This window comes from Nocardia sp. NPDC050413, assembly GCF_040655475.1.
Taxonomy (GTDB): domain Bacteria; phylum Actinomycetota; class Actinomycetes; order Mycobacteriales; family Mycobacteriaceae; genus Nocardia; species Nocardia coubleae.
The window spans coordinates 228,328-284,255 of sequence record NZ_JBFAJZ010000005.1 but is presented as its reverse complement, the minus strand read 5'-3'; the positions used below and the strand labels follow the sequence as shown (position 1 = coordinate 284,255).

At 68.6% G+C, this 55,928-nt stretch carries 56 protein-coding genes (2 of these 56 only partly in view); 31 read left to right on the top strand and 25 right to left on the bottom strand.

Annotated features, from left to right (window positions below):
- The 3 genes from AB0I19_RS15870 to kstR all read right to left on the bottom strand — a co-directional run.
- A protein-coding gene (locus AB0I19_RS15870; protein ID WP_357149168.1) for a zinc ABC transporter substrate-binding protein crosses the window boundary here: on the bottom strand, window positions 1-194 show its 5' end (the start). It extends 691 nt beyond the left edge of the window; the window shows 194 of its 885 coding nt (coding positions 1-194); the start codon lies at window positions 192-194; its stop codon lies beyond the left edge, outside the window.
- Between the two features lie 180 nt (window positions 195-374).
- The gene (otsB, locus tag AB0I19_RS15865) at window positions 375-2,960 is read right to left on the bottom strand and encodes a trehalose-phosphatase (RefSeq protein WP_357149165.1); all 2,586 of its coding nucleotides are present in this window, start codon (window positions 2,958-2,960) and stop codon (window positions 375-377) included.
- 175 nt (window positions 2,961-3,135) lie between these two features.
- Window positions 3,136-3,750: a cholesterol catabolism transcriptional regulator KstR gene (kstR, locus tag AB0I19_RS15860; protein WP_067495630.1), complete on the bottom strand. Its 615-nt coding sequence runs from the start codon at window positions 3,748-3,750 to the stop codon at window positions 3,136-3,138.
- 129 nt (window positions 3,751-3,879) lie between these two features.
- On the opposite strand from kstR, the gene AB0I19_RS15855 reads away from it, so the two are divergent.
- From AB0I19_RS15855 to AB0I19_RS15800, 12 genes are all read left to right on the top strand, one after another.
- Complete coding sequence (locus AB0I19_RS15855) at window positions 3,880-5,979, top strand: acyl-CoA dehydrogenase (RefSeq protein WP_357149161.1); 2,100 nt, start codon at window positions 3,880-3,882, stop codon at window positions 5,977-5,979.
- A 16-nt stretch (window positions 5,980-5,995) separates the two neighbouring features.
- The gene (locus tag AB0I19_RS15850) at window positions 5,996-7,060 is read left to right on the top strand and encodes an acyl-CoA dehydrogenase family protein (RefSeq protein WP_357149158.1); all 1,065 of its coding nucleotides are present in this window, start codon (window positions 5,996-5,998) and stop codon (window positions 7,058-7,060) included.
- Entirely contained in the window at window positions 7,045-8,208 is a 1,164-nt protein-coding gene (locus AB0I19_RS15845; protein WP_357149155.1) for an acyl-CoA dehydrogenase family protein, read from the top strand. The genes AB0I19_RS15850 and AB0I19_RS15845 overlap by 16 nt, the downstream gene beginning before the upstream one ends.
- Before the next feature lie 14 nt (window positions 8,209-8,222).
- Window positions 8,223-9,191, top strand: a complete 969-nt coding sequence (locus AB0I19_RS15840) for a MaoC family dehydratase N-terminal domain-containing protein (RefSeq protein WP_357149152.1) — start codon at window positions 8,223-8,225, stop codon at window positions 9,189-9,191.
- Window positions 9,192-9,287: 96 nt separating this feature from the next.
- On the top strand, window positions 9,288-9,710 hold the full coding sequence (locus AB0I19_RS15835) for a MaoC family dehydratase (protein WP_067640627.1): 423 nt from the start codon (window positions 9,288-9,290) through the stop codon (window positions 9,708-9,710).
- A complete protein-coding gene (locus AB0I19_RS15830; RefSeq protein WP_357149148.1) occupies window positions 9,707-10,876 on the top strand; it encodes a lipid-transfer protein in 1,170 nt (389 codons plus the stop codon). Before AB0I19_RS15835 ends, AB0I19_RS15830 begins: the two co-directional genes overlap by 4 nt.
- Before the next feature lie 102 nt (window positions 10,877-10,978).
- Window positions 10,979-11,935, top strand: a complete 957-nt coding sequence (zapE, locus tag AB0I19_RS15825; protein WP_357149145.1) for a cell division protein ZapE — start codon at window positions 10,979-10,981, stop codon at window positions 11,933-11,935.
- Between the two features lie 139 nt (window positions 11,936-12,074).
- A complete protein-coding gene (locus AB0I19_RS15820; RefSeq protein ID WP_357149143.1) occupies window positions 12,075-13,013 on the top strand; it encodes a DUF4129 domain-containing protein in 939 nt (312 codons plus the stop codon).
- 37 nt (window positions 13,014-13,050) lie between these two features.
- A complete protein-coding gene (locus AB0I19_RS15815) occupies window positions 13,051-13,569 on the top strand; it encodes a hypothetical protein (protein ID WP_357149140.1) in 519 nt (172 codons plus the stop codon).
- Between the two features lie 17 nt (window positions 13,570-13,586).
- Entirely contained in the window at window positions 13,587-14,549 is a 963-nt protein-coding gene (locus AB0I19_RS15810) for a MoxR family ATPase (protein WP_067495609.1), read from the top strand.
- The gene (locus AB0I19_RS15805; RefSeq protein WP_357149137.1) at window positions 14,546-15,820 is read left to right on the top strand and encodes a DUF58 domain-containing protein; all 1,275 of its coding nucleotides are present in this window, start codon (window positions 14,546-14,548) and stop codon (window positions 15,818-15,820) included. Before AB0I19_RS15810 ends, AB0I19_RS15805 begins: the two co-directional genes overlap by 4 nt.
- The gene (locus tag AB0I19_RS15800) at window positions 15,817-16,263 is read left to right on the top strand and encodes a hypothetical protein (RefSeq protein WP_067495603.1); all 447 of its coding nucleotides are present in this window, start codon (window positions 15,817-15,819) and stop codon (window positions 16,261-16,263) included. Before AB0I19_RS15805 ends, AB0I19_RS15800 begins: the two co-directional genes overlap by 4 nt.
- A 76-nt stretch (window positions 16,264-16,339) precedes the next feature.
- Here the strand turns inward: AB0I19_RS15800 and AB0I19_RS15795 are convergent, their stop codons facing one another.
- Together AB0I19_RS15795 and kstD are read right to left on the bottom strand one after the other, a co-directional pair.
- Window positions 16,340-17,200 (bottom strand): MaoC/PaaZ C-terminal domain-containing protein, encoded by an 861-nt coding sequence (locus AB0I19_RS15795; RefSeq protein ID WP_357149134.1) that lies wholly within the window; start codon window positions 17,198-17,200, stop codon window positions 16,340-16,342.
- On the bottom strand, window positions 17,200-18,891 hold the full coding sequence (kstD, locus tag AB0I19_RS15790; protein ID WP_357149132.1) for a 3-oxosteroid 1-dehydrogenase: 1,692 nt from the start codon (window positions 18,889-18,891) through the stop codon (window positions 17,200-17,202). The genes AB0I19_RS15795 and kstD overlap by 1 nt, the downstream gene beginning before the upstream one ends.
- Before the next feature lie 123 nt (window positions 18,892-19,014).
- Between kstD and AB0I19_RS15785 the strand changes: the two genes are divergently transcribed.
- From AB0I19_RS15785 to AB0I19_RS15770, 4 genes are all read left to right on the top strand, one after another.
- Entirely contained in the window at window positions 19,015-19,800 is a 786-nt protein-coding gene (locus AB0I19_RS15785; protein ID WP_357149129.1) for a 2-keto-4-pentenoate hydratase, read from the top strand.
- A gap of 19 nt (window positions 19,801-19,819) precedes the next feature.
- Window positions 19,820-20,725: an acetaldehyde dehydrogenase (acetylating) gene (locus AB0I19_RS15780; RefSeq protein WP_357149126.1), complete on the top strand. Its 906-nt coding sequence runs from the start codon at window positions 19,820-19,822 to the stop codon at window positions 20,723-20,725.
- A gap of 12 nt (window positions 20,726-20,737) precedes the next feature.
- Window positions 20,738-21,784 (top strand): 4-hydroxy-2-oxovalerate aldolase, encoded by a 1,047-nt coding sequence (gene dmpG, locus AB0I19_RS15775; RefSeq protein ID WP_357149123.1) that lies wholly within the window; start codon window positions 20,738-20,740, stop codon window positions 21,782-21,784.
- Window positions 21,785-21,969: 185 nt separating this feature from the next.
- A complete protein-coding gene (locus AB0I19_RS15770; protein WP_357149120.1) occupies window positions 21,970-22,806 on the top strand; it encodes a GNAT family N-acetyltransferase in 837 nt (278 codons plus the stop codon).
- A 25-nt stretch (window positions 22,807-22,831) separates the two neighbouring features.
- On the opposite strand, the gene AB0I19_RS15765 is transcribed toward AB0I19_RS15770, so the two are convergent.
- Window positions 22,832-23,383: a YdeI/OmpD-associated family protein gene (locus AB0I19_RS15765; protein ID WP_357149118.1), complete on the bottom strand. Its 552-nt coding sequence runs from the start codon at window positions 23,381-23,383 to the stop codon at window positions 22,832-22,834.
- A 177-nt stretch (window positions 23,384-23,560) separates the two neighbouring features.
- Window positions 23,561-24,157 (bottom strand): TetR/AcrR family transcriptional regulator, encoded by a 597-nt coding sequence (locus AB0I19_RS15760; RefSeq protein ID WP_357149115.1) that lies wholly within the window; start codon window positions 24,155-24,157, stop codon window positions 23,561-23,563.
- 31 nt (window positions 24,158-24,188) lie between these two features.
- Here AB0I19_RS15760 and AB0I19_RS15755 point away from each other — a divergent pair, with 31 nt between their 5' ends.
- Window positions 24,189-25,388: a saccharopine dehydrogenase NADP-binding domain-containing protein gene (locus AB0I19_RS15755; protein ID WP_357149112.1), complete on the top strand. Its 1,200-nt coding sequence runs from the start codon at window positions 24,189-24,191 to the stop codon at window positions 25,386-25,388.
- A gap of 202 nt (window positions 25,389-25,590) precedes the next feature.
- Here the strand turns inward: AB0I19_RS15755 and hsaB are convergent, their stop codons facing one another.
- From hsaB to hsaA, 4 genes are read right to left on the bottom strand one after another with little or no spacing between them, the layout of a single operon-like run.
- The gene (gene hsaB / locus AB0I19_RS15750) at window positions 25,591-26,169 is read right to left on the bottom strand and encodes a 3-hydroxy-9,10-secoandrosta-1,3,5(10)-triene-9,17-dione monooxygenase reductase subunit (protein ID WP_357149109.1); all 579 of its coding nucleotides are present in this window, start codon (window positions 26,167-26,169) and stop codon (window positions 25,591-25,593) included.
- A 17-nt stretch (window positions 26,170-26,186) separates the two neighbouring features.
- On the bottom strand, window positions 26,187-27,095 hold the full coding sequence (hsaC, locus tag AB0I19_RS15745) for an iron-dependent extradiol dioxygenase HsaC (protein ID WP_133733945.1): 909 nt from the start codon (window positions 27,093-27,095) through the stop codon (window positions 26,187-26,189).
- A complete protein-coding gene (hsaD, locus tag AB0I19_RS15740; protein WP_357149106.1) occupies window positions 27,092-27,961 on the bottom strand; it encodes a 4,5:9,10-diseco-3-hydroxy-5,9,17-trioxoandrosta-1(10),2-diene-4-oate hydrolase in 870 nt (289 codons plus the stop codon). Before hsaD ends, hsaC begins: the two co-directional genes overlap by 4 nt.
- A 3-nt stretch (window positions 27,962-27,964) precedes the next feature.
- The gene (gene hsaA, locus AB0I19_RS15735) at window positions 27,965-29,128 is read right to left on the bottom strand and encodes a 3-hydroxy-9,10-secoandrosta-1,3,5(10)-triene-9,17-dione monooxygenase oxygenase subunit (RefSeq protein ID WP_067495573.1); all 1,164 of its coding nucleotides are present in this window, start codon (window positions 29,126-29,128) and stop codon (window positions 27,965-27,967) included.
- Window positions 29,129-29,289: 161 nt separating this feature from the next.
- On the opposite strand from hsaA, the gene AB0I19_RS15730 reads away from it, so the two are divergent.
- Together AB0I19_RS15730 and AB0I19_RS15725 are read left to right on the top strand one after the other, a co-directional pair.
- Window positions 29,290-30,459: a Rieske 2Fe-2S domain-containing protein gene (locus AB0I19_RS15730; protein WP_357149102.1), complete on the top strand. Its 1,170-nt coding sequence runs from the start codon at window positions 29,290-29,292 to the stop codon at window positions 30,457-30,459.
- A gap of 1 nt (window position 30,460) precedes the next feature.
- Entirely contained in the window at window positions 30,461-30,787 is a 327-nt protein-coding gene (locus AB0I19_RS15725) for a hypothetical protein (protein WP_357149099.1), read from the top strand.
- Window positions 30,788-30,789: 2 nt separating this feature from the next.
- On the opposite strand, the gene AB0I19_RS15720 is transcribed toward AB0I19_RS15725, so the two are convergent.
- The 8 genes from AB0I19_RS15720 to AB0I19_RS15685 form a co-directional block, all read right to left on the bottom strand.
- Window positions 30,790-32,034 (bottom strand): MFS transporter, encoded by a 1,245-nt coding sequence (locus tag AB0I19_RS15720; protein ID WP_357149096.1) that lies wholly within the window; start codon window positions 32,032-32,034, stop codon window positions 30,790-30,792.
- A 17-nt stretch (window positions 32,035-32,051) separates the two neighbouring features.
- Entirely contained in the window at window positions 32,052-32,504 is a 453-nt protein-coding gene (locus tag AB0I19_RS15715; RefSeq protein WP_357149093.1) for a MarR family transcriptional regulator, read from the bottom strand.
- 115 nt (window positions 32,505-32,619) lie between these two features.
- Complete coding sequence (locus tag AB0I19_RS15710; protein ID WP_357149090.1) at window positions 32,620-33,654, bottom strand: acyl-CoA dehydrogenase family protein; 1,035 nt, start codon at window positions 33,652-33,654, stop codon at window positions 32,620-32,622.
- A complete protein-coding gene (locus AB0I19_RS15705) occupies window positions 33,641-34,720 on the bottom strand; it encodes an acyl-CoA dehydrogenase family protein (protein WP_357149087.1) in 1,080 nt (359 codons plus the stop codon). Before AB0I19_RS15705 ends, AB0I19_RS15710 begins: the two co-directional genes overlap by 14 nt.
- Window positions 34,717-34,968, bottom strand: a complete 252-nt coding sequence (locus AB0I19_RS15700) for a hypothetical protein (RefSeq protein ID WP_357149085.1) — start codon at window positions 34,966-34,968, stop codon at window positions 34,717-34,719. The genes AB0I19_RS15705 and AB0I19_RS15700 overlap by 4 nt, the downstream gene beginning before the upstream one ends.
- Window positions 34,965-36,107 carry an acyl-CoA dehydrogenase family protein gene (locus AB0I19_RS15695; RefSeq protein ID WP_357149082.1) on the bottom strand — a complete coding sequence of 381 codons (1,143 nt, stop codon included), beginning with the start codon at window positions 36,105-36,107 and terminating at the stop codon, window positions 34,965-34,967. The genes AB0I19_RS15700 and AB0I19_RS15695 overlap by 4 nt, the downstream gene beginning before the upstream one ends.
- Window positions 36,108-36,971: an enoyl-CoA hydratase gene (locus AB0I19_RS15690; RefSeq protein WP_357149080.1), complete on the bottom strand. Its 864-nt coding sequence runs from the start codon at window positions 36,969-36,971 to the stop codon at window positions 36,108-36,110.
- Complete coding sequence (locus AB0I19_RS15685) at window positions 36,968-38,518, bottom strand: FadD3 family acyl-CoA ligase (RefSeq protein WP_357149077.1); 1,551 nt, start codon at window positions 38,516-38,518, stop codon at window positions 36,968-36,970. The genes AB0I19_RS15690 and AB0I19_RS15685 overlap by 4 nt, the downstream gene beginning before the upstream one ends.
- An 80-nt stretch (window positions 38,519-38,598) precedes the next feature.
- Here AB0I19_RS15685 and AB0I19_RS15680 point away from each other — a divergent pair, with 80 nt between their 5' ends.
- From AB0I19_RS15680 to AB0I19_RS15650, 7 genes are all read left to right on the top strand, one after another.
- A complete protein-coding gene (locus tag AB0I19_RS15680; RefSeq protein ID WP_067640659.1) occupies window positions 38,599-39,777 on the top strand; it encodes an acyl-CoA dehydrogenase family protein in 1,179 nt (392 codons plus the stop codon).
- On the top strand, window positions 39,774-40,571 hold the full coding sequence (locus tag AB0I19_RS15675; protein ID WP_357149074.1) for an SDR family oxidoreductase: 798 nt from the start codon (window positions 39,774-39,776) through the stop codon (window positions 40,569-40,571). The genes AB0I19_RS15680 and AB0I19_RS15675 overlap by 4 nt, the downstream gene beginning before the upstream one ends.
- Window positions 40,572-40,607: 36 nt before the next feature.
- Window positions 40,608-41,228 (top strand): TetR/AcrR family transcriptional regulator, encoded by a 621-nt coding sequence (locus AB0I19_RS15670; protein ID WP_067640663.1) that lies wholly within the window; start codon window positions 40,608-40,610, stop codon window positions 41,226-41,228.
- 45 nt (window positions 41,229-41,273) lie between these two features.
- Entirely contained in the window at window positions 41,274-42,434 is a 1,161-nt protein-coding gene (locus AB0I19_RS15665) for an acetyl-CoA C-acetyltransferase (protein WP_067495719.1), read from the top strand.
- Window positions 42,435-42,645: 211 nt separating this feature from the next.
- Window positions 42,646-43,323, top strand: coding sequence for a hypothetical protein (locus tag AB0I19_RS15660; protein WP_357149071.1), 678 nt, complete (start codon window positions 42,646-42,648; stop codon window positions 43,321-43,323).
- 68 nt (window positions 43,324-43,391) lie between these two features.
- Window positions 43,392-45,362 (top strand): molybdopterin-dependent oxidoreductase, encoded by a 1,971-nt coding sequence (locus tag AB0I19_RS15655; protein ID WP_357149068.1) that lies wholly within the window; start codon window positions 43,392-43,394, stop codon window positions 45,360-45,362.
- Between the two features lie 40 nt (window positions 45,363-45,402).
- Window positions 45,403-45,864, top strand: a complete 462-nt coding sequence (locus tag AB0I19_RS15650; RefSeq protein WP_067640670.1) for a hypothetical protein — start codon at window positions 45,403-45,405, stop codon at window positions 45,862-45,864.
- 143 nt (window positions 45,865-46,007) lie between these two features.
- Here AB0I19_RS15650 and AB0I19_RS15645 read toward each other — a convergent pair whose 3' ends face one another.
- From AB0I19_RS15645 to AB0I19_RS15630, 4 genes are read right to left on the bottom strand one after another with little or no spacing between them, the layout of a single operon-like run.
- The gene (locus AB0I19_RS15645; RefSeq protein WP_357149065.1) at window positions 46,008-47,093 is read right to left on the bottom strand and encodes a nitronate monooxygenase; all 1,086 of its coding nucleotides are present in this window, start codon (window positions 47,091-47,093) and stop codon (window positions 46,008-46,010) included.
- Complete coding sequence (locus AB0I19_RS15640) at window positions 47,090-47,857, bottom strand: CoA-transferase (protein WP_357149062.1); 768 nt, start codon at window positions 47,855-47,857, stop codon at window positions 47,090-47,092. The genes AB0I19_RS15645 and AB0I19_RS15640 overlap by 4 nt, the downstream gene beginning before the upstream one ends.
- Entirely contained in the window at window positions 47,854-48,732 is an 879-nt protein-coding gene (locus tag AB0I19_RS15635; RefSeq protein ID WP_357149059.1) for a CoA-transferase, read from the bottom strand. The genes AB0I19_RS15640 and AB0I19_RS15635 overlap by 4 nt, the downstream gene beginning before the upstream one ends.
- Window positions 48,733-48,740: 8 nt before the next feature.
- Window positions 48,741-49,505 carry an enoyl-CoA hydratase family protein gene (locus AB0I19_RS15630; RefSeq protein WP_357149056.1) on the bottom strand — a complete coding sequence of 255 codons (765 nt, stop codon included), beginning with the start codon at window positions 49,503-49,505 and terminating at the stop codon, window positions 48,741-48,743.
- A 78-nt stretch (window positions 49,506-49,583) separates the two neighbouring features.
- On the opposite strand from AB0I19_RS15630, the gene AB0I19_RS15625 reads away from it, so the two are divergent.
- The 5 genes from AB0I19_RS15625 to AB0I19_RS15605 all read left to right on the top strand — a co-directional run bounded on the left by AB0I19_RS15625 (window position 49,584) and on the right by AB0I19_RS15605 (window position 54,200).
- A complete protein-coding gene (locus AB0I19_RS15625; RefSeq protein WP_357149394.1) occupies window positions 49,584-50,345 on the top strand; it encodes an SDR family oxidoreductase in 762 nt (253 codons plus the stop codon).
- Between the two features lie 12 nt (window positions 50,346-50,357).
- Window positions 50,358-51,269 (top strand): SDR family oxidoreductase, encoded by a 912-nt coding sequence (locus AB0I19_RS15620; RefSeq protein ID WP_357149053.1) that lies wholly within the window; start codon window positions 50,358-50,360, stop codon window positions 51,267-51,269.
- Between the two features lie 203 nt (window positions 51,270-51,472).
- Window positions 51,473-52,645, top strand: a complete 1,173-nt coding sequence (locus AB0I19_RS15615) for a hypothetical protein (RefSeq protein WP_357149050.1) — start codon at window positions 51,473-51,475, stop codon at window positions 52,643-52,645.
- A gap of 11 nt (window positions 52,646-52,656) precedes the next feature.
- On the top strand, window positions 52,657-53,172 hold the full coding sequence (locus AB0I19_RS15610; protein ID WP_357149047.1) for an ImmA/IrrE family metallo-endopeptidase: 516 nt from the start codon (window positions 52,657-52,659) through the stop codon (window positions 53,170-53,172).
- Window positions 53,169-54,200, top strand: a complete 1,032-nt coding sequence (locus AB0I19_RS15605) for a hypothetical protein (protein ID WP_357149044.1) — start codon at window positions 53,169-53,171, stop codon at window positions 54,198-54,200. The genes AB0I19_RS15610 and AB0I19_RS15605 overlap by 4 nt, the downstream gene beginning before the upstream one ends.
- Before the next feature lie 77 nt (window positions 54,201-54,277).
- Here AB0I19_RS15605 and AB0I19_RS15600 read toward each other — a convergent pair whose 3' ends face one another.
- Window positions 54,278-54,694 (bottom strand): helix-turn-helix domain-containing protein, encoded by a 417-nt coding sequence (locus AB0I19_RS15600; protein ID WP_019044759.1) that lies wholly within the window; start codon window positions 54,692-54,694, stop codon window positions 54,278-54,280.
- A 365-nt stretch (window positions 54,695-55,059) separates the two neighbouring features.
- A protein-coding gene (locus tag AB0I19_RS15595; protein WP_357149041.1) for a steroid 3-ketoacyl-CoA thiolase crosses the window boundary here: on the bottom strand, window positions 55,060-55,928 show its 3' portion. It continues 295 nt past the right edge of the window; the window shows 869 of its 1,164 coding nt (coding positions 296-1,164); its start codon lies beyond the right edge, outside the window; the stop codon is at window positions 55,060-55,062.

Here is a 55,928-nt window from a genome sequence, read left to right as displayed (position 1 = left end):
GGATCGGTGATGATGGCGCTGACCTGGGCGTCCGGTCCGGCGACCGCGCCGGCGACCGAGCCCCACACATCGGTGGATGCCACGATCGATGGGGTGCCGGATTCCTCGGAGCCACCGCCGCAGGCCGTCAGGACGGCGGCGACCGCCACTCCCGCCGTGAGACCGGCACACGCACGGGCGATTCGACTGTTCACGCGGGACTCCTGGGGCAAACCACGACCCGACTACACATGGTTGTGCGTCAGATCATAATGGAAATCGTTACCGTTTTAGATTAGCAGGAACGATGCTGGCCCGTGAACCAGGCCGCCTACCGACAACGGCCGGCGTTCCCCGCATGGAGAACGCCGGCCGCGTGCCGGAACTTCCCGCGCTTACATCTGGCCCGACGAGACCGGCAGGCGCGACTGCTGGCTCAGCAACTGGGCGCAGCGCAGCAGGCCGAGGTGGCTGTAGGCCTGCGGGTGATTGCCGAGGGAGCGCTCGGCGACGGGGTCGTACTCCTCGCTGAGCAGACCGGTCGGGCCGGCCGCGGCGACGAGCTGCGTGAACAACGCCTCGGCGTCGGAACGGCGGCCGATCAGCAGGTACGCCTCGACCAGCCAGGCGGCGCACAGGTGGAAACCGCCTTCACCGCCGGGCAGCCCGTCGTCGTGGTGGTAGCGGTAAACCGTCGCGCCGCTGCGCAATTCGGCCTCGGTGGCCACGACCGTCGCCGCGAAACGCGGGTCGGCGGGGTCGATCAGGCCGCTGAGGCCGATGTGCAGGGTGGCCGCGTCCAGATCGGTGCCGTCGTAGGCAGCGGTGTAGGACTGCACCTCCTCGTTCCAGCCCTTGGCCTTCACCTCCTCGGCGATCGTGTCGCGCAGGGTCACCCATTCGGGATCGATGGCGCGATCGAAACGCTGAGCGAGGGTGAGCGCGCGGTCGACGGTGAGCCAGCCCATCACCTTCGAGTACACGTGGTGCCGCGGGTTGCCGCGGATCTCCCAGATGCCGTGGTCGGGTTCGGTCCAGCGCCGCTGCACCGCGGAGACCATGGCGTGCACCAGTTCCCAGTCGGCGTCGGGCAGTGCCTCGGCCGCGTCGGTGGCGCCCTGGCGTTCCCGTTCCTGCGCCAGGGTGGTGATGAGGTCGACGATCGGGCCGAACACATCGAGCTGCACCTGCATATTGGCCGCGTTGCCCACGCGCACCGGCCGCGAACCGGCGTATCCGGGCAGCAGGTCGATGACGGCCTCGGGCGGCAGTGTTTCGCCGTAGATCGTGTACAGCGGGTGCAGCCGCTCCGGGCCGGGCAGGGTGGCGAGCACCTTGTGCACCCAGTCCAGGAATTCCTCGGCCTCGGTGAGCGAGCCGAGCGTCACCAGTGCCTGCGCGGTGAGCGAGGCGTCGCGCAGCCAGCAGTAGCGGTAGTCCCAGTTGCGCACGCCGCCGATGTCCTCGGGCAGCGAGGTGGTCGCGGCGGCGAGGATCGATCCGGACGGGCGGTGTACGAGCCCGCGCAGGGTCAGCGCCGAACGCTTCATCAGATCGGGCTTGAGCGGCGGCAGCTGCAGGCCGCTCGCCCACTCGGTCCAGTACCGCTCGGCCAGCTGACGACGCTGCGACTCCGGCGTCATCGACGGCGCGAGATCGGCCGTACCGCAGCGCAATTCGAGGACGATCGGCGCCACGGCCGGGTCGACCACGGCGCGCGCCTGCTCGCTGATGCCGTCGGAGGTGATCTCCCACTGCACGCCGGGGGAGCGGAGCACCATCGGATCATTGGTGCCGCTCACCCGAAGCCCGTTGTGCACGGCCTCGATTCGCACCGGCACCTGCCCGAACTCCGGCCGCGGCGCGAAGTGCACGACGGCCTTGGCGGTACCGGTGATGACGCGGGTCAGGTCGGTGCGGTTGGGGGTCACGTCGTGGGGCAGGTAGTCGGCCACTTGCAAACTGGCCCAGCGGGTTTCGACGGTCATGGTGCCGTCGACATAGCGCTGCGACAGCGGCAGGCTCGGACGCTCCGGTGCCACCGAGAAGTGACCGGCCGCCGACCCGCCGAGCAGGTGCGCGAACACCGCAGCCGAATCGGGTTCGGGGTGGCAGAACCAGGTGACGGTGGCATCGGGGGTGAGCAGGGCGACCGAGCGCGGGCTGGCGAGCATGCTCAGCCGCTCGATACGCGGTGCGCTGGCACCGGCGAGCCAGGTACGCCGCTCCTCGACGAGGAAGGCCAGCGCGCGCGCCACGTCCTCGGTGGAGTCGACGCGCAGCTTGGCCAGACTCTCGCCCTCGCCGACCTTGATGCCGACGTCGGGACCCGACAGCACCCGGAAGGCCTTCTCGTCGGTGACGTCGTCGCCGAAGAACACAGCGGCCGAGGCACTTTCCTGGTGCCGGATGGTGTCGAGCGCGGTGCCCTTGTCGGTGGGGATCACCGCGAGTTCGATCACCGCCTTGCCCTCGGTGACCTGCACACCCACCCAGCACGCCGGGCCCTGGCGCGCGGCATTCAGTGCGCGCCTGCCGATTTCGGGGCTGGCGTTGCGCACGTGCAGTGCGGCGCTGGCCGGTTTCATCTCCACGGTGACGCCGGGGTTGTCGGCGGCGATCTCGGCGAAGGCGGCGTGGATCTCGGAGAGCAGTTGCTTGGCGTCGTTGTCGATGGCGTGCACGAAGCCGACATCGAACTCGGAGCCGTGACTACCGATCAGTTGTACCTCGACGGGGAGCCGCGACAGCGCGGCGAGGTCACGCAGGGCTCGGCCGGAGATCACCGCTGCCGTCGTATTGGTCAGCCCCGCGAGCGCGCGTAGCGCACTCACCGATTCCCGTTGGGGAAACGCTTTCGACGGGTCGGACACGATCGGGGCGATTGTCCCGTCGTAGTCCGAGGCGACCAATAGCCGTGGCACTCGTGCGACCGACGCCAGTGCACGGCGGACATCCAAGGGCAGTTCCTGTGCGCTCACGCATCCAACCTAGTGATGGGAGGAGTGGATCAGGGGGCGCCAAAAACAATACTGGGTCAATTCTCGCGCGCGAGCGGCGCGGCGGGTTGTGCGCACGAGTGTCGTCCGGGTAGTCCGCGACCTCGCGGCTAATCCCGTCGGTCCTCGTCCGGCCGTACCGACGGGTAAGCAGGGGTTATCCGCGATCGCCCAGCAACAGGTCGACGGTGAGCTCGAGGCGCTCGGTGACGTCGGTCGCAGAGGCGCGCCTGGTGAGCCACGCCACCAGATTCGACAGCCACACATCGGAGATCACGCGGGCGATGGCGAGCTGACGCTCGGTCGGTTCGCCGTCGGCGATGGCGCGGGCGAACACCCGGTCCATCACCTTGCCCACGCGGTCCACTTCGGCGGCGGCGGAGGCGTCGGCGAACATGAACGCGCGCGTCATGGCTTCGGTGAGCAGCGGGTCGCGCTGCATCATCCGGGTGATCTGGGTGAGCAGGCCGTGCATGCGCTCGGACGGGCCGTCGCCCGCCAGCGGCTTGCGCTTGCTCTCGAACTGCTCGAATTCCCTTGCCAGAGCGGACACCAGCAGGTGGACCTTGGAGGGGAAGTAGCGGTAGAGGGTGCCGACGGCCACGTCGGCGCGTTCGGCGACCGCGCGCATCTGCACCGCGTCGTAGCCGCCCTTGGAGGCGAGCGCGAGGGTGGCGTCGAGGATGCGCTTGCGGCGTTCACGCTGCGCGGTGGAACTCAGCTCCTCTTCGGACAGCGTTGTCACGGTGGGCGTTGGTGCGGGACTGTCCATCGTGGAAACCCTTTCGCTGAGTACGGCAGGAGAACATGGTTGCCGGTGAAGGTCTCTTGACTTACACCCGCCCCGGATATTAGAACATGTTCTAGGAGTGGGAGCCACGCCGGAAGGGCGGTTTTTCTTGTGACCATCGCCACCACTGACGAGCATAAAGCCGCCGCGGCCTCCCTGCGGAGCTGGGCGAGCTCGGCGGCGCCGATTGCAACAATGCGGGCGGGCGGTAGCTGGCGCGAGTGCTGGCCCGCACTTGCCGAGTTCGGGTTGTTCCAGGTAGCGCTCGACGACGATCACGGCGGACTCGGCGGCACCGTCGCCGACCTCGCCGTGCTGCTGGAACAGACGGCCGACGACCTGGTGAACGGTCCGGTGCTCGCCACCGCGCTGGCGGGCCTGGTCACCGGCGCGGCCGACGGGACGCCCTGTGGTGTCGCGCTGCCCGATGCGGCGTCGGGTGCGGCGACGGGTTCGGATGCCGAGGGCTGGAAGGTCGGCGGCACTTGGGAATTCGTCTACGGAGCCGATGCGGACACGCAGGTGCTCGTGCCTGCCGAGACCGCCGACGGCATCCGCTGGTTCGTGCTCACCGACGCGACGATCACGCCGCTGTCCGGCGGTGATCCGACGGTGCCGCTCGCCCGGGTGACCGCCGAGAGTGCCACCGCGGCACGGGGTTTCGCGCCGTCGTTCGACGTCACCGATCTGTTCGTCACCCTCGCGGCCGCCGAACTGGCCGGGCTGGCCGGCTGGTGCCTGCGCACGGCCGTCGACTACGCCAAGGTGCGTGAGCAGTTCGGCAAGCCGATCGGCAGCTTCCAGGCGATCAAGCACCTGTGCGCCTGGATGCTGTGCCGCACCGAACTGATCCGCGCGGTCGCCGCCGATGCCGCCGACGCCTTCGACGCCGGTGGCGAAGAGCTGCCGATCGCGGCCGCTGTCGCCGCGGCCTGCGCGCTCGACGCGGCCGTCGACACCGCCAAGGACGCCATCCAGGTGCTCGGCGGCATCGGCTTCACCTGGGAACACGACGCGCACTTCTACCTGCGCCGGGCAAGTTCGCTGCGGCAGTTGCTCGGCGGGTCGGCGCGCTGGCGGGCCCGGGTCGCCGAACTCACCCGCGACGGGCAGCGCAGGACCACCGGCGCCGAGCGCGTCCTCGGTGGCGCCGAGGGCGACACCGCGTTGTCGGCCGAGATCGCCACCATCGCCGCGCTCCCGGTGGCCGAACGCCCGCGCGCACTGGCGGACGCGGGCCTGATCATGCCGCACTGGCCGAAACCCTATGGGCGAGGCGCGGATCCGATGACCTGCCTACAGATCGCCGAACAGCTGCGCCGTGCCGAGGTGGAAACCCCGGACCTGGCGGTCGCCGGTTGGGCCGTGCCGACACTGCTTCGCTTCGGCACCGAGGAGCAGATCGAGCGCTTCGTCTGGCCGACCCTGCACGGCGAGGTGATCTGGTGCCAGCTGTTCAGTGAGCCGGGCGCCGGGTCCGACCTGGCCGCCCTTCGTACTTCCGCCGAGCGGGTCGAGGGCGGCTGGGTGCTGCGCGGTCAGAAGGTGTGGACCTCGCTCGGATCCACCGCGAACTGGGGCATCTGCCTGGCCCGCACCGATCCGTCCGCGCCCAAGCACCGCGGTATCAGCTATTTCCTCGTCGACATGCGCGCCGCGGGCGTGCAGGTGCGCCCGCTGGTGCAGATCACCGGCGAGGAGAAGTTCAGCGAGGTGTTCCTCGACGACGTGTTCGTGCCCGACAACTGCCTGGTCGGCGCGCTGAACAACGGCTGGAAGATCGCCCGCGCCACCCTGTCGGCCGAGCGGGTCGCCATGGGTGGTGGCGGGATCGGTGGTGCGCTGGAAGCGCTGCTCGCCGGTTTCCCGCCAGGTGGATGGGGAACAGAACTGCGCGAGGATCATTTCGGCGCCCTGATCACCACCTCGATTGCTGGAACTTTGCTGGATCAGCGGATCGCGGCGGCCACCGTGGCCGGAGCCGATGCGGGCGCCCAGGCGGCCGTCCGCAAACTCGTCGGTGTCCGGTACCGGCAGGAGCTCGCGGAATATGCACTGGAACTTTCCGGCCGGGAAGGTTCCCTGGATAGCGACGTTCTGAAAGAATTCTTGCTCACACGCTGTCTCTCCATCGCGGGCGGTACCGAGCAGATCCTGTTGACCGTGGCGGCCGAACGGATTCTCGGTATGCCGCGCGATGCGGACAGTTAGCTCGAAGGAGGACGCCGTGGATTTCACCCGCGACGAAAGTGCCGATGCCGTAGCCGAGGTTGTCGTGAGCCTGCTCGAACGTGAGCCCGCCCGCGACATGGAATTGTGGCCGAGTCTCATCGATTCGGGCCTGCTCGCGGTCCCCGTACCCGAGCGGTTCGGCGGTGACGGAATGGGCTTGCCCGAGGTGGCGGCCCTGCTGATGGAACTGGCCACCGATGCGGCGGCGGTCCCCGCACTGCCGACCTTCGGGTTCGGTGTGCTTCCGCTGCTGCCCGTGCTGCCCGATCGCCTGGGCGAACGTGTGCTCGCCGAGATCGGCAAGGGCACCGTGCTCACGGCCGCGCTCAACGAACCGGGCGCGCCGTTCACCACCGCGCCGACGACCAAGGCCGTGCGCGACGGTGACACCGTGCGCGTCACGGGCCGCAAGACCGGCGTGCTCTACGCCGAACAGGCGCGCTGGATTCTGGTGCCGACCGATGCCGGAGTCGCCCTGATCGACGGGGTCGCCCCCGGCCTCGAGGTGATCCCGGTGACCGGTTCGGCGGGCGTCCCCGAGGCCTCGCTCGTCCTCGACGACGTGGAGATCCCCGCCGAGCAGCTCCTGCCCGACGCGCTGCCCGGCCTGCACCGCTATGCCGTCGCCTGCCTCGGCGCGGTGGCCGACGGACTGCTCAAGGGCGCTGTCACCCTGACCGCCGAACACGTGCGGACCAGGGAGCAGTTCGGCAGGCCGCTGGCGGAGTTCCAGGCGGTCGCCCAGCAGATCGCCGACCTGTACGTGGTGTCGCGCACCCTGCACGTGGCCGCCGAGTCGGCGTGTTGGGCGCTGGCACAGAACGACGCCTCATCCGAGCATCAGGACCGCATCGACGAAGACCTCGCCGTGCTCGCGTACTGGGCGGCAGCCGAGGTGCCGCGCGCCATGCAGCAGTGCCATCACCTGCACGGGGGGCTCGGTGTCGACATCACCCACCCGATGCACCGGTATTACTCACAGGCCAAGGATCTCGCGCGGCTGCTCGGCGGCGCGGATCTGCGGCTCGACCTCCTGGGAGCCAGATGTTCATCGATCTGACCGCCGAGCAGCGGCGGTTGCGCGAGGAATTGCGTTCCTATTTCGCCGATCTCGTCACGCCCGAAGAACACGCCGAGATGGCGATCAATCGGCACGGCGACGCCTACCGCGAGGTGGTTCGCCGGATGGGCCGCGACGGCTGGCTCGGTGTCGGCTGGCCGAAGGAGTTCGGCGGGCAGGGTTTCGGCCCGATGGAACAGCAGATCTTCTTCAACGAGGCGGTGCGCGCCGATGTGCCGTTGCCGCTGGTGACCTTGCTGACCGTCGGCCCGACGCTGCAGAAGTACGGCACCGATGCGCAGAAGAAGAAGTTCCTGCCCGGAATCCTCTCCGGCGACATCCATTTCGCCATCGGCTACTCCGAGCCCTCGGCGGGCACCGACCTGGCCGCACTGCGCACCACCGCGGTACGTGACAGCGACGGCGACTGGATCGTCAACGGGCAGAAGATCTTCACCACCGGCGCCCACGAGGCCGACTACGTGTGGCTGGCCTGCCGCACCGGCACGGTCGAATCCCGCCACCGCGGCATCACGATCCTCATCGTCGACACCAAGGATCCCGGCTATTCGTGGACGCCGATCATCACCTGCGACGGCGCCCACCACACCAACGCCACCTACTTCGACGACGTGCGGGTGCCCGCCGACATGCTGGTCGGCGAGGAGAACCGGGGCTGGCGGCTGATCACCACCCAGCTCAACCACGAGCGGGTGAGCCTCGGCCCGTCGGGCAAGATCGAACAGCTCTACGACCGCCTGCGTGACTGGTCGGCGGCGCGCGAGCTGCTGACCAGTCCGGATGTGCGCCGCGCGCTCGCCCGGGTGCGGACCATGGTGCGGCTCAACGAATTGCTGAACTGGCAGGTCGCCGCCGCCGACCCCGCCGCCGCGCAGAACACCGTCATCGCCGATGCCTCGGCGACCAAGGTGTTCTCCACCGAGGCGTTGCAGGAAGCCGGTCGGCTGGTGGAGGAGGTCGTCGGCCGCTACGGCGACCCCGCCGATCCCGACACGGCCGAGCTGCTGGCCTGGCTCGACCGGCGGACCAAACAGAACCTCGTCGTCACCTTCGGTGGCGGCGTCAACGAGATCATGCGCGAACTGGTGGCCTCGGCCGGCCTGGAACTGCCGCGCGTGCCCCGATGAACCAGGAGCGGCGTGTGCCGGAAACTGCTGTGCCCGAGGATATCCAGGCGGGCCTGACCGCGCTGGTCGCGGCGGGGGAGAGCGCTCCCCGCGTCGGCCGCGACCCGGTGAACCAGCCGATGATCCACAACTGGGTGGAGGCCATCGGCGACACCAACCCGATCTATGTCGACGAGGCCGCCGCCAAGGCCGCCGGTCACCCCGGCATCGTCGCCCCGCCCGCCATGGCGCAGGTCTGGACGATGACCGGCCTGCACGGCGAGCGCGCCGCCGACGATCCCATCGGCCGCGTCAACGAACTGCTCGACGCGGCGGGCTGCACCTCCGTCGTCGGCACCAACTGCGAGCAGACCTACCACCGGTACCTGCGTCCGGGCGAGGAGGTGACGGTCACCAGCCGTCTCTCGGAGTTCAAGGGGCCCAAGCGAACCGGGCTCGGCGACGGCTGGTTCCTCACCTTCACCACCACCTGGACGGTCGGTGACGAGGTGGTCACCGAGATGCTGTTCCGGATCCTGAAATACGCACCGGCCGCCCACTCGCCCGCCGATGCCGCCGCCACCTCGACGGACACGGTCGAGGTCGCGCCCGCCGAGCGGGTGGGCCCGGTGATCTCCCGCGACACCGAGTTCTTCTGGGCCGGAACGCAAGCCGGTGAACTGCGCATCCAGCGTCTGCCCGACGGCACGCTGCGGCACCCGCCGATTCCGGCGCTGTGGCAGGACAAGGCCGAGCCGACCGATTACGTCGTCGCGGCGGGCACCGGCACGGTGTTCAGCTTCGTCGTGCATCACGCGCCGAAGGTGCCCGGCCGGGAGTTGCCGTTCGTGGTCGCGCTGGTCGAACTCGACGAGGGTGTGCGGATGCTCGGTGAACTGCGCGGCATCGACCCGGCCGAGGTCGCCATCGACCTGCCGGTGCGCGTGGCCTTCGAAAAGCTGGCCGACGGCACCGTGCTGCCGTATTGGCAGGCCGAGCGGTGAGCGCGGCACCTCGCGCTTGATCCGCCCAGCCATCGCGGAACAGTGCGCGGGGTGCGCCGAGTCGACTCGCTCTGCCCGTCCGGAAAGGACCCGCTCGTGACAACCACCATCGATCCCGCCGCTCTCGCGGTGGGAACCACCCTGCCGGAGTTGGTGATCCATGCCGATCCCACCTTCGTGATCAGTACCGCCCTGGCCACCAGGGACTTCCAGGACGTGCACCACGACCGCGACAAGGCCGTGCAGCGCGGTTCCGACGACATCTTCGTCAACATCCTCACCGACACCGGTCTGGTGCAGCGTTTCGTCACCGACTGGGCCGGACCGCGCGCCCGGGTGAAGTCGATCGCGCTGCGTCTCGGGGTTCCGCTGTACGCCGGTGACACGCTGACCCTCTCGGGCACCGTCACCGACATCGATGACACCCTGATCACCATCGACGTCCGTGGCCGCGACAGCCTCGGTGAGCACATCATCGCCACCTCGGTCATCGCCGTCCCCGATCTGGAGCCGAAATGAGCACGCTGTCCGGCCGCGCGGCCGTCGTCGGTATCGGTGCCACCGACTTCTCCAAGGACTCCGGCCGCAGCGAATTGCGGTTGGCCGCGGAGGCGGTCACCGCTGCCCTGGCCGACGCGGGTCTCACTCCCGCCGATGTCGACGGCCTGACCACCTTCACCATGGACACCAACACCCAGGCCGCCGTGGCCAGGGCGGTCGGCATCCCGAACCTGAAGTTCTTCAGCCACATCGGGTACGGCGGCGGCGCGGCGTGTGCGACCGTGCAGCAGGCGGCCATGGCGGTGGCCACCGGTGTGGCCGACGTGGTGGTCGCCTACCGCGCGTTCAACGAACGCTCCGGCGCCCGCTTCGGCCAGTTCTCACCCGCGCTCGCCGCCGCGCCGACGTCCTCGGGGATCGACGCGGGCTGGGCCTATCCCCAGGGTCTCGGGACACCCGCCGCGCAGGTGGCGATGGTCGCGCGCCGGTACATGCACGTCACCGGTGCGACCAGCGCCGACTTCGGGAAGGTGGCCGTCGCCGATCGCAAGCACGCCGCGGTGAACCCGAACGCCTTCTTCTACGGCAAGCCGATCACGCTGGAACAGCACCAGGATTCGCGCTGGATCGCCGAGCCGCTGCACCTGCTCGACTGCTGTCAGGAATCCGACGGCGGTGTCGCGATCGTGGTCACCAGCGTCGAACGCGCCCGTGACCTGCCGCAGCGTCCTGCCGTCGTCGCCGCCGCCGCCCAGGGCAGCGGCCCCGACCAGTACGTGATGACCAGCTACTACCGCGACGCCATGACGGGCCTGCCCGAAATGGGCCTGGTCGGCGAACAGCTCTGGGCGCAAAGCGGTTTCACCGCCGCCGACATGCAGGCCGCCATCCTCTACGACCACTTCACCCCCTTCGTCCTCATGCAACTCGAGGAACTGGGTTTCTGTGGTCGCGGCGAAGCCAAGGACTTCATCGCCGACGGCGCCATCGAACTCGGCGGCCGCCTACCCCTCAACACCCACGGCGGCCAGCTCGGCGAGGCCTACATCCACGGCATGAACGGCATCGCCGAAGCGGTCCGCCAGATCCGTGGTACCTCGGTGAACCAGGTCGACGACCTGGAACGCATCGTCGTCACCGCGGGCACCGGCGTCCCCACCTCCGGATTGGTGCTCACCGCCTGAGTTTTCGCGCCGGGGTGACTCAGCGCACCTGTTGAGCACGTCACCATGTCTGTTGCCCGGCTTCCTCGCCCCACTACAACTGGGTGGGACGAGGAGGTCGGTGTGACGGTGGTTCTCGATTCCGGGCAGACGGCGGCGGCGCGGCGGCTCGGGGAGTTGCTCGATCGGAACGGGCGGGTGCGTAAACGGGCGCGCGGGGTGTATCTGCACGGCAGGCCCGGGCGCGGCAAGACAATGGTGATGGATCGATTCTTCGCTTCGGCCGATCCGATTCGCAAGCGCCGCTTTCATTTCCACAATTTTTTCGCCGCATTGCACACCGCGGTACACGAACTGGGTTCGATCGAAAATGCGATAGAACGTTTGCTGGGTGACGCGGATCTGGTGTGTTTCGACGAGTTCCACGTGCACGACATCGGCGATGCGATGCTCGTGGCCCGGCTGCTCGACACCCTGTTCGCCGAGCGTCGCACCCTGGTGGTCACCTCGAACTACCCGCCCGCGGGTCTGCTGCCGAACCCGCTGTTCCACGACCGGTTCGTGCCGACCATCGAGCGCATCCTGGACCACCTCGAGGTCGTGGCCCTCGACGGTCCGCTGGACTACCGCACCCTCGGCACCCGTGCCGACCACGGATTCTGTGCAGGCCGATACGTCGCGACGACGGAGCGCACCACCGGTCCCGGCATTGTGCTCGACCTGGCCGACGGGCGGACCGTGCGCGCGGAATCCGTCGACGGCGACGCGGTGACCTTCGCCTTCGAGCACCTGTGCGGCACCGCGACCAGCGCCGCCGACTACCTGCGTCTGACCACGCGTTTCCGCGCCTGGACCCTGGTCGCGGTTCCGCCGCTGCGCGCGGTGCCACCGGACTGGGCGATGCGGCTGGTGAATCTGGTCGACATCCTCTACGACGCCGACCTGCCGTGCACGATCCACGCGGCCGAACCCGTCACCGAGCTGACCACCGGGGTGCCCCTCGTGCCGGATCTCGCGCGCACCACCAGTCGGCTCGGTGAACTCTCACTAACCGGATCTCACACCGTTCGCACTGCGTAGCGTGCCCCTTGCCTCGAGGGGGACAATGAATAGGAGGAAATCCAAAAGAGCCGATTTCCTCCCGAGCGAACCGCCCGGCATGTAACTATGTGGCTGATTTGTGCAGTCTCTGGGGTTTGGTGGTACAGCTGTGATCGGGGTGAATCAGCCCATTACGCGGGCGATCGTCGTGATCGCACTGGTGGCCTGCGCGACTTTCGCGTTGCAGGGCAGTCTCCCCGGAGCCGGAGCAGACGAGTCGTCGGGCGCTCCGTCACCCCTGCTCGTCGCGGTGATGCCGGTGCTGCTGCTGGTATCGATCGTCATCCTGGTGGCCGGCGTCGTCGCCAGCCAGCATCGCCTCCCGCTCGCCAAGCCGCAACACGAGAACATCGGCCTGCCGAGAATCCAGTGGCGCAGGCTCGCGGTGCTCGTGCCGATGCTCATCGCCTCCGTCGCCCTGATGTTCGCCGCGGGCGTCACCGCCCTGTTCCTGCTGCCCGGTGCCCGGCCGGTGCGCCCGGCCGCCGAGACCCTGTCCGAGGGCTCGGGCCCGGTGCCGACACCCACCGACGCGCCCGCTCCCGACCCCACCGCGGGCCCCACCGAACTCACCGGCACCGCCCTGCTCATCGCGGCGGGGCTGGCCATCACCCTGATCGCGGTCGCGCTGGCCGGGCTCGCCGCCGTCGCGGTCGCCGCGCGCCGCGCCCCCGAGCAAGCCGTCGCCGACGAGCCCGCCGCACCGTCCGCCAGCGATGTCGACTCGCTCACCAGGGCCGCCGAGATGGGCCTGGCCGCGATGAACGCGCCGGGCCAGGACCCGCGCACCGCGATCATCGCCTGCTATGTGGCCATGGAACGCGGCCTGTCCACCGACAGCATCGCCCGGCCGAAGGCCTCCGACACCCCGATGGAGGTGCTGGCCAGGGCCTTCGAGAGCGGCGTGTTGCACGACGCCTCCGCCCGCGAACTCGTCGCGCTCTTCGAAGAGGCCAGGTTCAGTCCCCACTCGATGCTCGAATGGCAGCGCATGCGCGCCGAACAACTGCTGCGCATCGTGCTCTCCGACCTGCAGCGACGGGTGGTGCCCGCATGACCGGCCCACGCCGGGCGGCCCGTGGCGTGGAGGTCGCGTGAATCCCGGGGAAGAGATCAAGTCCAACCGGACGACCGTGGTCGTGACGGCGGTGGTCGCGGTGCTGGTGCTCGAGGTCGTGCTGTTGCGGCTCGACCGCGACCTGCTCCTGCTGGCCGTCGCCTTGCCGGTCGCGGTCGCACTCGGTGTGTTGGTGTGGTCGCTGCGCTACCGGGTGCGGCGCGAGGAGCCGCTCACCGAGTACATCGACAACGGCCCCGCCGAGATGCTCGGCCGCTGGCATGCCCGCGCCGAGATGCTCGTCGCCCGCGCCGACGGCACCCGCGCCGACTGGGACCGGCACCTGCGCCCGCTGCTGGCCAAAGAGTTCGAATTGTCCACCGGTATGCGGGTATCCAAGAACCGCAGAGCCATCGAGGCGGCCGGTCAGCTGCAGTTCGGTCCCGAACTGTGGCGCTGGGTGGACCCGGCGAATTCGTCGTTGCGCGACCAGACGGGTCGCGCACCGGGTAGGGCGGCGCTGGACGAGATCCTGCGCCGATTGCAGTCGATGTGAGGGGTTAGAGGCCACCGATGACAATGCCGTTGAACGTGACCGTCCAGCGCTCCGACGCAGTACTGCGAGAGCTGGGCCGGGTCGTGGTCGGCAAGCGCGATGAGATGCAACTCATCATGATCGCCGTGCTGTCCGGAGGCCATGTCCTCATCGAGGATCTGCCGGGCCTCGGCAAAACGCTGATCGCGCGTTCCTTCGCGGCCGCGCTCGGCCTGGATTTCACCCGCGTGCAGTTCACGCCGGATTTACTGCCCGCCGACCTGCTGGGCTCGACGATCTACGACATGTCGTCCGGGCGGTTCAATTTCCGGCGCGGACCGGTGTTCACCAATGTGCTGCTCGCCGACGAGATCAACCGCACCCCGCCAAAGACCCAGGCGGCGCTGCTCGAGGCGATGGCCGAGGGACAGGTGAGTATCGACGGCGAAACCTACCTGCTCCCACAGCCTTTCATCGTGCTCGCCACCGACAACCCGATCGAGTACGAGGGCACCTACCCGCTGCCCGAGGCCCAGCTCGACCGGTTCGCCATCCAGCTGCGCCTGGGGTACCTGTCCGAGCAGGACGAGACCCAGATGATCCGGCGCAGGCTCGAACGTGGTTCCACCCCACCGCAGGTGGGCCAGGTGGTGGACGCGCAGGGGCTGATGGAGATGCGTCAGTCGGTCGAGTTCGTCACCGTGCACCCCGACGTGGTGAATTACGTTGTCGCGCTCGCCTCCGCCACCCGGAGTCATCCGCAGGTGGAGGTCGGCGCCAGCCCGCGCGCCGAACTCGACCTGGTGCAGATGTCGCGCGCGCGGGCCCTGCTGCTCGGCCGCGACTACGTGATCCCCGAGGACGTGAAGGCGCTCGCCGTGCCCGCCATGGCGCACCGCATCACGCTGCGCCCGGAGATGTGGGTGCGGCGCATCCGCGGCGAGGACGTCATCGCCGAATTGCTGCGCAGGCTACCGGTTCCCCGCGCCACGAGCACATGAAGCACCGCGACGAATCGAAGACCGTCGAGGTCGAATTGCGATGGCGCCCGGCGCCGTTGGTGTTCATCCTCGCCGGTTGCGCCGCGGCGGCGCTCGTGGTCGCTGTGTTGCGCGGGCAGTGGCAGCTCGTCGTCTTCGCCGCGCCGATGCTCGGGGTGCTCGCCACCGCGCCGTGGCAGCAGAACCCGACCAGAATCCAGGTCGACGGCAGCGGCACCGTCCGCTGTTTCGAGGGCGAGGTCGTCACCGCCGTCGCCGCGGCGTTCGTCGAGAGCGGGCACGCGCTGCTGCGGATGGCCCCGGTTCCGCTCACCGGTCTCGACCTCGAGGTGGAGGAATCCCACGACTCCGGTGGCGCACCGGCCGGAATGCGGCTGGCACTCTCGGCCACCCGCTGGGGTCGTTACCCGGTGCAGGCGGCGGTGACCGCACTGAGCCCCGCCGGGCTCGCCGTCGCCACCGCCGAGCTGCCCGCCGCGAATCTCTACGTCTACCCGATCGCCGATCCGCAGCGGATGCGCATGCCGCGCACCGAGCTGCCCGATCGCATCGGCACCCACCTCACCCGCAAGCACGGTCCGGGTGTCGAATACGCCGACATCCGCGCCTACGCACCCGGTGACCAGCTACGCACCGTGAACTGGCCGGTGAGCGCGCGTCGCGGCAGGCTCTACGTCACCGAGCGGTTCACCAACCGCTCCGCCGACGTGGTCGTCCTCGTCGACACCTCCCAGCAGGCACCCGGCCCAGCCAGCGACTCGCTGGAACTGTCGGTGCGCGGCGCCGCCCAGGTGGTGCAGTCCACGCTGCAGGCCGGTGACCGCACCGCCGTGGTGTGTCTCGGTGAGCAGCCGCGTTGGTTGCGTCCCGATATCGGACGCAGGCAGTTCTACCGGATCGTCGACACCGTGCTCGGCGTCGGTGACGAACATGTCGAGCACACCGGCACCCTCGCCCCGCACGCCGCGGTGCCGATCGGCGCCATCATCGTCGCCTTCTCCACCCTGCTCGACACCCAATTCGCGCTCGCCCTCATCGACCTGCGCAAACGCGGTCACGTGGTGGTCGCCGTGGACGTGCTGCGCGGTACCCCCTTCGCCGAGGGCCTCGACCCGACCATGGCCAAGATGTGGCAGCTCGAGCGGGCCTCGATGTATCGCGACATGGGCACCGTCGGTGTCGACATCATCGCCTGGCCCGACGGCACCCGCCTCGACCAGGCCATGCGCCTGCTCCCCGAACACCGCCGGACAGTGCGGGTGCGCCGATGACCAGATTCCTCGCCCTGCTGGCCGGCTTGCTGCTCGTCGCCTCGGTCGCCCTGATCAACCCGATCCTCGGCGTACCGGCCCTGGCTTTCGTCATCGCGAGCTGGTGGTGGCGCCCCGCCTCGGTCGCCGCGGTCCTCACCGCCATCGCCGCCCTCGCCTTCGCCGATGTAGGCGTGATCGCCTCCGCGGCAACAGGTCTGGTAGCAACCACCTACCTTCTCAACGCCGCGGTCCTGCACGCGCCCGAAGGCGTAGTCCCCACCACCATCCCCTCGGTAGGCGGCGCGGTCCTGTTCACCATCGCCGCGACCACCGCGGCCCTGGTCCCCGTCCACCTGGCCTGGGCCCCCTTGGCCGCCCCCATCCTCATCGTCACGATCTACGCCTTCCTCACCACCACCCTCACCCCGCAATCCCCCCACACCACCCTTCCCCCATCCTGACCAAGATCACCACGCCCCGGTGGCGGCGACCTCTCGGCCGATGCCGCCACCAGAGCGTGGTGATCAGGTGTTCAGTTCAGGCGATGCGCAGGGTGACGTCGCCGAGGACGGGCGCGTCGTCGCGATCGACGGCCGTGACCACTGCGACGAGCGTGTCGGCCTCCCGCCACACCTTGGTGCGCAGGGTTTCGCCGGGGTAGAGCACGCCGGTGAACTTCGCGCGGAAGCCCGCGACGCGGGTGGCGTCACCGTCGAGCAGGACATCGGTGAGCGACTTGCAGACCACGCCGTAGGTGCACAGCCCGTGCAGGATCGGCGCGGGGAACCCGGCCGCCTTCGCGAATTCGGGATCGGAGTGCAGTGGGTTGCGGTCACCGCAGAGGCGGTAGAGCAGGGCCTGCTGCGGCAGGGTGGCGGTGGTGAGTTCCGCGTCGGGGGCGCGATCGGGGAGTTCGGTTTTCGTGCTCGGTCCGCGTTCGCCACCGAAACCACCCTCGCCCTTGGCGAAGATCGACGAGCGCGCCGTCCACAGCGGCTCCCCGTCGGCGCCGGTGACGGTGTGCTCCTGCACGATCACCGCATTGCTGCCCTTGTCCCAGACCTCGGAGATCCGGCCGACGGACACGGCCTTGCCCGACGCGGGAATCGGCTTGTGCACCACCACTTCCTGATGTCCGTGCACCACCTTCGCCAGGTCGATCTCGACGCCGGGGAAACTCACCCGCGGCGCGGCGGTCTCGCCGAGGGTCGGGGCGACGGTGGCGAAGGTGGGCAGCACCTGGGGTTCGCTGTCGTCGAGATAACGCAGCTCGACCGGGTCGGTGCAGCGCGCACCCGCGCCGAGACCCAGGTGATAGAGCTGCACATCCGTGGGGGTCCAGCTGAATTCGCGGCTGGGCAGCGCCGCGCCGAGCGCGATCTGTGGATCGATGGGCACTACTTCACTTCCTTGGCGGTAGAGGACTTCTTGCCGACGATGTCGAGCACGGACAGGTAGGCGAAGGTGATCGCGGGGCCGATGGTCGCGCCGGGGCCCGCGTAGGTGTGGCCCATCACCGGCGAGCTGCAGTTGCCCGCCGCGTAGAGGCCGTCGATCACCGAATCGTCTTCCCGCAGTACGCGTCCGGCGGTATCGGTGACGAGGCCGCCCTTGGTGCCCAGGTCGCCGGGCACGATCTTCGCGGCGTAGAACGGGCCCTGCGAGATCTCGGCCAGGCACGGGTTCGGCTTCACGGTCGGGTCACCGTAGTAGCGGTCGTAGTGGCTGTCGCCGCGACCGAAGTCCTCGTCCTTGCCCTTGGCGACGAAGCCGTTGAACCGCTCGACGGTGCCGGCGAGCGCGTCGGCGGGGACCCCGATGCGGGCGGCGAGTTCGGCGATCGTGTCGGCCTTGACGATGTGGTCGTTCTCCATCCAGTGCTTCGGAAAACGCTGTCCCGGTTGCAGACCCGCGAAGATGTAGCGGTTGCGGTAGCGCTGGTCGAACACCAACCAGGCGGGCACGTTCTCGCCGGGACCGGGGCCCTGGCCGTACTCGCCGCCGTACATGGTGTGCACGGCCTCCACATACGGAGCCGACTCGTTGCCGAAGCGCACGCCGCGGTCGTTGACCATGATGGTGCCGGGCAGGTTGCGTTCGGCCAGCGCGAACCAGGGCTTGCCGCCCTTGAAGATCGTCGGACCCCACCAGGCGTCCTCCATGAACCCGACCGTCGCTCCTGCCGCCATACCCGCGACGATGCCATCGCCGGTGTTGGCCGCGGCACCGGTTGTCCACTCAGTGGTTATCGGCTGCCGCTGGTACTTGGCGCGCATGTCCGCGTTGTGCTCGAAACCGCCGCTGCCGAGGATCACGCCGTAGCGTGCGGTGAAGGTGACCGATTCGCCGTCGACGGTGGCTTTGACGCCGGTGATCCGGCCGTCGCTCTCCACCAGGTCGGTGAGTGGGGTGTTGAGCAGAACCGGAACGCCCGCGTCGATGAGGCCCTTGCGCATGGCGGCGATGATGGCCTGGCCCATGCCGAGCAGGTGCTTACCGGTGAACTTGGCCAGGTAGGTGCGCGCACCCACGCGCAGCGCCCGCATCATGCCCTTGGGGTGGCGGCGGATCAGGTTGAGCCGCACGAAATCGGCCTGCATGACGACCACGTTCATCGGCGCCTTGGCATACGGCGGCTCGAGATTGGCCAGCTCCGCGCCGAGCACCTTGCCGTTGAAGGGGGTCGGTTCGCACGAACGACCCTGGCCCAGGCCACCTGGAGCCTCGGGGTAGTAATCGGAATAGCCGGGCACCCACTTCATTTTCAGCGGCGTGTGGTCGAGCACGAAGTCGAACGCCTCGGCGCCGCGATCGAGGTAGGTGTCGATCTTCTCGGCGGGCACCACGTCGCCGATGATGCTGTGCAGGTAGGTGCGCGCCTCGTCGCGATCGTCGGGGCGGCCCGAGGCGAGCAGCGCCTTGTTCCCCGGAATCCACACCCCGCCCCCGGACCGGGCGGTCGACCCGCCGTAGTGCGCCGCCTTCTCCAGCACCACCACGCTCAGCCCGTGGTGCGCCGCGGTGAGGGCGGCGGTCATTCCAGCGGCGCCACTCCCGACGACCACCACATCGTATTCCCGATCACTCATGTAGAACACGTTATAGAATCAGTACGCGGTTGCGCTATGTTGTCTGGAAGAAGAGCAGATATTCGGCTCCGAAACCGGTTACAGTTTGCCTGTCCGGCCGAGCAGATTTACCAGGAGGTACCCGTGCTGTCCGACGCGCAGCGGAGTGAACTCGCCGATGAATTGGCGCGCGCCGAACACGACCGGGTGGCCGTGCCGCCGCTGGTCGACCGGTACCCCGACATCGACGTCGTCGACGCCTACGAGATCCAGTTGCTCAACATCCAACGCCGACTGCGCGACGGCGCCCAGGTCGTCGGGCACAAGGTCGGGCTGTCGTCCAAGGCGATGCAGCAGATGATGGGCGTCGACGAACCCGACTACGGACACCTGCTCGCCGAGATGGAAGTCTTCGAAGACGTCCCCGTCGACACCGCCCAGTACCTGCTGCCCCGCGTCGAGGTCGAAGTCGGGTTCGTCCTCGGCAAGGACCTGCCCGGCGAGGACTGCACCGAAGCCGACGTGCTGGCCGCGACCGTCGCCTACGCACCCGCGATCGAGTTGATCGACTCACGGATCACCGACTGGAAGATCGGGTTGGCCGACACGATCTCCGACAACGCCTCCTCGGCCGGGTTCGTCCTCGGCAAACAACGCATCGCCCCGGCCGATATCGACATCACCGCCATCGACGCGGTCCTGACCCGCAACGGCGAGGTCGTCGCCGAAGGCCGCAGCGACGCGGTCCTCGGCGACCCGGTGATCGCGGTGGCCTGGCTGGCACGCAAGGTCGCGACCTTCGGAGTGCGGCTCAAAGCCGGTGACATCGTGCTGCCCGGCTCCTGCACCCGCGCCATCGACGCCCGCCCCGGCGACGACTTCCACGCCGAATTCACCGGACTCGGTTCGGTCCGTTTGCGTTTCAGCTGACCTTCCCTAGGAGTATTCCGTGACAAGTAAAGTCACCGCCGCGATCGTGGGGTCCGGCAATATCAGCACCGATCTGCTGTACAAGCTGTTGCGTTCGGACAAGATCGAGCCGCGCTGGATGATCGGCATCGACCCGGACTCCGAGGGGTTGAAGCGGGCGGGTGGGCTCGGCCTGGAAACCTCCGCCGAGGGCGCGGACTGGCTGCTCGCCCTCGACGAGAAACCCGACCTGGTGTTCGAGGCCACCTCCGCCTACGTGCACCGCGCGTACGCGCCGAAGTACGAGGCCGCGGGCATCCGCGCCGTCGACCTCACTCCCGCCGCTGTCGGCCCGGCCGTGATTCCGCCGGTGAACCTGGATTCGCTGCGGGACGCGCCGAACGTCAACATGATCACCTGCGGTGGGCAGGCGACCATCCCCATGGTCGCGGCCGTCTCCCGGGTGGTGCCGGTGCAGTACGCCGAGATCGTGGCGTCGGTGGCGTCGGTGTCGGCCGGGCCCGGTACCCGCGCCAATATCGACGAGTTCACCAAGACCACCTCCAAGGGTGTCGAAACGATCGGTGGCGCCCAGCGTGGCAAGGCCATCATCATCCTGAATCCGGCCGAGCCGCCGATGATCATGCGCGACACCATCTTCTGCTCGATCCCCGACGACGCCGACCGCGACGCCATCGCCGACAGCATCCTGCGCATGGAGAAGTCCATCCAGGAGTACGTGCCCGGCTACCGGTTGCTCAACGAACCCCAGTTCGACGACCCGTCGGTGGTGTCCGGCGGCATGGCGAAGGTGTCGATCTTCGTCGAGGTCGAAGGTGCGGGCGACTTCCTGCCCCCGTACGCGGGCAACCTCGACATCATGACCGCCGCCGCGACCCGCGTCGGCGACGTGCTGGCCGATCAGATCATCTCGGCTCGGGTGTAAGGAGTTTCCGCAATGAGCACAATCCTGAAGCCCTTCTCGGGCGAACTCGATGTCCGCGTCACCGACACCTCGCTGCGTGACGGGTCGCACCACAAGCGCCACCAGTTCACGGTGGAAGAAGTGCGCAATATTGTTGCCGCCCTGGATAGTTCGGGCGTGCCGGTCATCGAGGTCACCCACGGTGACGGGCTCGGCGGGTCCTCGTTCAACTACGGGTTCTCCAAGACCCCCGAACAAGAACTCATCAAAGCCGCGGCCGAAACGGCCGAGCAGGCCAAGATCGCCTTCCTCATGCTGCCCGGCGTCGGCGTCAAGGAAGACATCAAGATCTCCCAGGACAACGGCGCCTCGATCTGCCGCATCGCGACGCACTGCACCGAAGCCGATGTCTCCATCCAGCATTTCGGTCTCGCCCGCGAACTCGGCCTCGAAACCGTCGGGTTCCTGATGATGGCCCACTCCACCACCCCGGAGAAGCTGGCGAAGCAGGCGCGCATCATGGCCGACGCGGGCTGTCAGTGCGTGTATGTCGTCGACTCCGCCGGTGCCCTTGTCCTCGAACAGGTTTCCGACCGCGTCGCGGCGCTGGTCGCCGAGCTCGGTGACGACGCCCAAGTCGGTTTCCACGGCCACGAGAACCTCGGCCTCGCCGTCGCCAACTCCGTCTACGCGGTGCGCGCCGGAGCCACCCAGATCGACGGCTCGGCCCGCCGCTTCGGCGCGGGCGCGGGCAACCTCCCCGTCGAAGCGTTCATCGGGGTCTGCGACAAACTCGGCATCAAGACCGGCGTCGACTTCTTCGCCGTCACCGACGCCGCCGAAGACGTCGTCCGCCCCGCCATGCCCACCGAATGCCTCCTGGACCGCCAGGCCCTGATGATGGGCTACGCGGGCGTCTACTCCAGCTTCCTCCGCCACGCCGAACGCCAAGCCGAGCGCTACAACGTCTCCGCCGCCGAAATGCTCGTCCGCGCGGGCAAGCGCAAACTCGTCGGCGGCCAGGAAGACCAGCTCATCGACATCGCCCTCGAACTCCAACGCGAATCCGCTTCGTCCTGACCACCCCCGCCCCCGACACGGCGTGACCCTTTCGGTCACGCCGTGTCGCTGTCTGCCCCGAGGCGCGTCACCACCTGATCGCCATGCTCTGGTGGCGGCATCGGCCGAGAGATCGCCGCCACCAGAGCATGGTGATCTTGGTTCGGGGCCGGAAACTCGCTGGACACGGGGGATATAAGTGGGGGATGAGTGAAAACGGTCGGGCATTGTTCTGCGGCGGGGACTTGGCGGCACGGATCGAGCGGGCGGAGACCGCGGCGATCGTGGGGGCCGCTCGGGTCGGGATCGGGCGAGGAGTCGAGGGGTTCGTCCGGGAGATCGGGGGTGGGGCGGCCTGTTTCGCGGGGGAGGGGTCGCCGTTGAACAAGGTCGTGGGGGTCGGGTTCGGTGGGGTGCCTTCGGTGGGGGAGTGGGAGGCGATCGAGGCGGCTTACGCGCGGGTGGGATGTCCGGTGCAGGTGGAGTTGTCGCAGTTGGGTGAGCCGGGGATCGGGGAGGAGCTGACGGGGCGCGGGTATCGGTTGACGTCGTTCGAGAATGTGCTCGGGATGCGGTTGGACGGCGACGAGTTCGCCGTGCCGGACGGGGTGGAGGTACGGCTCGATGACGGGGAAGATCTTGGTGCGTGGCTCGATGTGGTGGTAGACGGGTTCGCCCATCCCGACGAAGGTCCGAACCACGAGGAATTCCCGCGCGAGGCGATTGCCTCGGTGATGCGAGATATGGCTTCGGCCGACGAGACCCGTCGCTATCTCGCCTACCGTGACGGGGTAGCGGCCGGTGGGGCGAGCCTGCGTACCGACGGTGGGATCGCCGCCCTCGCGGGCGCGGCCACTCTTCCGTCGCATCGACGACGAGGCGTCCAAACCGCCCTGCTCACAACACGTCTCAACGATGCGGTGAAGGCCGGTTGTGATCTGGCGACAGTCACCACCGCGCCCGGTTCCAAGTCGCAGCAGAACGCGCAAGGCCGAGGATTCTCACTCCTCTACACCCGCGCGATCCTGGTGAAAGAGCTCTGAATACCGTGCTGAGAGCGGCCACGAGTCAGAGTGCGGTGAGGGCTTGGGCCACGCGGGCCGCCCGCTCTTGCGGCGTGGTGGCCTTGAGGATCGGGAGGAAGAGCCGATACCGATCCGAACGGCTGAGCGCCGCGTAAGCCGATGCCGCGCACGGTGATTCGGCGAGTGCCGCAGCCAGCTCCGCAGGGGTTTCGGCGGTGCTCTGCCGTTCGTAGGCTCCGGCCCAGCGCCCGTCGGCGACGGCCTCCTCGATCGCCGCGTAACCGGCGGGCCGCATCCGGCCGGCCGCGATCAACGCCTCTGCCTTGGCGACATTGACCTGCGACCACGGACTGCGGGCCCGGCGCGGCGAGTATCGCTGCAGGTAGTGATGCGCGTCGAGGGAACGCCGGTGACTGTCGATCCAGCCGTAGCAGAGCGCGCCGTCGAGCGTCTCGGTGATCGTCACCGACGGCTCCGGCGCGCCCTTCTTCGCGATCCGCACCCACACCTCGTCCGCCGAGGCGTGGTTCGCGGCCAGCCACGCTTCCCATTCGGCGGCGTCGGCGCAGGTGACGAATTCGATGCTCGCGTTCATGGGAATCATCTTGCTCGCCAAAGTGCTCACCGAATGAGCAGTTTTTCGACCGGGGGTCGGCGGTTTCTGCGCGGCAAGAAAGGCCGTGGTTCGGGTCGCCACTGGCGCCGCAGACGCGGGGCATCCAGGTGACGAGCGCACTGGGTGCCGGACAGCAGGCGCTGTGGCGGATTGGGTCTAAGCGGCGGCGAGGGCGGACAGCAGAGTGTGGGCGCTCTGTTTGGCCTGCTCGGTGCGGTCGGGCTCGTTCACACCTTGGAGGTGGAACGCCCAGTGGGCCTCGAACAGGCAGGCCAGGGCGTACGCGGTGACGGCAACCCGATCCGGTGATGCGGCCGGGTAGGCGGCACCGAGTTGTTGTTCGAGGCCGGGCAGCCATCGGTTCGTCCAGAGGTCCGTGAGGCGTTGCCGCACAACGGGTTCGCGAGCCGCCAGGGCGACCAGTTCGCACCACACCACCAGATCGTCGCGATCGGCGTAGGCGCCGGGCTCGAACATGCGCGCCACCCGTTCCTCGACGGGCGCGTCGGCGCCGAGGCGCAGCAGGTTGTCGCCGTACTCGGCGACGGCGTCGGTGATGAATGCCTGCATGAGCCCGTCGCGGCTGCCGAAGTAGTGCAGCACCAGGGTGCGTTGCACGCCTGCCGCCGTCGCGACCCGTGACAGCGTCGTATTCGCGAACCCGTCGGCGGCTACCACCGAGCGCGCCGCCCGCAGGATCTGCGCGATCCGCTCGGTGGCCTTGCTGGGGCGCCCGATTTTATTTACTGTCATGACAGTCAATATATTCGATGGGGAGGCAGTGATGCGAGTTCTGGCACTGGGTGGGGCGGGGGAAATGGGGCGCGTCGCGGCGCGCGTCCTGCGCGGCGACGACAGGGCCACCGCGTTGACGATCGCCGATCGCGACGAACGGGCAGCGCGCAAGGTCGCCGGGGAACTCGGTGCCGAAGCACGAGCGCTCGATGTCACCGACGGTCCGTTACTCGCCGCGGCACTGCGCGAGGCGGACCTCGTGGTGAACACCGTGGGTCCGTACTTCCGCTTCGGCCCGCCGATCCTGGCCGCCGCCATCGCCGCGGGTTGCGACTACATCGACATCTGCGACGACCCACAGCCCACCGCCGACATGCTCGAACTCGACGCCGAGGCGAAAGCGGCCGGGGTGACGGCGCTGCTCGGCATGGGCGCGAGTCCGGGCGTGGCGAACCTGCTCGCGGTCCGGGCGGGCGCCGAGCTCGATCGGGTCGACTCCCTGGTGACGGGCTGGAACATCCACTCGGCCCACACCGAGGAAAGCGCCGCCGCGACCGCCGCCGTCGTGCACGGCATGCGCCAGATCAGCGGGAACATCCCGGTGACCAGGGCGGGCGCACGCGTCGAACGCCCTGCGCTGGAACGGTTTCGGCTCGAATACCCGGGACTCGGCAGCGGTGAGGGCCGCAGCTTCGGTCACCCGGAGGCCATCACCTTGCCGCTGGCTTTCCCCGGTGTCGAGGACGCGACCTCGGTGGTCGTCGCCGATCGCCCGACCTCGGCTGCGCTACTGGCACTGCGCTGGGCGATGAACCGCCGCCTGCTGACCGTCGATCGCGCGGCGCTCTTGGCTGCCCGCCTCGAACGCCTGCTCCCGGCCGACCCGGCAACTCTCGTCGCGGCCGGTGGACTGCCGCCGCTGTTCGCCATCGCCGAAGGGGAACGAGACGGCTCGCCCGCAAGGGTCGCCACTGCGCTGAGTCAGGTCCCCGGCCTGTCGATGGCCGACAACACCGGCGTCCCGTTGGCTGTCGGCGCACTGTTGCTGGCAGCGAACCCACGTCCAGGGGTGCACGCACCCGAAACGCTGCTCGACCCGGACCAGTTCTTCGCCGCCGTCGCGTCCCACTGCCTCGGCGCACCGGACCCTGCGGCGATGACGATCACCACCCGAAGCTGGGTAACCCCCGAATGCAACGCCGCAGCGCTGTCGTCAGCACTGCTGACAGCATTGATCGCGGCACGCTGAGTCACGCCACTCGCGTGATCGAGGTGTGCGCACACGATCCGATGAACGAAAGCCGCCCTTGTCGGTTGAACCATGACCGTGCTCATCGCCCATCTCGAACCGAACGATGGGTGTCCGGCGCCTCTGCGCCACCGGTCGACGAAGTAGAGTCGGCCGCGCCACCGTCAGCGGTCGAGCCGAGCGGACACGTGACCGGCCGCGCTCACAGCCAGGTGTCGAGGCTGGTGGTGGTGAGGAAGTGGTCCAGGTCGGCGCGCCAGGGGGCGGGGGTGGTCTTGTCCGGTTCGATGCCGGTGTACTGGCCACGGTAGAACAGCAGTGGACGACCATTCGTCGTCGACTCCGATTCCGTCAGGGCCTGCACGCGCCCGATGACGATGTAGTGGTCACCACCGTCGACCACCGAGTCGACGGTGCATTCGATGGTCGCCAGTGAACCGTCGAGCACAGGAACACCCAGATCCGAGGTGTGCCAAGGGACTCCGGCGAACTTGTCCGGTTCGCGGGAGCCGAAGCGGGCGCACGTCGGCTGCTGTTCCTCGGCGAGCACGTTCACACAGAACTTGCCCGCCGCCTCGATCGCCGCCCACGAGCGCGACCCCTTGGTGGGGCAGAACAGCACGAGCGGCGGTTCGAGGGAGAGGGCGGCGAAGGACTGACAGGCGAACCCGATCGGCGCACCGTCGGGGTCGAGCGCGGTGATCACGGTGATGCCGGTGCAGAACTGCCCGAGCACATTACGGAATTGCCGGCCGTCGATCGCCGGTGTCTGTTCGGTCATGTCCCTCGCCGCCATTCCTATTGCTGCTTGAATCCGACGGTGAAGTCGTGACCCCAGAGGCTGACCGCGGTGGATTCGCGGGCCGTCCAGTTGTCGTCGTCGACTTCCAGTCCCTCACAACCGAATTCGATGTCGAATCCGCCCGGCGTCTTCATGTAGAACGACAGCATCTTGTCGTTGATGTGTCTGCCGAGGGTGGCCGACATCTTCACCTTCTTGCGCAGGGCGCGGTCCAGGCAGAGGCCGACGTCGTCGGAGTTCTCCACCTCGACCATCAGGTGCACGATGCCGGTGGGGTTCGGCAGCGGCAGGAACGCCAGCGCGTGGTGGCGTGGGTTGCAGCCGTAGAAACGCAGCCAGGCGGGGTCGCCGTCGGCGGGGCGGCCGACCATCTGCGGTGGCAGCCGCATGGAGTCGCGCAGCCGGAAACCGAGCACGTCCTGGTAGAACGCCTGCGCCGCGGCATCGTCGGTGCAGGTCAGCACCACGTGGCCGAGGCCCTGTTCGGCGGTGACGAACTTGTGGCCGTAGGGGCTCACGAAACGGCGACCCAGGTACTGCGCGCCGTAGAACGCCTCGAGAGTGTTGCCGGACGGGTCCTGGAACCGGATCATGCCCTCGACGCGGCGCTCGCCCAGTTCGTCCTTGGTCCCCTCGGTGTAGTCGACCCCGGCCTTGTCCAGGGTCTCCCGCAGCTGCTGCAGGCCACGCGCGTCGGTGACCTCCCAGCCCGAGACCAACAGCCGGTCCTGCTCGCCGGGGACGATCACCAGTCGCGCGGCGAAATCGTCCATGCGCAGGTAGAGGGCGTCGGGGTTCAGCCCGGTGCCCTCCATCATGCCGAGCACCTTGAGGCCGTACTCGCGCCAGGCCGCCATGTCGGTGGCCTCGATGCGCATGTAGCCGAGTGCGCGAATACTCATCACTTGCTCCCGAGGAAATCGACTGTGAGCCGGTTGAACTCGTCGAACTTCTCCAGCTGCGCCCAGTGGCCGCAACCGCCGAACACGTGCAGTTGCACCCGGGGAATCACCTTGGTCGCTACGAGCGCGCCGTCGAGCGGGTTCACCCGATCCTCACGACCCCAGATCAACAGCACCGGCTGACGCAGTTTGTAGGCGTCGCGCCAGAGCATGCCCTTCTCGAAGTCGGCGCTCGCGAAGGACTTGCCCATCGCGCGCATGGCCGCCAGCGATTCTGGGGTGCTCGCCTGGGCGAACCGTTCGTCGATGAGCTCCTCGGTGATCAGCGACTGGTCGAAGACCATGATCCGCAGGAACTTCTCGAGGTTCTCCCTGGTGGGCTGGTAGCTGAACGCTGAAAGCAGCTTGACGCCCTCGGTGGGGTCGGGCGCGAACAGGTTGGTGCTCAACCCACCCGGACCCATCAGCACGAGTTTGCCCGCGCGCGTGGGGTTATCGAGCGCGAAGCGCACCGAGGTGCCGCCGCCGAGCGAATTGCCCAGCAGGTGAACACGATCGGTGATTTCGAGATGATCGAGCAGCGCCAGCAACGCGGTGGACGCGTGCACGAAGTACTGCGGATGATCCACCGGCTTGTCGGACTTGCCGAAACCCGGCTGGTCCAAGGCGATCACATGGAAGTTCTCGGCCAGCACCGGGATATTGCGGGCGAAGTTCGACCACGCCGAAGCGCCGGGCCCGCCACCGTGCAGCAGCACGATCGTCGGACCGTTGCCGACGCCCGCTTCGTGATAGTGCAACTTCAAAGAGGGAGTGACCTGCGCGAAGCGTGAGGTCGATTCGTAGGTGATCTCAGCGGTCTGGGTCATCGGCTACACCATGGCGTCGGTGACGGGCAGCCCGAACTCGTGCGTGCCGTACATCACGTAGGCGCGCTCGGGATCGTTGGCCGCGTGGACTCGTCCGGCATGCGCGTCACGCCAGAAGCGCTGCAGCGGAGTGCCGTTGGCCAGCGCGGTGGCGCCGGAGGACTCGAAGAGCTTGTCGATCGAGGCGATCACCCGGCCGGTGGCGCGCACCTGGTCGCGCCTGGCCCGCACACGCAGGTCGAACGGCACTTCCTCGCCCGCGACCAGCAGCGCGTACTCCTCGGCCACATTGCCCGAGAGCTGCCGCCAGGCGGCATCGATATCGCTGGCGGCCTCGGCGACACGCACCTTGGCGAACGGGTCGTCCTTGGCGTTCTCACCCGCGTATGCCGCGCGCACACGCTTGCCCTGATGCTCGACGTGCGCCTCGTAGGCGCCGTAGCCCATGCCGACGATCGGAGTGGAGATGGTGGTGGGATGGATTGTGCCCCACGGCATCTTGTACACCGGATCGGGATTCTGCGCGAGACCGGGCGAGCGGCCCTCGCTCATCGCGCGGAAGCTGAGGAAGCGGTGCGTCGGCACGAAGACGTCCTCCACCACAACGGTGTTGGATCCGGTGCCGCGCAGGCCGACCACATTCCACACGTCGTCGATGCGGTACTCCGAGCGCGGAATCAGGAAGCTGCCGAAGTCGACCGGCTTGCCGTTCTTGATGACGGGTCCGCCGAGCACGGCCCAGGTCGCGTGATCGGAGCCCGAGGACCACGCCCACGACCCGCGCACGATGTACCCGCCGTCGACCGCCTGGCCCATGCCCATGGGGGCGTACGACGAGGAGATCCGCACGTCGGTGTCCTCACCCCACACCTCTTCCTGTGCGGCCTGGTCGAACAGTGCGAGGTGCCAGTTGTGCACGCCGATGATGCCCGCCACCCAGCCCGTCGACCCACAGGCGCTGGCGATGCGGCGCACGGAGTCGTAGAAGACCACCGGGTCGGCGGCATGCCCGCCCCACTGCTTGGGCTGCAGCAGCCGGAAGAACCCGGTCTCCTGCAGTGCCTTCATGGATTCGTCGGGTATGCGGCGCAGGTCTTCGGCCTCCTGCGCGCGTTCGCGCAGCGTCGGCAGCAGCGCCTCGACCCGTTCGGTCACTTCTTGCGTCATTTCGCCAGCCCGTTCCTGCCCTGTCGGAATCGACAAACTGTTCTCGTTCGTCTCTGAGACTAGAACAGGTTCCCATTCCTGTCGAGAAGGGAATAACGCGGACAGCTAGCGTGAACCGGCCGTATTTTGTAACGTGTTCTAGTGAAGAAGGAGGGTTCGGGATGGCAGTCAACCCCAAGGTGAGAGAACTCGATGTCGGTACCACGCCGACCAGGTTCGCGCGCGGCTGGCACTGCGTCGGTCTCGCGAAGACGTTCCGCGACGGTAAACCGCACGCGGTCGAGATCTTCGGAACCAAACTCGTGATCTGGGCCGATACGTCCGACCAGCTCCGCGTGCTCGACGCCTACTGCAGGCATATGGGCGGTGACCTGAGCATGGGCTCGGTGAAGGGCGACGACATCGCCTGCCCGTTCCACGACTGGCGCTGGGGGGCGAGCGGCAAGTGCACCGCGATCCCCTACGGCCGCCGGGTGCCGCCGCTGGCGCGCACACGCAAGTGGACGACGCTGGAACGCAACGGTCAGCTGTTCGTCTGGCACGACCACGAGGGCAACGAACCGCCGCCCGAGGTCACGATCCCCCACATCGAGGGCGTGTACACCGACGCGGACGGCAACCCGAGCGAAACCCACGACAGCGGCTGGACCGACTGGACGTGGAACTCGCTGCTGATCGAGGGCGCGAATTGCCGCGAGATCATCGACAACGTCGTGGACATGGCGCACTTCTTCTACATCCACTACGCCTTCCCGACGTACTTCAAGAACGTCTTCGAAGGCCATGTGGCGACGCAGTTCCTGGAGACGAAGGGTCGCCCGGATGTGGGCATGGCGGCCAAGCACGGCGGTGAGACGCTGCTCAAGTCGGAGGCGTCGTACTTCGGGCCGTCCTACATGATCAACCCGCTGATCAACATCTACAGCGGGTACGAGATGAAGGTCGTGCTGATCAACTGCCACTACCCGGTCACCCAGGACTCGTTCGTGCTGCAATGGGGCCTGACCGTCGAGAAACCCAAGGGCATCGACGACGAGACCGCGACCAAACTGGCCAACACGATGACCACGTTCTTCGGCGACGGCTTCCTCCAGGACGTGGAGATCTGGAAGCACAAGTCCAAGGTCGAGAATCCGCTGCTGTGCGAGGAGGACGGCCCGGTCTACCAGCTGCGGCGCTGGTACGACCAGTTCTACGTGGACATCGCCGATGTCACCGAGAAGATGACCCAGCGCTTCGAGTTCGAGGTCGACACGACCAAGGCGAACGAGGCGTGGGAGGCCGAGGTCGCCGAGAACCTGCGCCGCAAGGCCGAGGAAGCGGGCGTGTGACATGACCTGGGCCAAGGCACCGGATTTCGCCGATCAGCCCGCCCGCCGGGCGGCGGTGCGGGCCCAGACCGCCCTCGACCAGCAACGGTATCTCGACGAAGGCCTGACACCCCTGCGGTGTCAGGCCTGCGACACCGAGGTGCTGGTGCGCAAGTACAGCGCGCACCAGACCTCGGTGCAGTGGACCGAACGGCCCGAAACGCGCTGTCCGGTCTTCGCCGAACTGAGTTCCCACGGTGCCCGGCCCGGTCGGCCGGACACCTGTCCGTCGCTACAGAAGACGATCGAGTGGGCGGTCGACGAGGGCGTGCTCGAGGTCCCCGAATAACCTCAGTCGCCGACGGTGAGCGCCTGGGCTTCCTCGATGCTGTGCGGCGCGGGGTCGTGGTCGTCGATGTGGGCCAGGGCGCCGCGCCCGAGGAACAGAACGGTGACCCCGGCGGCGGTGCACGCCGCGCCGAGCCAGAACGGCAGGGACACGCTGTGCTCGCCGAGCTTGCCCGCCACCCAGGGCGCGGCCGCGCCGCCGGCGAACCGGACGAAGCTGTAGGCCGCCGACGCGGTCGACCGCTCGACCGGCGCGGAGATCATCACGGCCTCGGTGATGAGGGTGTTGTTCACGCCGAGGAACAGCCCGGCGACCACGACCCCGACGATCAGCACGATCTTGTGCTCGGCGTACAGCGCCATGAGCGCCAGGTCGGCGGCGAACAAACCGAGGGACAGCCCCATCATCGGCAGCGTGCCGAAGCGCGCCTGCAGCTTCGGGGCGAGGAACACCGAGGCCACCGCGAGCATCACGCCCCACCCGAAGAAGATGAAACCGATCGCGTAGGTGCCCATGTCGAGGGGGAACGGCGTGTAGGCGAGCAAAGTGAAGAAGCCGAAGTTGTAGAGCAACGCGGTGATGCTGACGGTGAGCAGCCCGCGGTGCCGCAGCGCCTTGAACGGCGCGCTGATCGAGGTGGGGGTCGCGGGCTTGGGCAGTTCGGGCAGCAGCAAGACGATCGCGACGAAGGCGACGGCCATCAGCACGGACACGCCGAAGAACGGCCCGCGCCAGCTGATCCCACCGAGTACCCCACCGAGCAGTGGTCCGGTCGCGATGCCGATACCGAGGGCCGCCTCGTAGAGGATGATCGCCTTGGCGACGCCACCCGTTGCCGCCCCGACGATGGTGGCCAGCGCGGTCGCGATGAACAGGGCGTTGCCGAGACCCCACCCGGCACGGAAGCCGATGATCTCGCCGATGGTGCTCGACATGCCCGCCAGCGCGGCGAACACGATGATGATCGCCAGGCCCGACAGCAGGGTCTTCTTGGCGCCGAAGCGACTGGAGACGACGCCGGTGACCAGCATGGCGATGCCGGTGACGGCCATGTAGCTGGTGAACAGCAGCGAGACCTGCGAGGGGCTGGCGTTCAGCTGTTCGCCGATGGGTTTGAGGATGGGATCGACGAGGCCGATGCCCATGAACGCGATGACGCTGGCGAAGGCGACGGCCCAGACGGCTTTCGGCTGGCCGGTGGAGGCGGCCGCGGCGTCGCTGTCGCGAGTCAACGGAGAGATGCTCATGAGCGCTCCTGGTTGCTTCACTGGTGACCGCGGGCAACCGCGCGCAGGGCTGTCAGCAGGTCGTTCATGTCGGTGTCGAGCCGGATCAGCCGGTCGAGGTCGAAATCGGCGAGTCCGGGCGCCAAGGCGGCCGCGTAGGCACGTCTGGCGCGGGTGAGGCGGGTCCGGCCCGCCGGGGTGAGTTCGACGCGCACTGCCCGCGAGTCCCTCGGGTCCTTGGTGCGGGTGGCGAATCCGTCGGCGACGAGCCGACCGAGCAGCGCCGTTGCCGCCGGTTGTGAGCATCGATCGATGCGGGCGAATTCGCTGACCCGCAGGCCGTCGTGCTCCTCGAGCACGGCGAGGGCGCGCAGCATCGCGCGGGGCAGGTCGTCGGAGCTGACCGCCCCGGCGAGCCGGGTGAGCCGACCGGCAGTGACCAACAGGTCGACCACGATGTCGTCTGCTGATGGCTGCTCGTTCTGCTGCACAGGAAAATTATTGCATAAGCTAACTATCTAAATCAGGCAGGTGCGCCGTGAAACGGGCCACAACGTACGAAACCCCAGCTCCGGGGGTCGGAGCTGGGGTTTCAGGAGGGCACGGTCAAGCGGCGATCGGACGGCGCGCGGTCCCGAACAGTTCCGCGGTGGCGTGTGCCCGCTTGAAGTACAGGTGGGCGTCGTGTTCCCAGGTGATGGCGATACCGCCGTGCAACTGGATGGTCTCGGCGGCTACCGTGCTGAACGCCTCGGTGCAGTAGGTGCGGGCCACCCACACGTCCTCGGCGGCCGAATCACTACCCGCCGCCAGCGATTGGGCGGCCAGCAGCGCGGCTGATTCCGCCGATTCGACGAGCACGTACATATCGGCCATGCGGTGCTTGAGCGCCTGGAAGCTGCCGATCGGCCTGCCGAACTGCACGCGCGCGCTGGTGTATTCGACCGTCATCTCGAGGCAGCGGCGTGCCGCGCCGACCTGTTCGGCGGCCAGTGCCGCCCACGCGATGTCGCGCAGCCGGGTGCCCGGGTCGCCGAGCCTGGTCGCCGGGGTTTCGGTGAAGGTGATGCTCGCCAGGGCGCGGGTGTGGTCGAGTCCAGGAGTCGGCGTCACAGTGACACCGGCCGCGGTAGGCGAGGTTTCGAACAATCCGTCGGCGGTGAGTACGAGCAGGACGTCCGCCTGGGCGCCGTGCAGCACGTAATGCGCTGTCCCGCTGAGCGATCCGCCTTCCGCGCGAACACCGTAGTCATCCCAACCCTGGGAATCCGCCCAGCACAGCGCGGCCGTGCGAGAGCCTTCGGCGAGGTCGGGAAGCAGCCGCTCGCAAGCCTGTTCATCGCCGGCCAGCAGGACGGCTTGGACACCGAGTACGGCCGAACCGAGCATCGGCACGCCGCTCAGCACCCGACCCAATTCGCCGACGACCATGAGCGATTCGACGAGGCTCGCGCCCACGCCGCCCCACTGCTCCGGCACCGCGAGGGCCGCGACCCCCACCTGCTCGCACAGCAGCTGCCACAACTTCGGGTCGTACCCGAGGTCGCTGTCCATCGCCGCGCGAAGGGCTTCCGGAGTCGCGTGCTTGGCCAGCAGCGCCCGCACCGACGAGCGGAATTCGAGCAGTTCATTCGATGACATGGGATTCCTCGGTGCGAAGGGCGGTGGCGATGCGCGCGCGGTGGAAGTCGGCGGTCCCCCAGGCGGTGCGCAGGGCGGCTACCCTGGTGAGCCACAGCGACAGGTCGCATTCGGCGGTGTAGCCGATGGCGCCGTGTACCTGCAGACCCGCCCGCGAGGCACGGTGGGCGGCATCGCCGCAGGCCACCAGCGCTGCCGAGACATCGCGGGCGCGGTCGGCGGAGTCGAGGGTGAGTGCGGCGCGGTACAGCAGCGGCTCCGCCAGATCCAGCGCGATCCGCACATCCGCGAGCTGCTGCTTCACGGCCTGGAATTCGCCGATGAATCGACCGAACTGCTTGCGCTGCTTGGCATAAGCGGTGGTCTGATCGAGGATAGCCCGGCCTGCACCGAGCAGTTGCGCGGCACAGGCCAGCACACCCAGGTCGAAGGCGAAGTCGACGGCGTCCTCGGCCGCCTCCGCCAGCACCTCATCGCGCAACGCTGCGAACAGCTTGCGGGCGGGATCGATCGACGCGATCACCGCCGCACTCTCGAACCGGCGCGCGCCGTGTTCGCCGGAGCGCTCAGCTGCGGCGTCCTGCGTAGGCGCCTCGTCGGGACGTGCGGGTCGACCTGTGGAGACGTGTGCACTACCGGCGACCAACACGAGGTCGGCGGTATCCGCGTCGAGCGCGACGGTGCGGCCGCCGTGCTCGAAGGCGATGGTGCCGAGCAATTCACCAGTCGCCACCCCCGACAGCCAGCGCTCCGCGGCGGCGGGGAGATGTGGCAGCAGAGCGGGAATCACGGCGGCGGATTCGATCACCGGACCCGGTACGGCCGCGCGCCCGAGTTCGATCAGTGCCACCACCAGGTCGACCGGCGTGGCATCCGCGCCGTCGTGTTCCTCGTCGACGATCAGGCCGAATACCCCCATGTCGGCGACCTGCCGCAGGATCGCGCGGCCACGGGCGGTGTCGCCCTCGGACCAGGCGCGCACGGCGGCGGGCACCTGCCCCGCGTCGAGGATCTTGCGCAGCTCCGCGGCGAAGTCGAGCTGCTCGGTACTGAGGGCGAATCTCATCGCACACCTCCTGTTGTCGGGTGGTCGATTCGACTCACATCGTTCGACGTCCGGGTCGCGGGCCCAGTGGTCGCGGCGAGAGAGGTCCGGCCGACGCCGGGGACCTCGCGCCGGTGGGTGGAGAAGTTGAACTGTGTCCGAGCATGCGGGAGGTCGATCGCAGAGCCGGGGGCGCCGCCGAGCTCGTCGCGGGCGGCGCGCACCTCACCTGTGCGCTGCTCGAGATGCAGCAGGAAGCGGGCGTTCATCGCTTGCTCTCCCGTGGCAGGCCGAGGAGGCGTTCGGCGATGATGTTGCGCTGGATCTCGTTGGTGCCCGCGTAGATCGGGCCCGCGAGGGAGAACAGATAGCCGTCGGTCCACGAACTGCGTTGCTCGGCTGCCGCTCCGAGGAGGTCGAGGCCTGTTTCGTGCATGGCGATGTCGAGGTCGGACCAGAAGACCTTGGTGATCGAGGATTCGGCGCCGAGCTGGCCACCGTCCTGCAGGCGGGTGACCGTGCCGAACGTGTGCAGCCGGTAGGCCTCGGCCCCGAGCCAGGCGTCGACCACGGCGCTGCGGGCGGCGGTATCGGCGGGGTCGCAGGTCTGCTGCCACAGGTCGATCAGGCGTTGGGCGGTGGCGCTGAACCGGCCGGGACTGCGCAGGGAGAGACCACGCTCGTTGCTCGAGGTGGCCATCGCCACCCGCCAACCCTCGTTCGGTGCGCCGATCACGTCGTGGTCGGGGACGAAGACGTCGTCGAGGAAGATCTCGGCGAAGCCGGGTTCGCCGTCGAGCTGGGGGATCGGGCGCACGCTCACGCCCTCGGCGGTGAGCGGGAACATCACGTAGGTCAGCCCGTGATGACGCTGCGCCTCGGGGTCGCTGCGGAACAGGCCGAAGGCCCAATCCGCGTAGGACGCACGGGAACTCCACGTCTTCTGGCCGTTGAGAACCCAGCCGCCCTCGGTGCGCCGGGCGGTCGAGCGCAGGCCCGCGAGGTCGCTACCCGCCTCGGGCTCCGACCAGGCCTGCGCCCAGATGTCCTCGCCGCGAGCCATTCTCGGCAGGATCCGGGCCAGTTGCTCCTCGGTGCCGTGCTCGAACAGCGTCGGCGCGAGCAGGAAGATGCCGTTCTGGGCCACCCGGCCGGGTGCGCCCGCCGCGTAGTACTCCTGCTCGAACAACACCCATTCGAGAATGGAGGCGTCACGCCCGCCGTACTCGCGCGGCCACGACACCGCCGAGAGCCGCGCCTCGGCCAGCGTCGCCTCCCATGCACGATGGGCCGCGAAGCCTTCCGCGGTGTCCATGGACGGCAGCGGTTCGCGCGGCACATGGGCGGCGAGGAATTCGCGCACCTCGAGCTGGAACTGTGTGGCTGCCTCGTCGATCTCGAGATCCATCTACTTCGACCCGTTCTGTTCGGCCGCGGCGGTCTTCATCGTCTTGGCGTTCATCCCGCCCAGCGAATCGGCGCCGACCTCGGCATTGTGCGCGTGCGCGAAATGGTGCAGTCCGAAGACCGAGTCCATACCCGAGCGCATCCCCATCAGATCCTCGGCCTGGTTCACCGCCTTCTTGGTGAGCGCGAGCCCGAACTGCGGCATGGTGGCGATCTTCTCGGCGAGCGCGATGGTTTCGGATTCCAGCTCCTCACGCGGCACGACCCGGTTCACCATGCCCCACTCCTTGGCCTGCGCGGCCCCGAACCGGTCACCGGTGAACAGGAACTCCTTGGCCGCGCGCGGGCCCATCACCCACGGATGTGCGAAGTACTCCACGCCCGGAATGCCCATGCGCACAACGGGATCGGAGAAGAAGGCGTCGTCGGAGCAGACGATCAGATCGCACACCCAGGCCAGCATCAGCCCACCGGCGATGCACGCGCCCTGCACCATCGCGATCGTCGGCTTGGGGATCTCGCGCCAGCGCCTGCACATGCCGAGATACACCTCGGTCTCGCGGGCGAACCGCTGGTCGCCGCCGGCGCGGTCGACGTGGTCCCACCACAGCGCGGCCTTGTTCTCGTAGTGCGCGTCGTGGTCGCGGCCCGGTGTGCCGATATCGTGCCCGGCGCTGAAGTGTTTTCCGTTGCCCGCGAGCACGATCACCTTCACCGCGGCATCCTCGACCGCGCGCACGAACGCGGCGTCGAGGGCGTAGGTCATCTTCGAGTTCTGCGCGTTGCGGAAATCGGGCCGATTCATGGTGATGACAGCCACCGGTCCGCGCACCTCGTAGGTGACGACCTCGGTTTCGGAACTCACGACTTCTCCTCACGTAGCTCGCGCTTGAGCACCTTGCCCGCCGCGCTGTAGGGCAGCCGGTCGCGGAACTCGACGAACCGGGGCACCTTGAAATTCGCCAGATGGGCGCTCGCATGGGCGAGCACGTCGTCGGCGGTCAGGTTCGTGTCCGGCTTGCGGACGACGAACGCCATGCCGACCTCGCCCATCCGCTCGTCGGGCACCCCGATCACGGCGGACTCGGCGACACCGTCGAGGCGGGCGAGGGTCTGCTCGATCTCGGCGGGGTAGACGTTGAATCCGCCGGTGATGTACATGTCCTTGAGCCGGTCGGTGATCTTGAGATAGCCGCGGTCGTCCACCACGCCGATGTCACCGGTGTGCAGCCAGCCGTCGGCGTCGATGGCCTCGGCGGTGGCCTCGGGGTCGTCGAGGTAACCGAGCATCACATTGGGGCCACGCAGCAGTACCTCACCGTTGTCGGCCAGGCGCAGTTCGAAGCCGGCGATGGGCTTGCCGCAGGTGTTGGCGATGGTCTCGGCGTCGTCGTCGGGGTCGCACATGGTGCCGAAGCCCGCGGTTTCCGACAGTCCGTAGGCGGTAATGACCACCTCGAAGTCGAGGTCGTCGCGCATCCGCTCGATCAGCACCACCGGCACGGTCGCCGCGCCGGTCACCGCGACGCGCAGCGAAGAGAGGTCACGCTCGCCGCGCTCGGGGTGGTCGAGGATGGTCTGGTAGATCGTCGGCGGGCCGGTGAGCACCGTGATCCGCTCGGACTCGACGAGGCGCAGCGCGGCCGGGACGTCGAATGTCGCCTGCGGCACGATCGTGGCCCCGGTGACCAGGCACGCGAGGATGCCCGCCTTGTATCCGAAGTTGTGGAAGAAGGGCGGAATCACCAGGTAGCGGTCGCCCGCGCGCACGGTCGAGCAGGCGCACCAGGCACGCACCACATCCAGGGCCTGCCGATGGGCGACCAGGGTGCCTTTGCTGCGGCCGGTGGTGCCCGAGGTGAAGAGGATGTCGGAGATGTCGTCGGGGGAGACCTGCGTTGCCCGTGCTTCGCCGTCGGCCTCGGTGACCCGCTCGGCCTCGGCGAGGAAATCGTCCCAGGTGAGCGAGCCGGTCCCGGTGGCCGCGCCCGGCTCGACCGGGATGACGACAACCGTCGCGATGGTCGATTCCGGTGCTTCGGCGAGCAGTTCGGCCACCCGGTCGCGCCCGAGGAACGGCCCGGCGACGAACAGCGCCTTCGCATCGACCCGGCTCAGCACGTCGGCCGCCTCGGCCGCCACGTACCGGGTGTTGAGCGGCACGAGCGCGGCACCGGCCGAATGCGCGGCGAGTGCGGCAACCACCCAGTGATGGGTATTGGGTGCCCACATGGCGACCCGGTCGCCGGGTTCGATGCCGCGGGCGATGAGCGCGCGCGCCGCGATCCGGACCTGGTCGAGCAGCTCTGCCCACGTCAGGCGGGTTTCGCCGTCGACGATGGCAGGCTCGTGCGGATACGCCGCGGCGGTCTGGCGCAGCGCCTGCGGAATGGTCTGTGCAGCGGGTGTCACGGGGTCCTCACCGTTGTGCGGTTCGCTGTTCTTTACGAAGCAGCTAACAAAGCAAGTGCTTGGTAGGTTACTCTACCGTGGTGGGCGTGATCCAGACCGCAGATTCAGTTACCTCCGACGCGGAGTTCCGTGCGGAGATCCGGGAGTGGCTTGCCGAAAACCTCGCGGGCGAGTTCGCCGACCTGCGCGGTACCGGCGGACCGGGCCGAGAACACGAGCACTTCGAGCGACGGCTGGCCTGGGATCGTCATCTCGCCGCCGCCGGCTGGACGTGCCTCGGCTGGCCGGTGGAGTACGGCGGCCGCGACGAGAGCGTCGCCAGGCAGGTGATCTTCCACGAGGAGTACGCCAAGGCCGACGCGCCCGCGCGGGTCTCGCACGTGGGTGAGGAACTGCTCGGGCCGACCGTGCTCGCCTTCGGCACCGAGGAGCAGAAGAAGCGCTTCCTGCCCGGCGTCCGTTCGGTCGGCGAGCTGTGGTGTCAGGGCTACTCCGAACCGGGCGCGGGTTCCGACCTGGCGGCCGTGTCGACGACCGCCCGCCTCGACGGCGACCAGTGGGTGATCAACGGCCAGAAGATCTGGACCTCGCTGGCCCACGTGGCCGACTGGTGCTTCGTGATCGCCCGCACCGAACGCGGGTCGACCCGTCATCACGGCCTGTCCTACCTGCTCGTCCCGATGAACCAGCCGGGCATAACCGTTCGCCCGATCCAGCAGCTCACCGGCACTTCGGAATTCAACGAGGTGTATTTCGACGACGCCCGCACCGACGCGGACCTGGTCGTCGGCGCGCCCGGCGACGGCTGGCGAATCGCCATGGGCACCTTGACCTTCGAGCGCGGCATCTCCACGCTCGGCCAGCAGATCCGCTTCGCCCGCGAGCTCACCGACATCGAGGACCTCGCCCGCCGCACCGGCGCCGCCGACGACCCGCTGATCGCCGCGCGTTTCGACCGCGCCTGGGTGGGACTGCGGGTGCTGCGCGCCCACGCGCTGCGCACCATGAGCGACGAGAACGACGCGGGCGGGGCGTCGGTGTCGAAGTTGTTGTGGGCCAATTGGCATCGCGATCTCGGCGAGCTGGCCATGGCGGTGCAGGGCGCCGCCGGCTTGGTGATCCCCGACGACGACATGACCGCCTGGCAGCGGCTGTACCTGTTCAGCCGCGCCGACACCATCTACGGAGGTTCGAACGAAGTGCAGCGCAACATCATCGCCGAGCGGGTGCTCGGTCTGCCGCGCGAGGCCCGACCGTGACCGGCCCGCTCGCCACCCCGCCCGCGCCCATCCCCGGCCACGGTCTGCTCACCGGCCGCAAGGGTGTCGTCACGGCCGCCGCCGGAACCGGCATCGGCTCGGCCACCGCCCGCAGGCTTCTGTCCGAGGGCGCCGATGTGGTGGTATCCGATTGGCACGAGCGGAGATTGGGTGAAACCGCCGAGCTGCTCGCCAAGGAATTCCCGGAGCGCACCGTCGGTGCCGTGGTGTGCGATGTGCGCGACACCGCCCAGGTGAATCAGCTGCTCACCGCCGCTGCCGCCGAACTCGGTCGCATCGACGTCATGATCAACAACGCCGGCCTCGGCGGCGAGACCCCCGTGGTCGACATGACCGACGAGCAGTGGGACCAGGTCCTCGACATCACCCTCACCGGCACCTTCCGCTGCACGCGCGCGGCGCTCGGCTACTTCCGCGACGCGGGCCACGGCGGGGTGATCGTCAACAACGCCAGCGTGCTCGGCTGGCGAGCCCAGCACGGCCAGGCGCACTACGCCGCGGCCAAGGCGGGGGTGATGGCGCTGACCAGGTGCAGCGCGATCGAAGCCGCCGAATTCGGGGTGCGCATCAATGCCGTCGCGCCGAGCATCGCGCGGCACCCGTTCCTGGACAAGGTCAGCTCATCGGAACTGCTCGACAACCTCAGTGAGCGTGAGGCTTTCGGGCGCGCGGCCGAGCCGTGGGAGGTCGCGGCGACGATCGCCATGCTGGCCAGCGACTACACCTCGTACCTGACCGGTGAGGTGGTTTCCGTGAGTAGTCAGCGCGCATGACGGCAGCAGCGTGCCAAGCAAGTGCTTGGTTGTACGATGTCTAGGGTGACCGCACCCGACACCGCGAAACGTACCCGCCGCGACGAACTGCTCGCCCTCGCCGCCGACCTGTTCGCCGAGCGCGGCCTGCGCGCCACCACGGTGCGCGATATCGCCGATTCGGCGGGCATTCTCTCGGGCAGTCTCTACCACCATTTCGATTCCAAGGAATCGATGGTCGACGAGATCCTGCGCGGCTTCCTCGACGACCTGTTCGGCCGCTATCGCGAGATCGCGGCCGCCGGGCTCAGCTCGCGGGCGACCCTCGAGGCCCTGGTCCTCGCCTCCTACCAGGCGTTCGACCGGCATCATGCCGCCGTCGCGATCTACCAGGCCGAGGCCAAGAACCTGCGTGACGTGGAACGTTTCGGCTACATCCGTGACTTCAACACCGAGTTCCGCGACCTGTGGCACCGGGTGCTCGCCGCCGGTGTCGCCGACGGCAGTTTCCGGCCCGAACTCGACGTGGAACTGGCCTTCCGCTTCCTGCGCGACACCGTGTGGGTCGCGGTCCGCTGGTACACCCCCGGCGGCCCCATCACCGTGAAAAACCTTGCCTCGCAATATCTGACCATCGTGCTCGACGGGCTCACCGTGCCCGCGAGCGACGCGCCTTAGGAGTACCCCATGACCGCACCCGCCGAGCGCCGCCCCTACACCCCGTTGCGGGAGGCCTATGTGATCGATGCGGTGCGGACCGCCGTCGGCAAGCGTGGCGGCGCGCTGGCCGGTGTGCACCCGGCCGACCTCGGCGCCGCCGCACTGCGCGGACTCGTCGAGCGCACCGGTATCGACCCGGCTGTCGTCGACGACGTGATCGTCGGCTGTGTCGACAACATCGGCCCGCAGGCGGGCAATATCGGTCGCACGATGTGGCTGACCGCGGGTTTCCCGGAGGAGGTTCCCGGTGTCACCGTCGACCGGCAGTGCGGTTCCAGCCAGCAGGCCATCAATTTCGGCGCCCAGGCGATCATGAGCGGCACCGCCGAGGTGATCGTCGCGGGCGGTGTGCAGAACATGAGCGCGATCCCGATCTCGGCGGCCATGCTCGCGGGCAAGGAGTACGGATTCGACTCGCCCTTCGTCGGCGCCACCGGCTGGGATCAGCGCTACGGCACCGGCGAGGTCTCGCAGTTCCGTGGCGCCGAGCTGATCGCCGAGAAGTGGGGCATCACCCGCGAGGACATGGAGCAGTGGGCGCTGCGCAGCCATCAGCGGGCGCGGGCGGCCATCGCCGAGGGCCGCTTCGAGGCCGAGATCGTGCCGGTCGGTGACTTCGCCGTCGACCAGGGCCCGCGCGAGACCAGCCTCGAGAAGATGGCCACGCTGCAACCGCTGAGCGAGGGCAGCCCGCTCACCGCCGCCGTGGCCAGCCAGATCTCCGACGGTGCGAGCGCGACATTGCTCGCCTCCGAGTGGGCCGTCGAGGAGTACGGGCTCACCCCGCGGGCGCGCATCCATCACGTCAGCGCGCGCGGCGCCGACCCGATCTTCATGCTGAGCGCACCCATTCCGGCCACTCAGTGGGCGCTGGAGAAGACCGGGCTCACCATCGACGACATCGATGTCATCGAGATCAACGAGGCGTTCGCGCCGGTGGTGCTGGCCTGGATCAAGGAGATCGGCGCCGATCCGGCGAAGGTCAATGTCAACGGCGGTGCCATCGCACTCGGTCATCCGCTCGGTGCGACCGGCGCCAAGCTGTTCGCCACCCTGCTGCACGAGCTCGAGCGGGTGAACGGCCGCTACGGTCTGCTCACCATCTGTGAGGGCGGCGGCACCGCGAACGTCACCATTATCGAAAGGCTCGGCGCGAGCGAGTAATTCGCCGCGACGCCGACGACGGCCCGGTACCGGACACTCCGGTACCGGGCCGTCGTGCGTCGGCGGACTTGCGGGTGATTGGCCGGTCGTCGACACTGAACGGTTGCTCTCCCGGCGCCACCGCGATAACGCGTTGGCGCAGTGGGTAAGCCATGTGCTGAAGCGGTGCCGGTCAGGTACCGCTCGTGGAAACAGGGAACAGGAATTTCGAATGGGTTACCCACAACCGCCCAACCCGTATCAAGGTCGGCCAGGTCAGCCGATGCAGCCTGGTCAGCCGTATCCGGGCCAGCCGATGCCGGGTCAGCCCTACCCGCAGGGTCAGCCCTACCCCCAGGGCCAGCCCTACCCGCAGGGACAGCCGTACCCGCAGGGGCAGCCGTACCCGCAGGGGCAGCCGTACGGCGCGCCCGGTGGTTACGGGCAGCCGCCGCGCCAGTCGGGCGGCGGCGGCAAGATCGTTCTCGTCCTCGGCGGTCTGGTCGTGCTGGTCGCGATCGCGGTCGGCGCGATCTACATGTTCGGCGGTGGTGGCGGTCCCCTCGGAGGTGGCGGTTACGACACCCCGCGCGCGGCAGCGCAGGCCTGGGTCGACAAGGAGGGCGAACTCGAAGACCTGGTGTGCGCCTCCGATCGCGACGAGATCGCGAAGTACGAGAACCAGGCCACGCCGACCAAGGCACCGTCGGGCGGCGGTGCACCGAGCGTGACGACGACGCTGAAGAGCGTGGATGTGGCCTCCGGCAGCAAGTCCGGGACGTTCACCACGGCGATGAGCATGACGATCCTCGGCCAGAGCACGACCTCCACCGCGACCTACAAACTGGTCGAAGAGGACGGCGGTTGGCGGGTGTGCGGAATCCTCAACCCGACCATCGAAACGGAGTGAGTGCGGCGGGCCGGTCCGAGAGGGCCGGCCCGCGCACCCTGTCGAGGGCGCCGGGCACCGGGCCTACGATGGGAGCGGTGAAGGTGCTCGGAGCGTGCCCACTCGATTGTCCCGATGCCTGCTCGTGGGTGGTGACGGTCGAGGACGGCGTCGCGACCGGCCTGCGGGGCAACAAGGAACACCCGGTCACGCGCGGTGCGCTGTGCGTGAAGGTGAACCGTTACCTGGAGCAGGTCGGCGCGCAGGACCGGCTCAGATACCCACTGCGCCGGGTAGGTCCCAAGGGTTCCGGACGGTTCGAGCGGATCAGCTGGGACGAGGCGCTCGACGAGATCGCCACCCGGCTCACCGGCATCATCGACGAATACGGCGCCGAGGCGATCTGGCCGTTCCACGGCACCGGCAGCCTCGGCTACCTCCAGGGCCTCGAGGGGTATCCCGGCCGCCGCATGTTCAACGTGCTCGGCGCCTCCCACCATGCGGCGACCATCTGCTCGGTCGCGGGCAGCGCGGGGCTGAGCTACACCCTCGGCACCTCCGGCGGCATGGACCCGGAGGACTTCGCGAAATCGAAGCTGATCCTGCTGTGGGGCACCAACCCGCTCACCTCCGGTCATCACCTGTGGAAGTTCGTGCAGGACAGCGGCGCCTACCTGGTCGCGATCGACCCAGTGCGCACCAAGACCGCCGAACGCTGCGACGAACACCTCGCACCCCTGCCCGGCACCGATGCCGCCCTGGCGCTCGGCCTGCTGCACGTGGTGGTCTCGCTGGGTGCCGAGGACACGGAATTCATCGCCGAGCACACCGAGGGCTGGCCCGAATTCCGTGAGCGCATCATGGAATTCACCCCGGAGCGGGTGGCCGCGATCACCGGCCTCGAGCGCGAACAGATCGTCGCGCTCGGTGAACGGATCGCGGGTACCAGGCCGACCGCCATCCGCGCCTCCCAGGGCATGCAGCGCCACGCCGGTGGCGGGATGGCGCTGCGGGTGCTCGGCTGCCTGCCCGGCGTCACCGGTGACTGGGCGATTCCCGGAGGAGGCCTGCACTATTCGACGAGCGGACACTTCGAACTCGACCTGCCCGCCCTGGTCCGCGACGATCTGCTCCCGCACTCGGTGCGCACCCTATCGATGACCAGGCTCGGTGAGGCCTTGCTCGACGTCGACGACCCGCCGGTGCAGGCGCTGTTCGTGATCGGCGCGAATCCGGTCGGTTCCAATCCGGATCAGCGCCAGGTGATCGAAGGCCTGTCACGCGAAGACCTGTTCACCGTGGTGCTGGAGCATTTCGCCACCGACACGGTCGATTACGCCGACATCGTGCTCCCCGCGACCATGCAACCCGAGCACCTCGACGTGATCGCGGGCTACGGCCACCTGTACCTGGTGTGGAACGAGCCCGCCGTCGAGCCGCCGGGCGAATGCCTTTCCACCACAGAGACTTTCCGCCGACTGTCCCGTCGCCTCGGACTCACCGAACCGGCGCTGTACGAATCGGACGAGGAACTGGCCCGTCAGCTGCTGAAGGGTCACGATCTTGACCGGTTGCGCGCCGACGGCTTCTTGAAGGTGCAGCCGGGGCCCGTCCCCGCGGGAAAACTCCAGTTCGTCTCGCCACGAGCACAATTCGCAGGTCACGACCCGCTACCCACCTACACCCCACCCGCCGACCCCGGCGACGGACTCGTGCTGATTTCCGCCGCCTCGCACTACTTCCTGAACACCACCTTCGGTGCCAACCCCGAATTGCGCCGCCGCGCAGGCGAAACCCGCATCACGCTCCATCCCGATGATGCCGCCGCGCGCGGAATCGCCGACGGCGCCCCGGTGTCGGTCGTCAACGCTCGCGGCTCCTTCGAGGCGATCGCCGAGGTGTCCGACCGTGTCAGACCCGGCGTAGCGGGTACCACGAAGGGACGCTGGGCCAAGGATTCCGGCGGCGCGACCGTCAACGCCACCATCGCCGAACGCGACGCCGACTTCGGCGGCGGCGCGGTCTTCCACGACAACCGGGTGGAGGTGGTACCCCGCTGAGACGAACCGCACGCGATCACCGAACGAAAGGCACGCAGTGATGTGGAAGTACACCGGCCGCGCGACGCTCGTCGCGGCGGCAACCGCAGGACTCCTCCTCGGCGCGACGACCCCCGCCTCGGCAATGACCCCGTTCAAACCCACCTACACCCTCGCCACCGGCTGGACCTGCGCCGGTCAGATCGACGCGACGGCGCTGTCCGGCCAGGGCATCACCAGGTCCGGTGAGGCGGAGATGCGGCTGCGCGGCACGTTCTGGAGCGCGACACCCGGTTCACATCAGAGCGGCTGCACGGTGACGACAACGGTCGAGTGGCGCAATCTCGACACCGGTGCGGGCGGTTCGGCGGCGACTGTCGTGGCAGGCGGTCCGAGCGGGCAGCCCGGCCCCGAGGTCGGCCTGACACTCGCGACGGGCGCCGGGCGGATCGAGGCGACCATCCGCACCACACCACTGGCGCATCTGCCGAGCACCGGGGAGTTCGCGGTCTCCGAATTCTGAGTGGGAGAACACCGAACCGGATGCACGCCTTGTGAGTACCGCATCCGGTTCGGTGTCCTGTTCGCCCTTTCGACGGGAGGCTCAGACCCGTCGGGCGGCATCCCGGCGCACCGCTGTGGGGGGCTCGCCGGGATGGGTCTTGGTCAGCTCTGCTCGGTGACCGGTGCGTCGACCAGCGTGCCGACGGCCGCGATGCGCGTGAGCGCGTCGGCGACGATGCCGTCGATCAGCTCGGCCACCGTCGGCAGGCTGTCGATGATTCCGGTGACCTGGCCCGCGGGCAGCACACCCGCATCGGTACGGCCCTCGACGAGACCGGCCTTGGTCAGCATCGCCGAGTTCGCGGCCATCACGACCTGCGACCAGCTGAGGTCCTTGGTCTTTCGCATGGCGAGCCCGTCGCGCATCAGCGTCGACCACTTCATTCCGGTCATGCTCTTGAACTTGGCGGCGTTGCCGAAGGCGGCCGACAGTCCGCGCCAGCCGCCCGAATGTTCCAGGCGCTCCACGAGTTCGGTGTTGAGCATGCGGTGCGGCATGCCGTCGACCTTCACCGAAACCACGGTGTCGCCCAGTCCGCGCGCCAGGTACTCCTGCTTCACGGCGTCGGGGACGGTGCTCTCCTGGGTGAGCAGGAACCGGGTCCCCATGGCCACCCCGGCGGCACCGTAAGACAGTGCCGCCGCCAGGCCGCGCCCGTCGAAGAAACCGCCCGCAGCGATGACCGGGATGTCGACGGCGTCGAGCACCGAGGGCAGCAGCAGCGTGGTGGCCACCGGTCCGGTGTGCCCGCCGCCTTCACCGCCCTGCACGATCACCGCGTCCGCACCCCACGAGGCCACCTTCACCGCGTGCTTGGCGGCACCGATCGACGGAACCACCACCACGCCCGCGTCTTTGAGCCGGGCGATCAGTTCCTTCTTCGGAGCCAGCGCGAACGAGGCGACCCGCACCTGCTCACGGATGAGCAGTTCGATGCGCTCGGGCGCATCGGTGGCGTCGGCGCGGATGTTCACACCGAACGGCTTGTCGGTGAGCGACTTCGTCTTGGCGACAGCCGCTTCCAGCTCCTCGAAGGTCATCGTCGCCGAAGCGAGAATGCCGAGCCCGCCCGCGTTCGCGGTCGCGGCGACCAGCCGCGGCCCGGCCACCCAGCCCATTCCCGTCTGCACGACGGGATGCTCGATGCCGACGAGCTCGGTCAGCGGGGTACGCAGGCGGGCGCTCATGCGGCCACTTCCTTCTCGCGGAATCCCTTGGGGTCGAGCATGGTCCGGATGAGCCGCAGCTCCTCCTCGGTGGGCAGCCGGGTTTCGCCCGCGTCGGCCAGTTCCGCGATCTCGAAGGAGGTGTTCTCGGCGACCTCCTCGGCCGTCACACCCGGGTGCAGCGACAGCGCGCGCATGGTGTGCTCGGGGCCGCCGAAATCGAAGACGCCGAGGTTGGACACCACCCGGTGCAGGTGATGGAAACGGAAGGCGGGGTTGGCCGGGTCGATCTTGTCGTAGCCGACGCCGCTCACGATATCGACCTGCTCGCAGAACACCCGCGTGTTGTGCTTGGGCACGAAGTAGCTGGTCGCGTGGTTGATCGTATTGCCGGGTGCCCCGCGCACACCGAACATCTGCCTGCGCGGCTGCTGCAACGGACCGAACGCCGAGAGGTTCTGGTTGCCGAAGCGGTCGAGCTGATTGGCGCCCATCACCACGTGCCGCTTGCCCGAGGCCACCACGTCGAACACCTTGGCGAACGGAATCCAGCCCTCCACCGGTGCTTTCGCCCCGATCGCCGGCACCTCGGCGAAGAACAGTGCCTCACCGTCGGACAGCAGCAGGTCGGGTTCGAAGGTGAGCCTGGCCAGTCGCGCGCCGATGGTGGTGATCGTCGACATCGGGCTGGCCATGATCTCGCCCGCGCCACGGAAGATCTCCGCCGCCGCGACGACGCACACCTCCGCGCGCGTGATCTGGGCGGTCGCCGGTACTGCGTTCATCGCTGCTCCTCCGCGAAAGCCTTGACGGCGGACTGGTATTCGTCTTCGTTCACGTCGAGATAGCGCGCCCTGAACTCGGCCCACGACTCGGGCGACTGCGCGGCCGCCACATAGTGCTTCTGGAACTTCTCGTCGCGTCCGTAACTGCCCGAGAAGGTGAAGTGCGCGCCACCGGGTGACTCGACGACGCCGTCGACCATCATCCGGTTGAGGATCAGCGCCTGCGACGGAACGGCTTTCACCAGTTCGTCGGTGTCGACGAGGCGGTCCACCGAGACGTAGCGCCGCTCGGCCGCCAGGCAGTAGAGGTCGTCGAAGTACGGATCGACACCGGTGTAGGCCGCGTTGCCGTGCTTGTCGCCCAGATCCAGATGCACAAGCGCCGCATCGAGATTCAACGCGGGCATGGCGATCAGTGTCTCGGTCCGGCCGTCGGCGTGCGGGTACGGCGAGACGACGGTCTTCAGCTCGCCCTCCCAGAAATCCGGTACCGCCGAACCGAGCCCGGCCCGGATCGGCAGGAACGGCAACCGGGTGGCGGCGGCCTGCAACCCGCACTTCACCATGCCCTCGTCCATCTCGCGCACCGTGATCGCACCCTCGGTGCGCGCCTTGGCGAACCACGGGTCGTAGAACGGTGCCGAGTCGAGGGAGACGAAGCCGTAGTAGGCCTTGCGCACCTTGCCCGCCGAACACAGCAGGCCGAGGTCCGGCCCGCCGTAGGTCACCACCGTCAGGTCGGTGACCGTGGAGCGAAGCAGCGCACGCACCAGCGCCATCGGCTTACGCCGCGATCCCCAACCACCGAGGCCGATCGTCATGCCGCTGCGCAGCTCGCCGACCACCTCGTCGAGCGTCATTCTCTTGTCGCGCATAGCTTTTCCTACTTCCCCTTTTTCTGCGCGGCGAGGTCGTCGTCGAAACGCGCTCTGATCTCGTCGGCCACCCCGGCCAGGTTGAGCTCCATCGTGAAGCCCTGCTCGTAGCGATAGGAGCGGTGCACGTCCTGCACGTCGATGCCGTTGAGCGCCCGCTTCGCGGCCCGGATGACCCGGCCGTCCTTGTTCGCGATGTTCTTCGCGACCTCCATGGCCGCGGCGTCGAGTTCGGCGCGCGGCACCACCTTGTACACCGACCCGTAGTGGTGCAGCTGCTGGGCGGTGAGCTTGCCCGCGGTGTAGAACATGGTCCGCATCAGGTGCTGGGGGACCAGCCGCGACAGGTGGGTCGCGGCGCCGAGCGCACCACGGTCCACCTCGGGCAGGCCGAAGGTGGCGTCGTCGGAAGCCACGATGACGTCGGAGTTGCCGACCAGGCCGATCCCGCCGCCGAGGCAGAACCCGTTGACGGCGGTGACCACCGGAACCTCGCAGTCGTACACGGCTGCGAAGGCCTCGAAGCATCCGTGATTCGCGCGGATCAGGGCGGTGTGCCCTGAGTCGGCGTTCATCTCCTTGATGTCGACGCCCGCGTTGAAGCCGCGACCTTCCGCGCGCAATACGACCACGCGGGTGCCTGGGTCTCGTCCGGCGGCGCGCACGGCGTCGGCGAGGGCGAACCAGCCGTCCGACGGCAGCGCGTTGACCGGCGGATAGTCGACCGTGACGACCTCCACCCCCTCGGTTTCGGTATGCCGGTCGATTCCCATGGCAACTGTCCTATCGGTGCGTGCCCGGGCGAACCCGAGACAAAGCAAGCAATTGCTTGGTAGGTTAACACGGTGGCGATAGAAATCGACCTTTCCGGCCAGATCGTTCTGGTGACCGGCGGAGTGCGCGGCGTGGGCGCGGGCATCACCCGCGCCTTCCTCGCGGCGGGCGCGACAGTGCTCACCTGCGCGCGCAGACCCGCCGACACCCCGATCGACGGCACCGAGCACTACTCCTGCGATGTCCGCGACGACAGCGCGGTCGCCGCCATGTTCGACGAGGTCCTCGCCGCGCACGGGCGGCTCGACCACGTCGTGAACAACGCGGGCGGGGCGCCCTTCGCCCTGGCCGACACGGCGAGCCCGCGCTTCCACACCAAGATCATCGAGCTGAATCTGCTCGCCCCCCTCGTCATCGCGCAGCAGGCGAATGCCGTGATGCAGAAACAGGATTCGGGCGGTTCGATCGTGATGGTCTCGAGCGTCAGCGGGCACCGGCCCTCGCCCGGTACCGCCGCCTACGGTGCGGCCAAGGCCGGACTGGACAACCTCACCACCTCCCTCGCCGTGGAATGGGCGCCGAAGGTCCGCCTCAATTCCGTGGTGGTCGGACCGGTGGAGACCGAACTGAGCCACCTGCACTACGGCGACGCCGACGGTGTCGCCGCCGTCGGCGCGACCATCCCGCTCGGCCGCCTCGCCGCCCCCGCCGACGTCGGCAATGCCGCCCTCTTCCTCGCCTCCCCGCTGGCCGCCTACATCAGCGGCGCGAGCCTGCTGGTGCACGGCGCGGGGGAGCGTCCCGCCTTTCTCGATGCCGCGAATACGAACCACGGATAACTAGGAGTTTCGATGGACCAGCAGTTGATCTGCGCCGACCGCACGGTGATCGTCACGGGTGCGGGTCGCGGGATCGGGCGCGCGCACGCGCTCGCCTTCGCCGCGGCAGGTGCGCGCGTCGTCGTCAACGACGTGGGCACCGCGCTCGACGGCGCACCCACCTCGGAGACACCCGCGCAGCAGGTCGTCGACGAGATCGTCGCCGCGGGTGGGCAGGCGGTCGCCAACTACGACGACGTGGCCGATTGGGACGGCGCGCGCCGGCTCGTCCGCCAGGCCGTCGACACCTTCGGTGGGCTCGACGTGCTGGTCAACAATGCCGGTTTCGTGCGCGACCGCATGCTGGTGAACCTGAGCGAGGAGGAGTGGGACGCGGTGATCCGTGTGCACCTCAAGGGCCACTTCGCCACCATGCGTCATGCTGCCGAGTACTGGCGCGGTGAGGCCAAGGCCGGTCGCGCGGTCGACGCCCGCGTCGTCAACACCAGCTCCGGCGCCGGCCTGCAGGGCAGCGTCGGCCAGGGCAATTACGGCGCGGCCAAGGCGGGCATCGCGGGGCTCACGCTCACCGCCGCGGCGGAGTTCGGGCGCTACGGCGTCACCGTCAACGCCATCGCCCCCGCGGCCCGCACCCGGATGACCGAAACGGTCTTCGCCGATACCATGGCCGCCCCCGATGCCGGCTTCGACGCCATGGACCCGGCGAACATCTCGCCGCTGGTCGTCTGGCTCGGCAGCAGCGAGTCCGCCGGGGTGACCGGGCGGATGTTCGAGGTGGAGGGCGGCAAGGTCGCGCTGGCCGAGGGCTGGCGGCACGGCATCGCGGTCGATCGCGGTGCGCGCTGGGATCCGGCCGAGCTCGGTCCGGTGGTGGCTCAGCTGATCGAGAAGGGTGCCGAACCGGAGCCGGTTTACGGTGCATAGCTAACTTCGCAAGAGGACACCGAGCAAAGCCGCCGGGCCTGCGGTTTTGCCTTGTCATAGGCGTCCAGGGGGCTGGACGGCTCTTGCGCTCTCCTGCGGGGTTCTGCGCCTGGGTTTACTATGGGCTACTGTTCGTCGATCCCGGAATGTGTCGCGACCGGGGGTAATGCTGCGCGGAATTACTTAAAGGGGATGACAGGCGCATGGCCGTTGGTCGCATGTTGCGCGTTCTTGCCGCTGCGAGTGTCTTGGCCGGCTGCGCCCTATTGGGGCCCGTCGCCGCATTCGCCGCGCCGGAAAAGCCGCCGACGCCCGCCGCGCAACCGTCCGGCAGCGGGAGCACCGGCATCGGGGGTAGCGGCGGTGAACCGGCCGAGGACCCCGCCCAGGGCAACGGCAAGCCGATCGAACTCACCCTCCCGGGTACGGGTAGCGGCAACGACCCGGCACCGGCGAATCAAGGCGATCCACCCCGGACCGGTGCGGAAGTCGCCGAAGAGACCGAGTGGACCCCGCTGAGCATCCCCGGCCAGGACACCACCGAGCTCCCGACCAAGGAAGTGGCCGGTCCGGCCTCCGGCTCCGCCGTCCTCGGCGCGGGCTCGGCCGCCGCCGGGCTGGTGCTCGGCACCGGTTCGGCGGGCCTCGGTGTGCTCCTCGGCACCGGCTCCGCGGGCCTTGGCGCCGTGCTCGCCACGGGCTCGGCAGGCGCCTTCGCGATCCTCGGCACCGGTTCCGCCGGTGCCGCCGCCGTACTCGGCACCGGTTCGGCAGGTGCGGCCGCGGTGCTCGGCACCGGGTCGGCCGCCGTCGGCTCGGCCGCGGCGGGGACGGGCTCGGCGCTGGCCGGCACCGGCTCCGCGGCCGTCGGCTCGGCCGCCGTCGGTTCCGCCGCGGTCGGTTCCGCGGGCGCTGGTTCGGCTGCGACCGGTTCGGCCGCCGTCGGCTCGGCGGCGGTCGGTTCGGCCTCGCCGCTGCTGCTTTTGCTGCTGCTGCAGACCCCGCCGACGCCGTCGCCCGCGCTGCCCGCGATCGCGATCCCACCCGCACCCGGCGCGCCGTCGATTCCAGGTGTCGCCGCGCCGAATGTGGCTGTGGCAGCACCGGCCCCGGCCGACGCGCCGCCGCCCCCGGCCGCCGCCCCCGCGCCGCCTGCCGCCGCCGCGCCCGCTCAGGCCGCCAAGCCCAACCACGAGGTCCGGCCGACCAGTGACAACAACGGTCTGCCCGAACCCGAACTGCTGTCGGTGATCGGCGGTCTGATAGCGCTCGCCCTGGCCGGAACCGGTTCGGGCGCAGTGAGTTTCCAAGGTGCCGCGGCCGCCCAGGCGCGGGTGAACGCGGCGCGTGCCGAGTTCTTCGGACCGAGGTCGTGAGGGGATCTTCGATGAGCAAGAGCAAGACCCAGTCCACCTCGCGGTCCTATCGTCGCGTCGCCGCCGCCGTCGACGCGGTGTGCGCGGTCGCCGCCGACTCCGACGCGACCACCCTCGATGAGGTGGTCGCGGCGGTCTCGCTCGAGCGGCAGCGCGAAATCGAGATCACCAGTGCGCAATTGGGCCCCGGCATCTGCGGCCAGCGGCGCTTCTACCCCGAGCGCGACATCATCGTGCTCGCCGACGCCCTGCCCAGCCGCGACCACACCCTCGCCCACGAACTCGGGCACATCGTCTTCGACCACGAGGGCGCGCCCGCGGTCGAGACGACACTCGAGGTCAGCGACGACCTCATCGCCTACATGCTCAGTCAGCGCGCCCACGCCCAGATCGTCGAGGACGGAGCCGACGACCTGGCCGAGTGGGAGGCCGAGACCTTCGCGGCCATGCTCATGACACGACTGCGCGTCTTCAACAACCGGGGCGCAGGCGTCTCGGTCCTTCGATTCGATGAGGCACTCGGATGACACTCTGGTTGACAGCCCTGCTGGTCTGGGTTGCCGCGGGTGCGCGAGTGGGACGCGTGCTCGTCAAGCCCGCGACAACGGCCCGCGTGGCCATCGTCGTCGCGGTCGCCGCCGTCGCACTCGCCTCGACCGTCGCCATCCCCGATATCGCCGTCGCCGTCGACAACCTGCTCCCGGGCGGCCTGCACAGCGGCTGGCTGTCCACGGGCATCGTCGATTCGGCGTGGATCCTGTTCACCACCGCCACGTCGGTGGTCGCCTCGGCCGCCTGGCCGGTCGTGTCGCGACGCAACCTGCGCCAGGTCGCGATGGTCGTCTACGGCATCGGCGCTCTCGCCATCGCGTTGACGTTGGCCTGGTCGTTCACCTTCGGCTGGATCGTCGTCGCGCTCGGCGCGGTGTTCATCGTCACCACCGGTCTGCGCAATCTGGACTGGACCACGCTGGGTCGCGGCATCGCGATCTACACGGCGGGAACGGCATTGGTGGCCGTGCTCGCCTTCGCCAACGCCGGCCGCGCCTTCCAGGGCGCCGAGCCGACCCCGCCCGGTCAGCCGACATGGGGCTGGCAGGCGTGGGAGATCGCGAGCCTGCTGATCTCGCTCGGCGCGGTGTCGATCGTCATCGAGCTGTGGTGGCGGGCCCGAATCCTGTTGCGGCGCATCCGCCCGCTGCACAAGCTGATGGTCGGCCGGTTCCCGGAGGTCGTCGCACCCGAGCAGAACGCCACCTCGGCGCAGCTGAAGGCCTCCGATCACGTGGCCCAGGTGATGGACGCGCTGTATCTGCTCTCGGGCAGCGGCATCGTCATCCCGGCGGCGGGTGAGCCGCCGAACTCCGTCCCCGAGCGCGCGGCTGTGGTGGCCGAGTGGGCCCGAAACCCCCTGGGGGACTTGTTCGTCGACGCGCGGTGGATCGCGCCGCCGCCCGGCGTGAGTCCACGCGGCTGGGTGCTGGCGCTGGCGAAGCGATACGAGGTGGCGGTGGCGACGGCGGGCGCACCGCAGAACGCCGCCGCGTCGAGCTGACGCAGACAACAAGAACGGGCCTGAGCTGGTGTTTCCACCGGCTCAGGCCCGTTCTTCGCGTATCCGCCTGGTTGTTCCTATTCCGTTCCGTCCGGAGGAATTTCGGGCAAGCCTTCGCTGGCCCGCAACTTCTCCGCCATGGAGGTGAGCAGATTCTGTGATTCTTCCGAGAGGTCGAATGCCCTGCTGGACAGACGACGCAGCCCGTAACCCTGCAGCTGCGCAAGCAGTTCCAGGTCGTGATCGATCTTGGCCGCGTAGATGTCGTTGAAGAAGTAGTCAGGCTTGACCTTGAAGAACTTCGCCAGGGCGGCCACCGTCTCGTCGGACGGGTTGGTTCGTTGTCCCGACCGCAGCTGCGAGAGATACGGCTTGGAGATCGGATGCCCGGAGGCAGTCAGCGCAGCCGCAACCTCTGCGTTGGTGTGCGGCTTGCGCCCCGGGGGATGCACGGTTTCGAACAGCTTGTTCAGCCGCGCCGCGAAATCAGCCATTGTGAGCCGCCCAATTCCCTTCACTGTACTAACAGTCGTTATCTCGGATACGTATCATTGATATTAGCGGCTCAGTAACTGAAAACCTACGCCTGATTCAGGATTTCTCTGCGGATTCCGACGCTCACCTGCGTACAGGGCCCGCGACGGCCGCGTTTGCGGGGTCACGTCAACGACTCTTGTGGAGCCGATGGGTGCCGGAGTTCGTGCCCGTCGCGGGGGTCTTCCACCTCGGACCCATGATAGCCCAAAGATTGCTGATGTCTCATCATCCCCCTCGCCCCTCGGATCGTGTGGCGTACGACACGTTCCGGGCGCCTGGAGATGAATGTTCAACCTGGGCGCCCGGTTTCGGTACGCCCAGTCTACAGGCGTTCGATGATCGTGCCGGTCGCGAGGGCTCCACCGGCGCACATGAGAACCATCGCGGTTCCCTTGCCGGTGCGTTCGAGCTCGTGTAATGCGGTCGTGATCAGACGAGAACCGGTGGAACCGACAGGATGCCCGATTGCGATCGCACCGCCGTTGACATTTACCCGTTCCATGTCCGGCTGATGTACAGAAGCCCACGAAAGGGCAACCGCCGCGAATGCTTCGTTGATCTCGAAAAGATCGATATCGCCGATCGCCATTCCCGAGCGTTCCAGCAGTCGCGTGCATGCCTGCACAGGTCCGTCCAGATGGAACTCCGGTTCGGCGCCGACGAGTACCTGGGTGCGGATCCGTGCGCGCGGACGCAAACCCTTTCGGCGGGCGACGGTTTCGTCCATCAGGAGCACCGCGGCCGCGCCGTCGGAAATCTGCGACGACGTACCCGCGGTGTGCAGGCCGTCGGTGACCACCGGCTTCAGCTTGGCCAGGCCATCGATCGTGCTCGCGCGCAAGCCCTCGTCGCGGGTCACCTCGGCCTTCTCGCCGGTCGGCGCGCCCTCGCTGTCGAGTACGGGCGCGACCACGGGCAGCACCTCGCGATCGAAACGGCCTTCGGCCCAGGCGGCGGCGGCCAATTGCTGTGAGCGCAGACCGAATCGGTCGAGGTCGTCGCGAGTGAGCCCGCGCCGCCGCGCGATTCGCTCGGCCGCGCCGAACTGATCGGGCAGATCGATCGACCACGACGCGGGCCTGCGCGGTCCCGCCTCGGTGCCCACATTGGCGCCGAGCGGCACCCGGCTCATCGCCTCCACGCCGCACGCCATGCCGATGTCGGCGGCCCCGGTGGCGATCAGCCCCGCGA

What these genes read in the sequence shown, in the direction of transcription:
- kstR (WP_067495630.1), bottom strand. Translation starts at nt 3,750, where the DNA reads ATGGACAGTCCCGCACCAACGCCCACCGTGACAACGCTGTCCGAAGAG.
- AB0I19_RS15845 (WP_357149155.1), top strand. Translation starts at nt 7,045, where the DNA reads ATGTTCATCGATCTGACCGCCGAGCAGCGGCGGTTGCGCGAGGAATTG.
- AB0I19_RS15830 (WP_357149148.1), top strand. Translation starts at nt 9,707, where the DNA reads ATGAGCACGCTGTCCGGCCGCGCGGCCGTCGTCGGTATCGGTGCCACC.
- AB0I19_RS15810 (WP_067495609.1), top strand. Translation starts at nt 13,587, where the DNA reads ATGACAATGCCGTTGAACGTGACCGTCCAGCGCTCCGACGCAGTACTG.
- AB0I19_RS15805 (WP_357149137.1), top strand. Translation starts at nt 14,546, where the DNA reads ATGAAGCACCGCGACGAATCGAAGACCGTCGAGGTCGAATTGCGATGG.
- AB0I19_RS15800 (WP_067495603.1), top strand. Translation starts at nt 15,817, where the DNA reads ATGACCAGATTCCTCGCCCTGCTGGCCGGCTTGCTGCTCGTCGCCTCG.
- kstD (WP_357149132.1), bottom strand. Translation starts at nt 18,891, where the DNA reads ATGAGTGATCGGGAATACGATGTGGTGGTCGTCGGGAGTGGCGCCGCT.
- dmpG (WP_357149123.1), top strand. Translation starts at nt 20,738, where the DNA reads ATGAGCACAATCCTGAAGCCCTTCTCGGGCGAACTCGATGTCCGCGTC.
- AB0I19_RS15770 (WP_357149120.1), top strand. Translation starts at nt 21,970, where the DNA reads ATGAGTGAAAACGGTCGGGCATTGTTCTGCGGCGGGGACTTGGCGGCA.
- AB0I19_RS15765 (WP_357149118.1), bottom strand. Translation starts at nt 23,383, where the DNA reads ATGAACGCGAGCATCGAATTCGTCACCTGCGCCGACGCCGCCGAATGG.
- AB0I19_RS15760 (WP_357149115.1), bottom strand. Translation starts at nt 24,157, where the DNA reads ATGACAGTAAATAAAATCGGGCGCCCCAGCAAGGCCACCGAGCGGATC.
- AB0I19_RS15755 (WP_357149112.1), top strand. Translation starts at nt 24,189, where the DNA reads ATGCGAGTTCTGGCACTGGGTGGGGCGGGGGAAATGGGGCGCGTCGCG.
- hsaB (WP_357149109.1), bottom strand. Translation starts at nt 26,169, where the DNA reads ATGACCGAACAGACACCGGCGATCGACGGCCGGCAATTCCGTAATGTG.
- hsaD (WP_357149106.1), bottom strand. Translation starts at nt 27,961, where the DNA reads ATGACCCAGACCGCTGAGATCACCTACGAATCGACCTCACGCTTCGCG.
- hsaA (WP_067495573.1), bottom strand. Translation starts at nt 29,128, where the DNA reads ATGACGCAAGAAGTGACCGAACGGGTCGAGGCGCTGCTGCCGACGCTG.
- AB0I19_RS15730 (WP_357149102.1), top strand. Translation starts at nt 29,290, where the DNA reads ATGGCAGTCAACCCCAAGGTGAGAGAACTCGATGTCGGTACCACGCCG.
- AB0I19_RS15725 (WP_357149099.1), top strand. Translation starts at nt 30,461, where the DNA reads ATGACCTGGGCCAAGGCACCGGATTTCGCCGATCAGCCCGCCCGCCGG.
- AB0I19_RS15720 (WP_357149096.1), bottom strand. Translation starts at nt 32,034, where the DNA reads ATGAGCATCTCTCCGTTGACTCGCGACAGCGACGCCGCGGCCGCCTCC.
- AB0I19_RS15710 (WP_357149090.1), bottom strand. Translation starts at nt 33,654, where the DNA reads ATGTCATCGAATGAACTGCTCGAATTCCGCTCGTCGGTGCGGGCGCTG.
- AB0I19_RS15705 (WP_357149087.1), bottom strand. Translation starts at nt 34,720, where the DNA reads ATGAGATTCGCCCTCAGTACCGAGCAGCTCGACTTCGCCGCGGAGCTG.
- AB0I19_RS15700 (WP_357149085.1), bottom strand. Translation starts at nt 34,968, where the DNA reads ATGAACGCCCGCTTCCTGCTGCATCTCGAGCAGCGCACAGGTGAGGTG.
- AB0I19_RS15695 (WP_357149082.1), bottom strand. Translation starts at nt 36,107, where the DNA reads ATGGATCTCGAGATCGACGAGGCAGCCACACAGTTCCAGCTCGAGGTG.
- AB0I19_RS15670 (WP_067640663.1), top strand. Translation starts at nt 40,608, where the DNA reads ATGTCTAGGGTGACCGCACCCGACACCGCGAAACGTACCCGCCGCGAC.
- AB0I19_RS15660 (WP_357149071.1), top strand. Translation starts at nt 42,646, where the DNA reads ATGGGTTACCCACAACCGCCCAACCCGTATCAAGGTCGGCCAGGTCAG.
- AB0I19_RS15655 (WP_357149068.1), top strand. Translation starts at nt 43,392, where the DNA reads ATGGGAGCGGTGAAGGTGCTCGGAGCGTGCCCACTCGATTGTCCCGAT.
- AB0I19_RS15650 (WP_067640670.1), top strand. Translation starts at nt 45,403, where the DNA reads ATGTGGAAGTACACCGGCCGCGCGACGCTCGTCGCGGCGGCAACCGCA.
- AB0I19_RS15645 (WP_357149065.1), bottom strand. Translation starts at nt 47,093, where the DNA reads ATGAGCGCCCGCCTGCGTACCCCGCTGACCGAGCTCGTCGGCATCGAG.
- AB0I19_RS15640 (WP_357149062.1), bottom strand. Translation starts at nt 47,857, where the DNA reads ATGAACGCAGTACCGGCGACCGCCCAGATCACGCGCGCGGAGGTGTGC.
- AB0I19_RS15635 (WP_357149059.1), bottom strand. Translation starts at nt 48,732, where the DNA reads ATGCGCGACAAGAGAATGACGCTCGACGAGGTGGTCGGCGAGCTGCGC.
- AB0I19_RS15630 (WP_357149056.1), bottom strand. Translation starts at nt 49,505, where the DNA reads ATGGGAATCGACCGGCATACCGAAACCGAGGGGGTGGAGGTCGTCACG.
- AB0I19_RS15620 (WP_357149053.1), top strand. Translation starts at nt 50,358, where the DNA reads ATGGACCAGCAGTTGATCTGCGCCGACCGCACGGTGATCGTCACGGGT.
- AB0I19_RS15615 (WP_357149050.1), top strand. Translation starts at nt 51,473, where the DNA reads ATGGCCGTTGGTCGCATGTTGCGCGTTCTTGCCGCTGCGAGTGTCTTG.
- AB0I19_RS15610 (WP_357149047.1), top strand. Translation starts at nt 52,657, where the DNA reads ATGAGCAAGAGCAAGACCCAGTCCACCTCGCGGTCCTATCGTCGCGTC.
- AB0I19_RS15605 (WP_357149044.1), top strand. Translation starts at nt 53,169, where the DNA reads ATGACACTCTGGTTGACAGCCCTGCTGGTCTGGGTTGCCGCGGGTGCG.
- AB0I19_RS15600 (WP_019044759.1), bottom strand. Translation starts at nt 54,694, where the DNA reads ATGGCTGATTTCGCGGCGCGGCTGAACAAGCTGTTCGAAACCGTGCAT.